Source organism: Roseburia sp. AF25-13LB (genome assembly GCF_003478915.1).
In the GTDB taxonomy this organism is placed as follows: Bacteria; Bacillota; Clostridia; order Lachnospirales; family Lachnospiraceae; genus Roseburia_C; species Roseburia_C amylophila.
This window is the reverse complement of sequence record NZ_QUFO01000003.1, coordinates 173,014-230,684: the sequence shown is the minus strand read 5'-3', so window position 1 is coordinate 230,684 and position 57,671 is coordinate 173,014. Positions and strand designations below refer to the sequence as shown.

Below are 57,671 nucleotides of genomic sequence, written 5' to 3'. Positions count from 1 at the left end.
CGAACTCTTCTTCACAAGCTTTTACTAATTCATTTAACTCTAATACGCTTAACTCTTTGATAGCGTCAATCATCTCAGCTGTTGTTAATTTAGCCATTTTAATTTACCTCCGTTTTTGGTTTTGTTTTCAATAAATTGATTGGTTTGCAGATTATTCTGCTGCTGGAGCTTCCTCTGCAGGAGCTTCTACTGGAGCTTCTTCTGCAGGTGCTGCCTCTTCTGCCTTAACTTCTACGTCTGCTGCGCCGCCTTTTTCAGCGATCTGATTAATAACACGAGCGAAGTTTGTAATAGGAGACTGAATACTTCCAAGGAATTTGGAAAGTAATTCTTCTCTGGATGGGATTGTAGCGATTGCTTTCATTCCATCTGCATCATAGAAGGTTCCTTCTACTACGCCGGCTTTAATCTCAAGTGCAGGAGCTGTCTTTGCAAATTTAGCAATTACTCTTGCAGGTGCTGTTGCATCTGTTGTTGAAATTGCGAATGCGTTTGGTCCTTCCAATACGTCGGAAAGGCTTTCGAAATCAGTTCCTTTGATTGCAAAATTAACTAATGTATTCTTATATACTTTATAAGCAACACCAGCTTCTCTTAACTGCTTACGCAGCTGAGTATCTTCTGCAACGGTAAGTCCACGGTAGTCAACGACTACTACTGACTGTGCATCTTTAATCTGCTCAGAAATTTCCTGTACGATAGGCTGTTTAAGTTCTACTTTTGCCACGAATCGTGCACCTCCTTCTTTATTTTTCATCTTGCGAAAGACAGGTACATTACCTTAAAAAATCCTCTCTGTGGAAGACAGAGAGGATTTGAAATCTCATTTACAAATACATAAGTATCTGCATTTCCTCGGTAGGTTCTCTACGGTTACGCCTTACGGCACCTACTGTCTTCGGCAATATGCTTTGCTATTATAGCAATTAATATCTTGGATGTCAATAACAAAAACTAAACAAGCTTCAGTGGGTTGATTTTTACACCCGGTCCCATGGTAGGAGCTACAGAAACGCTCTTCATGTACTGACCTTTTAATGTAGCCGGTTTTGCTTTGTTTACGGCATCAATAAGAGTCTGGAAGTTGTCCGCTAATTGTTCTTCACTAAAGGATGCTTTTCCAATTGGCACATGGATAATATTTGCTTTGTCTAATCTATACTCGATTTTTCCGGCTTTGATATCGTTTACTGCCTTGGTAACGTCCATAGTAACAGTTCCAGCTTTTGGGTTTGGCATTAAGCCCTTCGGTCCAAGTACACGACCAAGACGTCCAACAACACCCATCATATCAGGAGTTGCAACAACAACGTCGAAGTCAAGCCATCCTTCGTTCTGGATCTTCGGAATCAATTCCTCTCCACCAACGAAATCAGCACCTGCTGCCTGAGCCTCGTCTAATTTGGTTCCCTTTGCGAATACTAATACTTTTACAGCTTTACCAGTTCCGTGTGGTAATACAACTGCACCACGAATCTGCTGATCTGCGTGACGTCCGTCACATCCGGTACGAATGTGAACTTCGATAGTCTCATCAAATTTTGCAACGGCTGCTTTCTTTGCAAGTCCGATTGCTTCTGCCGGATCATATAAAGTTGCTCTATCAATTGATTTTGCAGCTTCTAAATATTTCTTTCCTCTTTTCATTCTAAATAACCTCCTGTGGTATTATCGGGAGTGGTACCCTCCCACGTTTCCATTTAGTCCTCTACTTCGATTCCCATACTTCTTGCTGTTCCTGCGATCATGCTCATTGCAGCTTCAACAGATGCAGCATTTAAGTCTGGCATTTTCAGCTCAGCGATTTCCTGAAGCTTAGCTTTAGAAATCTTTGCAACTTTTGTCTTGTTCGGAGTTGCAGATGCACTCTTTAAGTTGCAGGCCTTTTTCAGCAGTACTGCTGCTGGAGGAGTTTTTGTAATGAAGCTGAAGCTTCTGTCTGCGTAAACAGTGATAACTACAGGAACGATTGTATCTCCCATATCTGCTGTTTTTGCATTAAACTGTTTTGTGAATTCCACAATATTCACACCATGCTGACCTAAAGCAGGTCCAACAGGTGGTGCCGGAGTTGCTTTGCCGGCAGGAATCTGCAATTTGATATATCCTTCTACTTTCTTTGCCATTTGAGGTTGCCTCCTTTAATTCATCTTCTTTACATCTGAAAAACTAATCTCGACCGGAGTCTCCCGGCCAAATAAATCCACATTAATCGTACAAATCTGTTTTCCGTGATCCATACGCTGGATAACACCGATGGTGTCCTTCCACACACCACCGATTACAACGACGGTATCGCCTTCATCGAAATCTACGACAATGTTGTCTGACTTGATTCCCAGTGGTCTCATTTCAGCGTCAGTGAGTGGTACCGGCTTAGATCCCGGTCCAACAAATCCGGTTACGCCTCTGGTATTTCTTACCACATACCAGGTATCATCATTCATGACCATATTGATAAGCACATATCCCGGGAACATTTTCTTCTGAACCTGCTTTTTCGCACCGTTCTTAAGCTCGACAACATCCTGCATCGGTACTCTGACTTCGAGTATCTGCTCTTCTAAATGCCGGTTCTCGATTGCCTTATCGATGTTCGCTTTGACCTTATTCTCATAACCTGAATAGGTATGAACTACATACCAGTGTGCCTCTGCCATAATCACCTATGCCTCCATTATAAATTCACTAGAAAATTCACACCGTACTGGATGATTGTATCCAGAAGTGTAATTATCAGACCAAGTACAACTGACACAATAACAACTGCTGTTGTCTGACGGGCAAGTGATTCTTTTGTAGGCCAAATGATTTTTTTGAATTCAGCCTTAAGACCGGCGAACCAGCTCTCTTTTACTGCTGTGTTCTTGTTTTCGGTTTCTCCCATTTTGTCACTTCCTTTTCTTTTTGCTCATTGTCACGCATTCACAAATTATTTTGTTTCTTTGTGTAATGTATGAGTCTTGCAGAATCTACAATACTTCTTTGTCTCCATTCTGTCTGGATGAGCTTTCTTGTCTTTTGTCATGTTGTAATTACGCTGCTTGCATTCTGTGCATGCTAATGTAATCTTTGTGCGCACAACTTCCACCTCCATTACTTTCTTTGTGTTTTCTATGCCTATTTTTAGGCATAAAAAAAAGACTTACTTCCAAGCTAGTCTATGATAGCACAAACCACATGGAGCGTCAACTCTTTTTTCACATTCTCTGTAAACTTGTAATCCAGTACATATATTACCACAAAATCTAGCGTTTTTGCAACATTTTTTGTATATCTTGTAGATGACTTTTTCTTATTTTTATGCTATATTAGATATGTATAAATGGATTTTACTATACCCCGGCATTAAGAAGATGCACATTTCATGGAAGAAAGGAGGGGGTTATTTATGGCATCTGCTATTCTTGATAATATGTATAACTATTATCTTACAACTTATGGCAAGTCTACCGTTTCCCGGTATGATTCCCACAAGAAGAGTGAGTTGCGCTCTGTTTACAATAATATTGTAAAAATCAATAAAGAATCCCCTCTTTACAAAATAAAAGATTCTGCTGATGCACAGAAGTTTGCTATCGATATCAAAGAGCATGCCCGTGATTTAAAAAATGTCATTGCTTCTTTATCTACCGGTGACAGTCTTGCAGAGGCTTTTCAGAAAAAAATTGCCGTTTCTGATCAGGATGATATTGTTGATGCAGATTATATTGGAAACGGAGATTCCGGCGAGAATACCAACAGCTTTCAGATGGAAATCAAGAAGCTTGCTTCTCCGCAGTTAAACTACGGTAATTACTTAAAGGATGACCAGCTTGCTTTTAAACCAGGCAGTTATTCCTTTGATCTGAATACCAGCAGTGCTTCCTATGAGTTCCAGTTTAATGTAAATCCGGATGATACCAACCGGAGTGTCCAGGATAAGCTGGCAAAGCTTTTCAATACTGCCAGCATTGGCATTCATGCAGATGTTAAAGAAGATGACTCCGGCCACAGTGCCCTGGTCTTAACTTCCAGACAGACCGGTCTTAAGGATGACGAAGATTTTCTGTTCCAGATTCTGCCGGGAACTTCCAACGAATCCATACAGGCAATGGATAAGCTTGGTATTAACAAGGTTACGGATGCAGCTTCCAATTCCGTTTTTCTGTTAAACGGTACGGAACACAGTTCCTATTCCAATACGTTTACCATCAACAATACTTTTGAAGTACACCTGAAAGCGGTCAGCCCGGAAGGCAGACCTGCTACCCTTGGTTTTAAAGCAAATGTGGATGCCGTTGCCGATAATATTCAGGAACTGGTGGATTCCTATAATTCCATGGTGGATACCGCTAATGAATACCGCGAGTCGCAGCCGACCAGCCAGAAGCTGCTTTCTGATATGAGCGGTGTTGCACAGCATTTTAAAAATGATTTTGAAGCCATCGGACTTATTATAAATTCTGATTCTACTATTTCCGTTGACCGGGATTTACTGGCGGACGCTGTCGAATCGGATGATGCCGCCGAGAGTTTCCATGTATTAAACCGCTTTAAGAATGCCTTAAGTGCAAAAGCCAACCAGGCTTCCTTAAATCCGATGCAGTACGTGGACAAAGTAATTGTTGCTTACAAGAACCCGGGCAAGAATTTTGCCACACCTTATATTACGTCTATGTACTCTGGTTTGATGCTGGATAAATATTTATAAGACCTGACTTTTACATGTGGAAAAAATCAGGTCTTATTTTTTTGCCGCCGGTAGCAGGTTATGTTCTTTATTTTGCGAAGCTGGTGCTTTGTGTATACAATTCATCCGGACAGATATCCTGACCTTCCGGCCATACAACAGTATATCCATCTGTTCTTACCCTTCTAAAGTAATCCGGGTTCTCCAATTTTCCATACCACGAGCCTTTTATATATGGTTTAACATCAAACCGCTTTCTTTCTCCATTATCAAATTCAACATCAAGAATATAACCTTCTTCCGCCCGAACGCTTGTAGCCGTTGGTCTAAGCATCTTCATATCCTCCTTGTTCTGTTCCATTATTTTAATGGAGCTATCCGGAAATAGCCTTCTCCCTCACTTAGCATTTTCCAATTGGCATATAATTCATCTTCATGGATTGTCATCCATGCCAATAACATTTTTAACTGCCGATTAGGGAACTTGCCTTCCAATACTTCTCCATTCAGCGAAACTACAATTTCCTCTTCTCCATACAACGCATGAATATGTGGTTTACTATGTTTTCCACCTTTTTCACTCTGCATGCGTACAGTAATCCCATAAAACATTGATAATGCGGACATTTCATTCTTCCTCCTATGCAATTTTTCACAGGAGTTTTCTAAAAAAATCCCGCTTTTTCTGTGAGTTTAAAGCATGAATTTTTCAAGAAATATAAGATGTGTTCATTGATTCTATGAAATGAGGCATTATACGGATTTCTTTTTGCGTATTGCCAAAATTATGAAAAAATATGCTTCGTAGCTATTGTAACATAACCGTCGAAGCATATACAATACAAGTTTCTAAAAACACTGTAAAGCGTCTCTAATTTTTTTATAAATCCACTATCTTCTACTCCTCCCCAATCTTTTCCAACATAAACTTCAGACGTTTCCGATAGCTGCAGCAGTTCTTCACTTTCTCATAACCGTTCTTTGCTATCTGCTGCCGTTCTTCCTCATGGGTAAGATAGTAGCTGCATTTTTCTACCAGTTCTGCTTCGGATTCAAAGCAAGCCAAATCTTTTCCAATTTCAAAATAATCCGGTAATTCTGCCTGATAATTGGTCAGCAGGAATCCACCTGCACCAAGTACATCAAAAATCCGTAGTGGCAGCCCGCTCTTGATATTCGGAATCGTAAAATTAAGATTGATTTTCGAATAGTGGAATACCTTCGGCATCTCCGACCAATAATCTACTGAGCCGCAATTCTTTACCCGAAGCAAAGTATCTCCGCCTGTATTTGTATAAAGGTTTACCGGGAATTTAGCCGCCAGTGCCAGCAATGCACGCTGTCTCTGCAAAGAAGCAGTTTTAAACCCAAGCACCGTTGTTGCAAATACCAGCCCCAGATCAGAAAAAGAATCCTTCGATTTCTTCAGTTCAAAATATTCCGATACATGCTCTAAGATATCCGCAGTCAACATCGGTTCAATTATATTGCCGCCGCTGATATTAAGCTGTGCCTCCATGACAGCGTCAAAATAACCCCGCAAATATTCCGGGAATCTTTTTTCCAGTTCATCATAGCTGTTCTTCTCATATAAATTTCCTACAAAAGAAATCCCGCCGGCAAAATCCCGCACCGAATGTTTTGAAGCATTCCCACTATCTGCTTCTGCCAACTGCATTTTATCCATAGTATCCTGTGCAAATAGCTCATCCAGCCGGTCCGTATCCACTGCCAGCGGCAGATGCCAGATATGTTTTACGCCCATTCCCTTGAATTCCAGATAATTGGTCTTATCAAAGAGAAAGAAATAATTGCAGTCCAAGAATACATTCTTGTGATACATGCTAAGCAGCGGGCTGTCACAGCTCCAGGATACATACTTTATCCCCATCTGCTGGCATACTCCGGAAATCACTGCGAAATAATTCACCGTAAAGACAAAGTCATAGTTTTTCTGCTGCAAGATGCCATGCAAACGTGCTGCAAACGATTCATCCTCATCATAGCTTTCCAGTTCCTGCTCAATTACATCCACCTGATGTCCCATGGATTGGAATGTTGCAATGATGTCTATGTAGTTGTAGGAATTCCAGCGGTAAACCAAAATATTCATGGGGTGGCTCCTTTTATTTTCATTGCCTTTTTATTTACAATTAGTATATAACATTTTTTCTTCTTGTCCAAATCTTTTTGCTATGTTAAAATGTGAAAAAGCATATATTATACAATCTATATGGCACTTTCTATGTTGCAAAGGTTCGTTCCTTTGCAGAACAGATGCCTTTGGATGATGCCGTACAAAAGGCTGTCACCGAATGCATTCAGGAAAATATTCTGGCAGATTTTCTTAAGAAGAATCAGGCGGAGGTAATTGCTATGAGTATTTTTGAATATGATAAAGTTGAAGAAGAGAAAAAACTGAGAAAAGCTGAATTTGACACCGGTGTTGAACAGGGATTTAAACAGGGTGTTGAACAGGGGGATTGAGCAAGGATTAAAGCAAGGTGTTGAACAGGGGATTAACCTTGGGCAGAAACAGGCTTCAACCGATACCGCCCTTCGTCTTTTGAAAACAGGAAAGTTTGATGCAAAGGAAATCGCAGAACTTTGTCATCTTTCGATAGATGAAGTAAATCAATTAAATAATCAGAAGTGATAATAAACAGCTCCTGCGTAATGATATGCTACCCTCATATAGGACAATGAAATATAAAAGTCCTATATGGGGGTATTTTCATGTCCAGAAAAAGCAAAATAGAACCAATAGTAAAGGTAAAAATAGTTGAGCAATATCTTGCCGGAGAAATTGTATTGAATCAGGCAAGTAAAAAACTTGGGGTTGCTTGCCAGAGTATTAGGAAATGGATTTCTATATACCGATGCAATGGACCAGCCGGTTTACTTAATCAACCTAAAAACAAGAGTTACTCAAAAACACTAAAAATGTCTGCGGTAAATGATTATCTTAATAGAGCGGGTTCTCTTGATGATATTTGCTTGAAATACGGAATCCGGTCACACACACAACTTTTAAAGTGGATTCAGGTGTATAATTCTGGTGGAATATTAAAGACATACACTGGAGGTGCTTGCATGAAAAAAGGCAAAATCAACGACTTTTGATGAAAGATTAAAAATCGTTACAAAATGCCTTGCGAACGACAAGAATTATGAGGCAATGGCATTGAAATATCAATGTTCTTATCAACAAGTCCGTACACTGGGTAAAACGATATGAAGAAATGGGAAGTAAAGGTCTTGAAGACCGCCGTGGTAGACGTGTCGGATCATTGCCAAGCCGTACACCGGAAGAAGAATTGCGTGATAAAATCGCTGAACTGGAAAGAAAAAATCTTGATTTACAAATGGAGAATGATCTGTAAAAAAGTCAGAGAATTGCAGCTATAACTGATTACATCAATTACTACAATAACCAACGATTGCAAAGAAAGTTAAATGTAATGATACTCGGAATATCATAATCAATATATAAAAGTAGCCCAAAAATATCGCCAGCCGTAAATCGGCTGACGATACCAAAATTTATTATTTTTTATTGTTCTCTTGACAGGTAGCACACCATAACACAGGAGCTGTTTTTATAAAGTATTTTATAATACATCTTCTAAAATCTTCCGCATACGGTCTTCAAACCGAAAATCTTTCTTTACCCGCTCCAATCCACTTGTTGCAATGCACTTTCTTCTCCTAATTTAAAATACTTTGCTAGCTTTGAATTGTATTTTTCTATAATTCATATTTTTTATCTTTCTATCCATATATGTTCCTATAATCCAGTCAGTTTTTCAAACAGTTTTATAGCATCATATACATTTTTCACTCCATATTCAGCTGCATCTAAAACAACCCCTCCTTCGGCATTCCGAGAGTTTGTATATATTTTTTTCTCTTCAATTTTCTTAAGTCTTTCTTCATCTACTAATACAGGTTTTAGCATTGGTTTAAAAACATTTTTTTCAAACCAGTCTAAGAATTCTTTTCCATGCAAAGAGGCTGCATAGTACATTTCATGAATTTTTCGATCAAATGTTACATCTCTAATATCCAATTCTGATGAAAGATTTTGAAACATCTTTTTCCAATCAAAAACTTCCGTCAAATAACTTTTTGGAATGATATTCATACTTACCATCCTTAACAAAGTTGTATATAAGGAACTTGTGTCCGTACCAGTAAACGCTATCAATTTTTCATATTCTGTCTGACAATAGCAGCCCGCATTATTATCATGTTTTCTCTCTTTCATCATTGCTTCAAATTCTTTGTTCGTTTGTTCACCAATATTTGACTTTGCTCCTACAGACCCACTGCTCATTCCAGCAATTGTCAATGGATATTTCAAATTCAAAATTTTATCATGAATACACGCTGTTAATACGCCCATATAAATATCCTGGCAAATTCCATCCCATAATCGTCCTGTTTTAGCCATTAAGGTCTCCATATAGCTGTGTTTAAAGCAAGAATTGATATAAAGCATAGGTAATGAATACATTTCGCGAGAATTGTTCAGAATCATTGCCAAATAATCAATATTATCTCTATACTCCACTTCCAATATATCTTTCTCGTATTTTCGTGGAATCATGAACTGGTTCTGTTGCCCTCCATTAAATCCTGGCCATGCATAAAACCCTCTTTCCCATTGAATAATTTCCTCATTTGGAAAGGCCTCTATTACTTCCTCTAGCGCGCTTAATCCCCATGGTAATAAGCCATCATCAGAACCCAAAGCAAAAATATATTCTCCCTTTGCATGTATATATGCATATTCAAAACTTTTTGATAATGGCAAATCCCGTGGGGTCTTCATATATCTTATTTTAGAATCATTCCACTCCTTGCATAATTCATATACATCTGCATTATGTCCCGTCGAATTGTCACTTATGATAATTTCATAATCACTTTCATCCCGTTGCTCAATGCACGTCCTCAAAGTATATCTTAAAGTATCTGCTGAATTCCGTGCCGGAATAATAATAGAAAATTTTTTTACAGGTTCTTCATTCACCAAGGCATTACAATCTTCTCCATATAAATCAGATAAATAATCCAGATAATTTCCTATCCATCCAAAGCCTATTTCATCATCGTACTTTTCATATCCTATATACAAATACCCCATTTGTTTATGAAATTCTAAATCTTTGAATTTCTTTACAGTACTAAACGCCAAAGCAAAACCAGTAATTTCTTCTATAGCTTCATCTACTGTATCAACTTCAATAACATCTTTTCCCAACATCTGTAAGCATTTCTTTAATGCATTAAATTTAATATTATTCTGTCCCACCATTCCAATAAAACAGACCTTTTTTTGCTTTTTATTCAGAAGATATTCTTTCAAATATTCTATATTATATATCTGGTTAGTCCATTCTCTTGTAATATCTTTTATTTGATACATCTGATTCAAAACCAAGCTCAACGTATGATACATTACCCATTCCTGGCATACATAGTTCTCATCCCGAAGCTTTATTAAACTATTTTCAGAAAAATTTCCGTTTACAATGTTTTTATACAACAATTCAATTGACTCTGTGTTTATATCTGCTTCTTTTTGCATGGAATTATTAGAAATTCTATCATTTCGTCTAATGTCTAGCTGATCTTTACAGCACATTGCTAATTCTTTATAAACTTTAATGATTTCCTGTACCCCTGGATAATCATAAGACGCATTGCATTTTTCTGACAAAATAGTCGTTATTCTATCCCACTCCATTCCACTATAATAAAGTGCCCTTGCCTTCAATGCATATAATGGTACCCGTACAGGTTTCCATTTTTCCAGTGCGTCCACCTCTTTCAATATTTCTTTTGCATTTTCGCCTGTCAAACAACTATTCAAACAATCAATTTTTCTCAGATATGTATTTTCTTCCATTCTTTTTCTCTCTAAATATCTAATAACCGGTAATTCTCGGGTGGATTATATGAAATAGTTCGATTCAAATTGAATTTCTTTTCAAATTCTTCAATTTCTCTTTTCAAATCTAATCCAATGTATCTTTCCATATTCATTAATATAGCGTATCTTTCATCTTCAACAATATCTCTTTTTAATGCTGGTGCTAAAAATAGATATCGAACAGCTGCCTCTTTTTCCCCACATTTATACATTTTTAATGCATATCGCAAGCACATACTACCAAGCTTTTCTACCGCTTCATGATAACGTTCCGCAGGTTTACTCATTCCAAACTGTTTAGAAATATCACAAAATGCATGTATCAATTGATAATGTTCGAAAATTCCCAATAAATTCTTTTCTGATTCATTTGTTTCATTTCCTGTATGTACTCTATACTGGCAAAGTGGTTCTTTAATATATGCCACATCACCACACATTGCTGCCAAAAAATTATTATACCAATCTCCTGCCACATTAAATATTCTTTTATATTTTTTAATCGGGGTAAGCATGCTTGCTCGCTGCATTCTCTGACCTGGTATTGCTATTCCTGCCATCATAAACACTGCAGCCTGACTTTCCCCATCAACAACACAATTCTGATTATAAAATGGGGGTAATTGATGAATATTTCCAAATTCATCAATCTCGCTCCTATGAACCATTACCATTGCAACACTTGGATTTTCATCAAACACACGAATACACTTTTCAATAAAAGTCGGTTCAATTGCATCATCACTAGCGAGAAAAAATATATATTCTCCCTCTATATCTCTCGATAGATAATTTGAATTACCATCACTTCCTATATTCCTTTTATTTTGGGACACATTATAATAAAAACCTTTGTCGCGGAATTTATCCCTATAACTCAATGCAATCTCATACGAATTATCTGTCGATTGATTGTCCCGAAAAAGAACTTCAATATTAGGATAAGTCTGATTTAATATACTATCCAAACAATATTCCAAATATTCTCCATAATTATAATTTGGTACACAAATGCTTACTAATGGGTATCTTTTCACTTTTAGCCTCCTTAATCAGCAATTATTTTACTTAATTGGGCATGTATCAAATGTTGCAATTGAAACTATGACACTCTCCTAAATTAAACATTTTACTTTTCTCCTTGTTGTGCTTTCCACTATAATATCGAGTATATATTCATAATAGGAATTATAGTTTTTATATTCATTTTTTTTAATTGTTCACCTATTTCCATGTCATTTTTTACAAATACAACAACTAACAAATCCTCATATTCTTTTAATTTTTCTGGGTTAACACATGGAATGCCCTGTATCTCTTGCCCCCACATATTTGAATTATTATCAGAAAAGACCTCTGCTTGCATCACTTCATCCCATGCCCCATAAAAATACTGATCATAAAACAGCCTTCCCATGCCAAATACTGCAATATGCTTTGCATTTGCTATCGCCTCTATGTATTCTCTCCATTTTTCTGCATTTTTTTTGGGAAGAACCCCTTTTTCATTGTATTGTTCGATAATTTTTTTTACCATGCTTGAAGGCCAGTTTTTTTCTTCTCTCGCTCCTGAACAACTTCTGCACAAATTATTTATAGAATCATCCTCAAAACCTTTTAGTATTTTTTGATATTCCTCTCCCTCAGCAATCTCTTTCCATTCTTGTCTCACAAGATTTCCCAATACATGTTGCATTCCATAATCCATACAACATAATGCAACTGTTCCATCCGGCAATACTTCTGGCGTCCATATACCTATATTTGTTGCAGACCCCGCCATACATCGGATTCTTCCTTTTGGTTTTGTTTTTGGCAATTCTTCATATTCTAAATTTCCTGCTCTATCAAACATTGAACTAGTAATAACTTTATCTTTAAGTAACATATCTTTTACACTTTCATGAATTTCTCCATGAACCGAATATGCACTAATTTGATTTCCCAGCCTCTTCATCGTTTGTTCAAATATATTAAGATACTCTTTTGTCAAACGAAATTTTGAATTAAACTTCTGATCTGGAATATGTATCGTCAATTCATCAAATGATATTTTTTCCAAAATATCTAAATCTTTCTCTGTCACTCCCGTTAACGAAGTAAACAAGCGTACCTTGTATCCATTATCAAAAGCATATTTTATCATTTCTGCACAATTTTCATTATGAAATGGTTCTACCATTCCCGAAATAATCACGCCTCCTCCTAGTTCAATCTGCGATAAACATCTTTTAAATGTATCCATACTCATTTTTCTAACTTTATGTAATCTATATGCTTTCTGCAATTTTTCCTGGGGACAATATTTGCACTGCAAACTGCATCCCAATGCTAATGTAAACTCTAATGCTCTTGCTTTTTTACTGTTCTCCATAAAATATATCCTCATCCTTTAATGCTGCATAACAATCTGTATCCCATGCTAACGGGGAATGATGCCTCATATATAATTTATATCTATTATCAAAACTTATAATTTGCAAAGGTATTTCCCATAAATCTTCCAGCCTATGGTATGCACTTATGCACAATTTAGGACTATTGTACCGTATTAGTTTCTTGGCTCCCTCCAGAGATTCTTGTTCTGCACCTTCAACATCCATTTTTATAAATGTAACCTTTTTTTCACCTATAACCTTATCTATAGCATCCAATTTTCCTATTTTCCCATCTCCTGCTATATGCGTTCCCGTTCCCTCTCCATTATATCTAATTTCTTTTGACTTGTTTGAAGTTCCAACATTATAAACACTAACCTTTTTTATATCTTTATTCTTTAAATTCTGAAGCATTTCATCGTAATTTTTCTTTTCCAATTCAAAAGCATAAATATGCTCATATTCATAATTTACACATTCCACAAAATTTATAATAGAATCTCCATTATATGCCCCAGCATCAACCAATACTTCATCCTTCCCAAATTGAAATATTTCACTATTAAAATATTCATTACCTGTTTCCATCTCTCCCCACAATGTTTCTGAATATTGTGGCGCAATACGAAGGCATATTGCTTCTTTATATATTTTTTTTGACTGGCTATCCTGCAGCAAATCATATACTTTTAGTATTTTTTCTTTGTTTTTTTCAAACCACAATCCCTTGTGAAAATCTGAATAAACATTGTAAAACAAATCTCCAAAATAAAAAAACTTTATTTTTCTTTTCTCTAACTGCTTCTTTATTTCCCTATAATGGCTAACCATAATAATAACTATGGTATCTTCCATAGTACTTAATTCAGCAGGAGATATGCATTTATAACCACAAACCTCCGTTCCCCATATGCGGCTATTATTATCACATACAAAATCGATTCTGTTTAAAAAATGGTGATATCCCTTAAAAAAAGAACCTGTTCCAAAAACACATACTTTTTTTGCATGCTCCACTTCTTTCCATCGTTTAGCTTCCTCATAAAACAAACAATTATCTGTTTCTATTGCATAATCAATTGCTTTTTCCAGCTCATTTCTCTCCGACAAACCATTTTCCTCCCTGTATTTTTTTGTAATCCCCTGAAAAAATGATACCTCTTCACTTTCTCTATCTATTTTTTTTATTTTTTCTGTATCCGGTTCTAACCAGAAAGTTCTCTTTGGATTACTTTGTTTCGCGCCAAAATGCAAAGCACTTCCAGGTGCTACAATATCACGGATTTCCTCTACAAATTCTTTCAATATTCGCGTATCATCTGACGCAATATGGTAAATTCCCTCTGAAACATCCTTCTCTCCTAAAAGTCTTAATATACGTGCGCAATCCGTAATATATATATAATTCCACATGTTCTCACATGGAGATAATTCCGGAATATCCCCTTTTTTCAATGTGTCTATCACATAATTTACAAGCGTTCCAGGATTTTCTCCCACGCCATATACACTATAAATTCTTGGCCAGATGAATGGTATCTCTAATTGTTTTGCCAAAACTTGTCCCATCTGATACGCTGCCAGCTTCGCTGCACCATACATCATAAATGGATGTGGATTTGTTTCTTCTTCCTTTGCGGTCTCCTTCACCACACCATATTCTGCCTGGCTTCCCGCACCAATGATCTTTTTACAACCACATTCTTTTGCCGTTTTAATCGCCTTTGCAGTATACTCAATATTTTTATACTGCATTTCAAAATCTTCTCTATCAGTTCCAGCAGAACCATTCCATGCCAAATGATAAAAAAGGTCTGCCTGTCCTATTTTTTTCGAAAGCTGTTCCAATTCTTCCATTTCCATTTCAAGCAATTGTATTTTATGAGGATTCTTTCCCCATGTATTCACTTCCTGTTTCAGGCTTTCTTTTCTGCTACTATGTGGTCTGATTATTGCAAATATCTCATGCCCAGCATTTATCAGTTCTTTGCACAATGCCTTTCCTATAAAACCCGTTGCACCCGTTACAATTATTTTCATTTTCTTTTAGTACCCTTCATTTCCAGACTTTTGTTAAATCTTCTTATATCTCCAATCCTTCAATCAATGGTGTCATATCATACAATGGTCTTGACGCCATCTGTCCATCTTCTCTCATATAATTGCACTGACGTGGTAATATTTTTTGCTGGATATCAGTATTCACGCGACAGACTACAGGTTCATCACTTTGCAGAACCTCGGCTATTTTTTCTTTCAGATTTTCCTCATTCAAAATGGACATTGCTTTGATTCCAAATGCTTTTGCAATATTTTCCATGTTCGGAAGTGTTAAGCCAGATTCTTTATTACATCCTGTAAGTCGGTGGAAATTGCCATTTTGTGATCCATATATCATAGAATAACCTGCATTGTCAGATACAAATATTTTAACTGGAAGCTGATATCTTGCAATTACTTCCAATTCCTGCATATTCATGGCAATACTTCCATCTCCCGTTACACAAACCACCTTTGCTCTATCTGAAACAGCTCTGTTGCATAATTTATTTATCTTCTTATCTTTTGACGCTTCATAAATACGTTTATTTGCAAACGCACTTCCAATAGAAGCCGGTACATCATATCCCATAGCAGCCAATCCTTTATTAAGAAACGCCCGCTGTCCCCACTTCACTTTAAATACCTTCATGGCGATATCCACCGTTGTACCTGAACTAGTAAACTGATACATATCATATGGTTTCATCTGTTCTGAAATTTCTTCAATCAAATTATAATTGCTTACAAATCCAGCTCTTGCTTCCTGTTCTTTTATCCGTACCGGATACTTCATCTGCAGTTTGCTACACTCATCCAGCCATTCCAGTTTGCTTTTATCTGAAAGAGTAACTTCATCTATATGTGCAAGCATTTTGCAGATAAAGGACTTAGCAGATGCGACAACTTTTTTCTCTGGATGAAGTGATTTCTTATTCATTTCATTCTCATCAATATCCACCATAACATGTATTGCATTTTCCAGGAAACTTGCGAAATTATATCCTGTTGCCAAAAGATTGAATCTTGTTCCAATACTTATTACCAGATCTGCCTTATGCACAATCATATTTGCAGCTCTATGGCCCACCCCACCCGGACGGCCTGCATACAGTGGATGGTCACTTTCAATCAAATCTACACCATTCCAGGATGTAACCACAGGAATTCCCAGTGCAGTATACAGCCTTCTTGCTTCTTCTATACAATGATCCAGTCGGATGCCATGACCTATATAAAGAATTGGTCTTTTGCTTTTATTTATTAAGCTGATAACTTCTGAAATATCTTCCTCTTTTGCAATATATTCCTCTTCCAATCCAGTTCCACAGATACTTTCTCCTTTAGCATATTGCATTGGAATTTGATTATCCTGAAATTTTGCACATTTATTAATATCAATCATACTAGCCTGAATATCAAGTGGTACATCAATCCACACTGGACCTGGTCTTCCATAGACTGCCATTGCTGCTGCTTTTTCCATTTCATAGACAATGTCTTCGGGTTTCTGTATCTGTACAGCATATTTTGTATAGGACTGTACCATAGACATAATATTTACTTCCTGAATACCAAACTGGCGTATTCCCTGATTTTCTACCAAATCATCCCTCTTTACCTGACCAGAAATAAAAATTACCGGTACCGAATCAAGATACGCTCCTACAAGTCCAGTTAATGCATTGGTAGCTCCTGGTCCACTGGTTACCAGGCATGCAGCATATCCATCTTTTCCTCTGGCATAAGCCTCTGCTGCAACAGCAGCTCCCTGTTCAAAAATCATGGAAACTGCCTCAATTTTCGGATTTGCACCCAAAGAATCATTCAAATGCATTGCTCCACCACCTGGTACATAAAAAACATCCTGAATGCCTATGGATGCTAAATATTCTATGATATAATCCGATACTTTCATCGCTTTTCTCCACCTGTATTCTTATACTTTTTCAAAATAACTTCTCGTAACAAACATAATATTCATTTTTCCTGCGTCTGTTTCTACAAAATCATGATACATATCTTTAATTTCTTTATTAAGTTTTGCATAGTCTATGTCCGAACTAAGAGTTGGCAATGATTCATCTGCATAACTCTCATTGTAAGCTGTTTTAAAACCGTCAAATCCTGCAATATATACTTCTTTTGCTCCTATTGTTTCCAATAGGCGAAGCATACACATTACCGCATTATCAAAATGTTCCCATCCACGTTTAATAACACGATTGAAATTGACAATCATTTCTTTTTCCTGCGCCTTTGTCTTTACATTCGACAATACAATTCTTTTTGTATTATCAAATTCTTTTGCATATGCAGATTTTGCATATTCATAGCGTACTCTGTTTGAGAAAAAAAGATAATCATATTTATAATCTGGTAAAATAGCATTAACTGCTATTGTAATGACATTCTTTTCTTTTAAAACTGTCTGTACCTTTTCATATGAATCCACAGATGATTTCCCCGGTGCAACAAGCAGAATTTTCTTTTCTGCAAAGATTTCCGTCAGTTGTTTTACATTTTCGTCATCTTCTACCAGTCTGCTCTGATTTTCAATATACTTTTCTTCTAACAAACCATAATCATATTTTAAACGATCTTCAGCTGATAAAGAAGCAATAACATTTCTCATATCCTTTGCTGATGTACGATGATTATTTAAAAGGTATGCAATATTATTCACATGGCAACAATATGTCCCTGCAATAAAATATTCCGTAGAATAACCCCACTTATATTTTTCCTGGAATGAAACCATATAAGTATCAATCGCATCTAACACCTCATCCAAATTATAATTTTTATGATACTTTCGGTTTAAAAAGTTTGTAAGCAGCTCTGTTGTTGTATTTCCTGCACCACGTCCCATTCCACACAGACTTGCATCTACCATTATATTTCTATCTTTTTCCGAAAAGTAATTCACAAATGTCATACTATTCGCAAACGCCATTTGCTGGTTATTATGCGAATGAAATCCCAGCCGGATTTCTTTTTCAAGACCAGCGTCCAGTATCTTTGCAATCCGCAACAAATCTTCTTCATACATTGCTCCAAAAGTATCTACAATGGAAAGACCTTCCGGTTTAAATTTATTCATCTTCTCTGCAAGTTCTTTTAAATCTTTCTCTTTATATGCCAGGGTATTGGCAGCCTGAAAATATATCCGATAACCCTTCTTACGGATTCTATCCGCAATTTCCATCCCTTCTTTTACTTTTCCATGCGGAAATACAACTCTTATGGCATCTATAGAAGTTCCATCATATTCCGGCAAAACGCTGTCATCATATCGGTTCCAGTCTATCATTGCAACATAAGTACACTCTTTTTTCTTTTCTACAATATATGGCAAAACATCCTCAGGCAAATGATAAAATGAACTCCCCTCTTCATGGTCATAATCCTTTAACCATCCACATTCAATTACCTCAACATTTGCATTCTGAAGCTTATATATTATTCCTCTGATTGCTCCATCCCCAAATTTGGAATCTACAATATATGCCCCATCTCTTAGTGTACAATCCAGCACTTCTATATTTCCCATTTTCTACCTCTTTGCATTTTTCTTCTATACAACAGCTTCCTTGATTACCCGGATCATTTCATCCAACATTTCTTTTGTCATTCCCGGATACACACCTACCCAGAAACTGTCATTCATTACCTGATCTGTTATGTTAAGCCCACCTACAACACGATAATCTGTTCCTTCAATAAGATTAGCAAAGCATGGATGCCTGATAATATTTCCTGCAAATAAATTTCTTGTTTGAATATTATGCTTTTCTAAATAATCCACTATCTGCTTTCTGTTTTTTCCACTCTCTGACTTTACTGTCATAATAAAACCAAACCAACATGGTTCACTATCTTTTTCTTTTTCTGGCAACAGCAATTTATCTTCTATATCACTTAAATGCTCTCTTAAATAAGTCCAGTTATTTCTTCGTTTTTCAACAAATCCCGGCAACTTGTGAAGCTGCGCCACACCTATTGCAGCCTGCATATCTGTAATTTTCAAATTATAACCCAGATGGGAATATACATATTTATGATCATAACCCTGTGGTAACGTGCCAAACTGTCCATCAAAACGATGGCCGCATAAATTATCCTGTCCTCCGCTGCATACGCATTCACGTCCCCAGTCACGCATAGAACGGACAATTTTATGAAGTAATGGATTTGCAGTATAAACAGCTCCTCCTTCTCCCATCGTCATCTGATGAGCTGGATAAAAACTGGAAGTTCCAATATCCCCGATAGTTCCTGTTTTTTTCCATTCTCCGTTCAACTTATATTCACCGCCAAGTGCATCGCAGTTATCTTCTATAAGCCATAAATTGTATTTTTCGCAAAAAGCCTTTACTGTTTTTATATCAAATACATTGCCTAAACTATGGGCTAAAAAAACCGCTTTTGTACGTTTTGTGTATGCCTCTTCCAAATGTGCAACATCTATATTGTATGTCGGCATTTCTATATCAAGAAATACCGGAACTGCACCACACTGTATAATCGGAGCAACTGTTGTAGGAAATGCTGCTGCAACTGTGATGACCTCATCTCCTTTTTGCAACCGCCTCTCCTTTAACAATGGAGAGGTCAGTGCTGCCACTGCAAGAAGATTAGCTGATGAACCGGAATTTACTACGGATACATATGGCACTCCCAGATACTGACCCAATCCACTTTCAAATTCTTTGGTATACCTGCCGGCAGTCAACCAGAATTCTAAAGACGAATCTACGAGATTTACCAATTCTTCTTCATCATATACCCGCCCGGCATAATTGATGCGGTCTCCAGGTTCATATTCCTTCCGCATATGGTTTTCCCGATAATACTCTCTTACCAGATTTAAAATTTTCTCTTTTTCCATATTCCAATGCTCCTATAACATATATCTGCAATCAATCACTGTTTTATTTCCAAAAGATAGGACTTCCCGGAATTCCTCCCATGCTGTCACAATTGCTATTACATCTGCCTCCTCATAAACTTCTTTTGCAGATGACTTTTCTGTTATTGCAATATCCGGATAACGACGTGTAAACTCTTTCATTGCTGCCGGATCATATGCACAAATGTTGTGATATCCAAGTTTTTCTATCTCACGGATAATTCTCGCTGCAGCAGTATCACGCACATCATCTGAAAGAGGTTTAAAAGCCAGTCCCAAAATTCCAATCGTCTGTCCTTCTGAAAGATTGTCTGTGATTTTTTTTGCAATCGATTTTGCCCTGTCATTATTTAATTCTATTACATGTTTCAATATCTCTGGTTCATACCCCTTAGCTACTGCCTGTGAGTAAAGTGCACAGGTATCTTTTGGAAGACAGTATCCACCATAACCACATCCCGGGTACACATAACTTGTCATATTACAATCATTCCATCGTTTATCCATATGTAAAATATGGAATGCATCCGCCACATTTATTCCACCTATGGCATCTGCAATTTCAGCCATCTCATTAGAATAGCTAATCATCGTTGCCAACAGTGTATTTGATAAATACTTAATAAATTCACCGGTAGAATGAGAAACACATTTGATTGGTATCTGCATTGGTTCATACAACTTCACCAGCATCTCTTTTGAACGTTCCTCATTACATCCTAATACTATTCTGTCTGCTCCAATAAAATCTTCCCAACAATGACCTTCACGCAAAAATTCCGGATTATTCGCAACCCCAAGATGCTCTGCTACCGCCCCCTTGCCCTTCACGTAAGGGAATATTTTTTCTGCAGTTGTAGAAGGTGGAATGGTTGATTTCGTTACAAGAACCCTGTATTTTTCATCCGAGATTGCATCTACTGTTGTATCTATCGCCGAAAACAGATATGTCAAATCTGCACTGCCATCTTTTCCATATGGTGTTCCAACGCAATAAAAAACATATTCACTATCTGCAATCGCCTCTTTAGGATTATCCGAAACAATAAAATTATTATTCAGATGCTTTTGCAACACCTCTTCCATTTCTGGTTCCAGAAACGGAAGCTTTCCACTTTTTAATATGGATTTTCTTTCTTCATCCACATCTATTCCATACACTTTATATCCAAGATGGGCAAAACCAAGCGCTGTTGTAAGCCCTACAAATCCCAATCCAAAAACTGTTACCATAATAAATTTTCCTCCGGACTTTCTTTAATAAACTGGAGAAATCTTCTTACTCCTTCTTCAACATATATACCCGGCTTATATCCAAGTATTTTCCCTGCTTTTTCAATATTCGGACAACGTCTCTGTGGATTATTTGTAAGATATTCTTTGTCCTCCGATATTGCATATTTCACTTCACCTTTATAATCAAAGATTTCCTGTCCAACTGCTTTATATATTTCTGCAAGTTTACTGATGGTAATCTCCGGCTTTTCAATTCCAATATTGAAATAATCGTATTTTCCATAAAGCATAATTTTCAAATAACCGGCAACAGCATCTGCAATATAACAAAAAGTACGACTCGGAGATCCATTAGAAAGAATTGTAATGTCATTTCCATCTACAATATTTTTTGCAAAATCTGCCGGCACGCGTTTATCATTTATCTTCATCCCCGGACCATAATTATTAAATGGTCTTACTACACCAATTGGCATTCCATATTGCTGTGCAAACAGCATACACATAGTCTCCCCAAAACGTTTGGATTCATCATAACAGGCTCTTGGCCCTGTTGCGCACACATTTCCATTATAATCTTCCGAAGTAGGCACTGCCTCCGGTGCCGGATCCCCATAAAGTTCACTGGATGAGTAGAAAAGAAAACCTTTCATTTCTTTTTCCATATAATAATCCAAAAGTCTCCTTAATCCCCAGATATTTGCATCCAGTGTTTCTATTGGATATTTCCGATAAAACATCGGTGAAGCAATTGAAGCCATATGAATAATATAATCTGCCTCTTTTGCTTCTTCAATTGTCTCAATTCTATCTTTGATAATATCAAATTTCTTCACCACAAAATGTTCATCTGCAGCCATTTCATCAATCCATTTTGGATAACCCAGCATAAAATTATCCAAACATATTATTTTCTTTAAATGAAGTTTCTCCCGAAACTGATAAAAAAAATGAACAAAATAAAATCCAAGAAAGCCTGCGCACCCTGTAATTAAAATACTGGAATTCTCCAGCCGGCTTATTTCCTCATCCGACAATCTTTCATATGTATATTCCAAATCTTTTTCTAACTGCTTTGTTACCATTTTTCTTTCTCCTTATTCCCATTTCTTCCATTTTGCCCGATTAGTAGTCCATAAATAATCCAATGCTTCTTTATCCCGCAATGTATCCATACATTTCCAGAAGCCATCATGCTTATATGCCGCCAGCTGATTTTCTTTTGCCAGTCTTTCCAATGGCTCTTTTTCAAAAAATGTAGCATCTCCATCAATATAATCCAAAACCTGTGGTTCTAATACCATAAACCCACCATTAATCCAGCCGCCATCTTCTTTTGCCTTTTCCGCAAAACGGTTTACAGTACCTTCATCATCCATGTCTAGAACGCCGAAACGGCCACCAGGCTGAATAGCCGTTAATGTAGCATATTTTCCATTTTTTTTATGAAATGCCACTAATTTATCAAGATTCACGTCAGAAACTCCATCTCCGTAAGTCATCATAAAAGTTTCATCTCCAATATACTTTCGAACACGCTTTAAGCGTCCGCCTGTCATGGTATTTAGTCCAGTATCCACTACTGTCACTTTCCATGGTTCTGCCACATTGTTATGTATAATCATTTCATTATTCTTGGAAAAATCAAATGTGACATCACTACGATGCAGATAATAATCCGCAAAATATTCTTTAATTACATATCCTTTATAACCACAACAAATAATAAATTCTTCATATCCAAAAGATGAATAATATTTCATAATATGCCACAAAATCGGCGCCCCTCCTATTTCAATCATCGGTTTGGGTTTCAAATGGCTTTCTTCACTGATTCTGGTTCCCAGACCACCTGCAAGTATTACAACTTTCACGTTTTCTCCTCCTATATTCTCCACCAACTATAAGAAATACTTTTCTCATATTTTACAATTAAAAAAGACTTTCTGCACCACGCAAAAAGCCTCATCTATTTCAAAACTTCGTGCGCCGAACAATTCCTTTTGATACGGCTTCATCATTAATTACTTATATTTATATGTCGGTAATTATATACTTATTTATTAGTTATTATTAGAAATTTATGATTTTCCCCTATTTTCCTGATTCTCTCCTGTGCTTTTGCATAATCCCCGCATTTCCGATAATATTCCAGTGCCTGTCCGATGTCTCCGAGGCACTCCCGGATTACACCTGCATTGTAATATGCCAGATAAGAATTTGTTCCTGTCATCCGTGCGCTCTTATACTCCGTTGCCTTTAAGAACTCAGCTATTGCTTCTTCGTAACGTTCATTATTCATATAGATGAGTCCCATCAGAAACTTGAAATCCGCACAGTCTCCAAACTCTTCATAAATCCCCTGAAACTGCAATGCCGTTTCAACCCGCCCGGTATTCAAAAGTGCGTATCCATAGCTTTCTACCATGTCAATTACATATTCCAGCTTTGGATTCAAGTCATAGCCCAATGCTTTTTCAAAATACCGGATTGTTTCTTCATAATCCTCTGCCATATAATAGCTTTTTCCAATCTGATACATGAAATAAGTATCATCCGGATGGTTCTCCAACTCTTTTAACAATAACTTCAGATTACGTTCTGCTTTTTTCCTCCGCTCCTCTTCGGTGCCTTCATAACCATCATGCAAGATAACAACCGGAGCAAGGTAAGTTTCATACTCTTCTTTATTTTTCGCTGTAACCTGTTCGTGGATACTGCCCGAATATTCATATTGCTGTCTGGAGAATATCCGGTTAATCCGTTCTATGTTTTCTGTTTCCTGCTCTCCTACGGAAACGCGGTTAATTATTTTGATTCGCCCTACCATAGAAGGATGCTGCTTTAACAAGTTTTCCAGCTCGCCTGTATCTATTTCCTGTAAATATTCATCACTGTCTATCATCATAACAATGTCATTGGACGCCTGAGTCAATGCATAATTCCGTGCTGCGGAGAAATCATTGCACCAGCTGAAATAGCATACTTTATCCGTATATTTTTTTGCCATGGCAACCGTATCATCCGTAGAGCCGGTATCTACCACAACAATTTCAAAGCCATATCCCGTCAGATGTTTCAGGCATTTTTTCAATTTTTCTGATTCATTTTTTGTAATGATACATACAGTGATTTTTCTCATGCTATAAGTCCTCAAGTATTACTTTCATCCGTTCTTCAAATCGAAAATCTTCTTTTACCCGCTGTAAACCTCTGGCTGCAATCTCTTTTCGTTCTTCCTCATGCTGCAAATAGTAATTCACCAGATAATAAAGCTCTTCTATATCTCCATAAGTGATGATTTCTTCTCCCAACCGGAAGTACTCTGCCAGTTCTTCCTGAAAGTTTGAAATCACAAATCCGCCACTGGCAAGAATGTCCAGTACACGCAGCGGAATTCCTGTCCGAATTGTTTTCAGCGAAATATTAAGATTCACTTTAGAGCATTTAAATACTTTTGGCATCTGGGTATAATAATCGATATAATTCTTCTTTCTTATCTTTGGTATGGCTACATTCTGTTCTCCGGAATAGAGTGCTACATCAAAATGATTGGAAAGAAGCGTTAATATTTCCTGCCGCTCTCTTCGTGTAATCTCACTGGCCAGTAGAAATTCAATTTCACGATGATTTACCGTAATCTCTCCATTCCACTGTTTCTGATAAGCCGCATTCATTCTCTCTATCAAATCATCCGTTATAAAATCCGGCAGGAAATATCCGCCATATACTTTTTTCTGAGCTGCAATCACACCTTCAAGATATCCCCTGTCATACTCCTGCAAAGGTGCCATATACAGTGGATAGACGGTCTGATATAATTTTCCTACCAATGAAATCTCTGCTCCATATTCCTTTTTATCGACTTCTGTAACTGCAACCGGATAAAATGTTTCCACATCTGCTGCCAGTGGCAAATAGCCGGCATTGATTCCCTGTCTTTGATATTCTTCTGCCTGTCCACGGTCAAAAAAATACACTTTTGTATAGGAATTCTTCAGTGCCTGTACATTGCGGATATGAATCGGAGAATCATAGACCCACGCACGATAAGGCAGTTTATGATTCTGGCATACATCAGAAATAACCGGATTAAAATTTACAGAAATCACTGCATCATACGCCTGCTGCGAAATCCTCTTTTCCAACTGCTCTGCAAATCGATTATCCGATTCCCAGTCATTCATCTGATAAAAGAAAGCATCATAAGTAATATTCAATCTGTGTAACGCACGTTCCATTCCTTTTCCCATAAAAGAATGCCATTGCCAGAATAATATTTTCATCGTTCTCTCCTGCTTTGCAACGAAAAACACTGATACCTTTCGATATCAGTAGTTTTTTAATTCATTTTAACTTTGGCTACTTCTTCCAATTTTTCAAAGAATGGTATCATGTCCTTCTCAAAGACTTCTGCAAGCTTCTCATCATCTTTTTCCTGATATATTTTGCTGAAATTTACAAACAGAGCATTTGCTGCCTGCTTATCAATAAGCTGCTCGATTTCATTGAGATAGTCCATTGTTCCATTTAAGACCTGAATTTCCCAGTTCATACCTTTGATAATGCTCAAAAGATATTCATCGGTATCCGGCTGACGATTTCCATGCAATTCTTCCATTACATTTCTCATAGATTTTAATAATTTCGGGCTGTACTCCGTCAATACTTTTAACGCTTCTTTTTCTTCTCTTCTATTATCTTCCATGATATTTCACCCTGGCACATCCTGTGCCGCCTTTCTATAGAATGTATATCGGTTCATTCCTTCATTTTCACAAGAGTATTTTCACTTTTCACTGCATTTTCTTTCCCTGGCATCTATTTCATCAATAAATGCGAGAAGCTTTTTCGCGCTCTGCTCCCAGGTATAATTTTCCTTTGCTTTCCTATAAGCATTCTCTGCAATCATCTGCAGGTTATCTCTTCCTGCCCCTTTCAGATAAGTGCTTTCATCGGTAAGCACCACGCTGCGTTGCAACATGCTGTTTGCAATCCGTTCCGTAAATCCATCCTTATGCCAGGCCATCACATTAAAAGATATAAGGCTTTTTTCCATGACTTCAAGGCTTTCTCTCATATCCACCGCTTCATGGATACGAAGATATGGTGAATCCCCAAACGGGCTCTTCTTCCAACTGTCCCCGAATACTTCCAGTGTAATGCCTGCTTCTAAAATTACCTTTACTGCTTTTTCCCGGTAATAAGACATGATGCAATAAATCATTGGCTTGACGCCATCTAATACTTCTAAAAATTCTTCATCCGATAGTACAATTCCATCTTTTCGTAAGGATTCTTCCAATGCTTTCTCCGCAGTCTCTTCCGGGTGCTGTTTCATCCGAAACAGAAAATGGGCTGCTATCTTTTTATTGATTCCCTGGCTATTTCTGATCAGCGGCAGATAACTCCGATAGTCCGTATAGGTGTCAATAAAGGATATCTGATATTCCTTTTTATCCTGCGCCCCCTCAAATTCCGCTCTGCTTCCTTCTCACAACCTCCCGGAAAGATAATGGAACTTCCTGCAATTCTCGGATAATACTTTTCTATAAATGCCGCATAATTTCTGTCATGGGTTGCACTATAGCAATGCTCCGGCATTCTGATATAATGATTCTTCATCCAGATTGGATGGTCAAACTGGAAATTTATTTTTGGTCCCTTTATCAAATCATGTAAATAAATGCTTGCCTTCGGAAGATAAATATCAAAAAGATAACTCTGAAAGCCAATTACCGCCTGATATGTTTTTCCTGCATAAGCTGCCAGAGTAGCTTCGCCGCTCTGCTTCACATCAAAATATTCTACCTCTTCTCCAAGCCTCTGTAACGCTTCTCCCAGTTGCTCTGCAAATGTATATAAAATGTTATAGCAGATTGGTTCTCCCTTATAGATTAAAATTGTTCCTTTCGCTTCCCTTCTTCTATGCTCCATGTTATCTCCCGTCCGGATGCTGTACCTGCTTTTCCTGCCTTATCGTATAAGTTTCCACAAATTCACATAACCTTCGATAGTTTTCTTTTTCATCTACTGCAAGAATTTCCTCTGCTTTTCTGCGGCATGCTTCCTTCTTCTTCTCCATGAATCCTTTATCTTCACAATATTGATGTACCAGATTTACCATCGACTCAACAGAATCACAGGTGAATACCTTGCCCACATTTACCTGCACATCGCAGTTGTCCAGTGTCACTACCGGAATTTCCTGTAAAATTGCATACATGGCTCCGGTACCGCCGCCCTGTCTTGGCGGGTTCAAAAACAAATCTCCTATGGTCATGGTTTTCTGCAATTCTTCGGTATATCCAAGGAAATAAAAACGCTCCCAATATGCTTCTACTATCCTTTTTTCCAGTGCCTCGCAATTTCCAATGACCGCCAGCACTGCTTTCGGATTTTCCTCTAGCATCGCATAAATCGTCTTAAGAAAATCCTCTGTCACTTCCTGCACCAGCCGGTTTCCCACCAGCAAAATTACGAACTTGTCTTCTGGGATGCCATAATTTTCTTTCTTCTCTTTTTCGACAACCACTGTATTTCCCACAATGGAATGTTTTACTTCCACAAACTGCTGGTACGGTTTCAGCCAGCTCTGATACCGTCTTTCTTCCGCAATGGTATAATCCGAAGCCAGTACGATAATCGGTGCATTGGTCACAGGAATTGTCTTAACGCACCTTCTGGTTAAATACGGTAGTGAACTGTCGGCACAAATCAGCCAACATTGTTTTATCACCGATTTCAAGCACTCACTCAGGTGCTTCCTGCCATATCATTTCCGCCGCATCATAAAGCTGTTCCGGATAATTTTCCTGTGTAAAAAGCAGATTATAACCCTTCAGTTCCTCTCCTTCTATCTCGCCCTGAAATGCTCCGGCTGTATTCATAAAATTATTCAACAGACACTGCTTATACCACAACGGTGCTGTATTCCGATTTGGCATATAGGCGACATATAATACCACTTCGTAACCCAGTTCCTTTAAATAACAGTTCATCTGCAATGTTATCGGAAACTTTGCCAATGACTGTTCTATTACGCGCAGCATATTCTGCTGCATCGCTGCATCAAATTTCTAGTAGCTTTCCTTTAACTCCCGCAGCGTTCTTTCTCCATATTCCCCTGTTGCATCCAGCTGCCCCAGTCCTCTTTGTAAAATTCCAAAAAACTGTTCCATATATTTTCTTTTCGTCCTGCGACGTTTTCTCCTTATTCTAACCTTGTTTCTTTCCACCGATTTCGTTACAATAGTTATAGTTATTATACTCTATATCCAAGGAAGAGGAAAGTTTATCATGAAAATACTATTCTATCGTTATGGAAGCATTTGCGAACCGGATATTATTGAAGCCATGAAGCATTTAGGGCATGAAATATTTTGTATCAACCTTGAAATTACCGATAAAAATATTCCCGCACAGACAGTTATCAAACATGTTTCTGATGCACTGTTAGAGTCTTCTTTTGACGGTGTTTTCTCGATAAATTTTTATCCTGTTTTATCGGAAATCTGTAATATTATGAAGATTCCTTATATCTGCTGGACCGTAGACAGTCCTGTTATGGAATTATATTCTGATTCCTATTCGAATGAATGGAACCGTATTTTTCTTTTTGATTCCATGCAATATCAGGACTTTGCTCCATATAACCCAACTCACACTTTTTTTCTGCCGCTGGCAACCAATGTAAGCCGTTGGAATTCCGTTCTTGCTCATGCTAATCCGGACTCCTTTAAAAGTGATATTTCCTTTGTGGGCTCCCTTTATACAGAGAAATGTCCTTATGATGCCATAAAGAATCCTTCCCCTTATCTCGAAGGATATTTAAATGGAATAATGGATGCGCAGGAACAGATTTATGGTGCATTTCTTTTAAATGAACTACTGCCGGATTCTATTGTCAAAGAATTTATTGACTGTATGCCGGATTATTATATTCCGCCGGAAAAAGCCAGACGGGTTGACCGGGATATCATTGCACAGCAGTACCTTGGCATGAAGGTAACTGCCAATGAGCGGAAGCACCTTTTGTCCCTTCTTGGCTCCCATTTTTCAGTAGACTTATACACCGGAAGTGATGCAGACGCTCTTCCTGTCCACAATCGTGGACGGGTTAAGACTTTAACAGAAATGCCTCAGGTCTTTGCCCACAGCAAAATTAATCTGAATATGACCTGCAAATCCATCCGGAACGGTATTCCCCTTCGTGTCTTTGATGTTCTTGGATGTGGCGGCTTTTTACTGACGAATTATCAGAATGATTTAAGCGAATGTTTTACCATTGGAGAAGATTTAGACATCTATACCAGTCCTGATGACCTTTTGTCTAAATGCGAATACTATCTTTCCCATGAAAAAGAACGGATAGAAATTGCCGAAAACGGCTATCAGAAAGTATTAAATCATTATACTTATGAGAAGCAGCTTCAGAAAATACTGGCACAGCTTTAATCAGCTATGCCAGTATGCTTTTTTATTTTTCTCCTACACCTGTCTAAGGGTTTCCTGTACTGTTTCAATTACTCTGCTCTGTTCTTCATCCGTTAATCCCGGATATAATGGTAAACTGATGATATGCGAATATACCTCTTCTGCATTTTTACAATGCACATTTTCATATCCATGACTCTGGTAATAAGGATGCATATAAACAGGTATATAGTGAACATTTACACCAATTCCCTTTTCTCTTAACTGTTCAAATACCTTTTTTCGGTCATGATGCGGAACTTGTATGATATACAGATGCCATCCACTCTCGGTTCCCTCCATCTGATATGGAGTAATAATGTCTTTATTATCTCGAAATGCCTCATTATAATTCTGAACCAATTCTTTTCTTCTTGCAAGGAAACGATCCAGTTTCTTCATCTGACTTATTCCAAGTGCACATTGAATATCTGTAATACGGTAATTGTATCCAAGATCCAACTGTTGATAGAACCACGGTCCATCACTTCTTGTCATCAATTTGGGATCTCTTGTAATACAATGAGAACGGAACAACAGCATTCTCTGATATAAGTCTTCTTGATCCGTCATAATCATCCCACCTTCTCCGGTGGTAATCGGTTTTACCGGATGAAAACTAAATGTCGTAAGATCTGATAATGTTCCAATTTTTCTTCCCTTATAAACAGAACCTAAAGCATGTGCTCCATCTTCAATCACTAACAAATGATGTCTTCTGGCTATCTCATGAATGTGGTCCATGTCACACGGCTGTCCTGCTAAATGAACCGGAATAATTGCCTTTGTTTTTGCCGTTATTTTTCTTTCAATATCTGCTGGATCTATATTATAAGTTTTCGAATCTATATCAGCAAATACTGGTGTTCCCCCACAATACAATATACAATTCGCTGATGCAGCAAAAGTAAGTGGTGTAGTTATTACCTCATCACCCGGTCCAATGCCTGCTGCATAACAAGCCGCATGCAATGCTGATGTACCATTTGATATTGCAACCGCGTATCTGCTTCCGGTATAAGACTTTACTGCTTCTTCAAATTCTGTACTCTTCGGTCCCGTTGTTAAGAAATCAGATTTTAACACCTCAATCACTGCCTGTATATCATCATCTTCTATAGTCTGTCTTCCATATGGTATCATCTATACCGCCTCCAATTATCTATAATGCTATCAGTGCCTCTGCGATACGTTCTGCACCCTTTCCATCAATAAATCTTTGCATTTGCAATGATTTCTTCTTTCTTAGTTCCATGTCATTCATGTATTCTTTTAAATACATGTTTATTTTATCTACAATTTTCTCCTCCCTCACATCTCCCGCATAATCAATAGTATTATCTGCTTGAAACTGTTTTACATTGTCCAGTTGGTTATCTACAAACGCATAAGATATTGTTGGCACACCCAACGCACACAGTTCATAGAGAGTTGTTCCACCTGCTGAAATCGCTATATCTGCTTCCTGCATATATCTTTCTATATTGTCAACTGCTTTATGAAAAAAAATCCTTTTTTCGTTCCCATACTGTTCTTTCAAACTATCATAATTTTGATTATAAACTCCACATATAACCTCAATTCTTAAAAAGTTGTCCCTTTCTATACCATCTAATACTCTCTGAATAATATTATATGGATCTGTTCCACCTGTTAATAATAACAAGCATTCTACTCTATTCTTAATTTTATGAGATTCACAATTCCAAAACACACTTCGTAACGGAGCATATTTTACTCCTAAATATTTCTTTATTTTATTGTCTGATTGATCATAATGAAATTTTTTCCAGTAATTTGCATAGCAAACAAGAGCATCCACTTCATATGGATATATATTCAAATCATCTATATACATTACTCGAACAAGGTTGTGAACTTCCCTTAAATACTTTTCTGTCACTTCATAACTGTCTATCAGCATTTTTTTAATATTCAGCTTCTGAATATATTTCTTCAGAACTGGCAATTCTGCTTCTTTATTATTCCATTTTGTATATAGTATAATAGCTTTATATCCATATTTTTTCAAAAGTTCTAAAGCACTTTCATCTGCAACAATAAAGATTACTTCAATTCTATTTTTCTGTAATGCATCTGCAATTGCAAGACACCTCATCATATGTCCGGTTGCAATCTGATTATTCATATCTGTTCTTATATATATTTCATCCATTACTTTAATCCACTCGTACAAATTCAAACATACTGTACTTTTCTTCATATCCTGCATTTTCAAATGCTTTTTTTGATGCAAGATTATCCGTTTTTACCAGTCCAGTCAGTTTATCTACCATTGGGAAATCTTTAAACACCTGATTTTTCACCAGTTCAAGCATTTTTGCCCCATATCCCTGTGAACGTTTTTCTGTGCAAATACTATAGCTGATTTCCGCATTTTTTTCCTTTTGCACAATACGAATCTGTCCTATCGGACAATCGCCGCACATATAGATATATTGCTTACAGTTTTTATTCTCCAACAGACTTCTATACCAACTGGTATGCTCTTCATAAGTAATTTTTTCTGAAGAAAATGAATTTTTCCTCACTGCAGGATCATTCGTCCATTTAAACAATAAATCCACATCATCTTTTGTTGCTTCTCTTAAATATTCCTTCATTTTTCTATTTTCCTATCATCTCAAAAGAAAGCGGCGTTCCTCTTTCTATATCCCGCAATGCAGTCTGTCCTAATATTTCTTTATAATACTTTGGTTGCAAACCATTCCCTGGTCTGATAATTCTTATATTATCTTCGGTTATCTTTTGTCCCTTTTGTATATCCTGTATGCAAAATATAGAACGACGGAATTGTAAATTTCCTTTTTCCTGTTCAGTCGGTCCATATTGCACTCTTCCAATAGCTTTTTCTGCCTGTCTGATATCCTTTACCATACTAGCAAATTCTTTGGAATTCATCGAAAATGAAGAATCTGGATTTTCAATGGAACGATCCAGACAAAAATGCTTTTCAATAATACTGGCGCCAAGTGCAACCGCCGTTACTGCTCCCACCGATCCCATAGAATGATCAGACAGTCCTACTGGCACATTAAAAGTTTCTCCCATATTCTGCATTGTCCTAAGATTCATTTCATCTGTTATCGCCGGATATGCACTTGCACATCTTAACAATGCCACATTTTGATTTCCCTGCCTTTTCACTGCTGTTACTGCCTCATCAATTTCAGCCAGAGTAGCCATACCAGTTGACATAATCACTGGTTTCCCCTTAGATGCCACATATTCAATCAGTGGAATATCTACAAGTTCAAAAGAAGCAATTTTATAAAATTCAACACCTATTTTTTCCAAAAAGTCTACCGCCGTATTGTCAAATGGTGTTGAGAAGAAATCTATCCCTACTTTTTCAGCTTCTTCCAGCAATTCCTCCTGCCATTTCCATGGTGTATAAGCTTTTTGATATAGCTGATATAGATTTTCTCCACTCCATGTTCCACCTGAAATATGGAAATATTTATTATCACAATCAATTGTCAATGTATCTGGCGTATATGTCTGTATTTTAATGCAGTCTGCTCCGGCTTCCTTCGCTGCACATATAATTTCCTTTGCCCGTGAAATATCTCCTGCATGATTAGCAGACATTTCTGCAATAATATATGTTGGGAAACCTTTTCCTATTTTGCGCCCTTTAATTTCCATTTTACAATCTACCCTTCTTTTTTAACAATCGATATTTCATCTCAGCCAGTTCCCAGTCTGTCTCATTATCAATATCCTGAACTTCCAGTTCAGAAATAACCAACGCTCCGGTATTCCCGGTTACCATTTTTCCCGTATGTAGAAATGGCTCTGTTCGCAACATATAAAATTGTCCGCAATCATGATATATTTCTTCCAGGTCCTGTGAACGCATCATTGCATATTGCTCCCATTTGTAATTTAAAGTTCCATCTTTTATCACCATTCCCCGCAGTGGTGGAAATGAGAATGACGTTACAGGCATCACACTGTCTCTTTTCTCCTTCATCAATATATCTAATGCTGTTTGTAATTTTTTTCCTGTTACAAATGGGGCTGTCGGATATATACAGCAGGCGTTCTCATAAGTCATTCCCAGTTCACTATACCTTTTCAATACTTCTTTCAAAACATCCGCCGTTGTTGCATAATCATTCGATGTATCTTCGCTTCGCATAAAGGGAACTTCTGCTCCTGCCGATTTTGCAATCCGGGCAATCTCCTCATCATCTGTAGAAACCATTATAGTATCAAAAATATCAGCTTCTTTTGCAGCCTGAATGGAGTATTCTATAATAGGCCGGTCACAAAATTTCTTTATGTTCTTATGTGGAATTCTTTTGCTTCCACCTCTTGCTGTTATGATTGCAATATTCATTCCTTAATTAATGTTCCTCCACATCTTTCAACAATTTCTTCAAATCATCAACAGAAAGCCACTGGGAATTTTTTCCAGAACTATATTCAAAACCCGGCTCAACTTTTTTACCACCAGCCTGAATCTTAGCCGAATTCCACCAGTCCATATGAGGATATACAATAAAATGCTTATCATATTCATAAGTTGATAAAGAATCCTCTTTTGTAACCATCACCTCATGTAATTTTTCTCCTTCACGAATACCCACTTCCGGCATCTTGCATCCAGGTAAAATTGCCTGAGCCAAATCAGTAATCTTAAATGAAGGAATTTTAGATATAAAAGTTTCTCCTCCCTTTGCTTCAGATAATGCCTTTATTACCAGCTGAACGCCTTCATCTAAACTAATCCAGAATCTTGTCATTGCATAATCTGTTATAGGAAGTTCTGTTCCTCCATTTGCCACAATATTTCTGAAAAATGGAATAACTGATCCACGGCTGCCGGCAACATTTCCATACCGTACGATTGAAAAACTGATATCTTTTGTTCCAGCATAAGCATTTGCTCCAATAAACAATTTATCTGAAACAAGTTTTGTTCCTCCATAAAGATTAATTGGATTTACTGCCTTATCTGTCGAAAGTGCCACTACCTTTTTCACTCCGCAATCTAATGCCGCATCAATAATATTCATTGCACCATCAATATTTGTTTTTACTGCTTCCATCGGATTATATTCGCAAGATGGAACCTGTTTTAATGCAGCCGCATGTACCACATAATCTACACCTTCAAAAGCACGATATAAACGGTTACGATCTCTTACATCTCCAATAAAGTATCTCAATTTTTCATCATGCTTTTTAAATTTATTCCTCATAATAAACTGTTTATACTCATCTCTTGAATATATAATAATCTTTTTAGGATTATAATTCTCCAATACATATTTTACAAACTGGTTTCCAAATGAACCTGTTCCACCTGTAACCAAAATAGTTTTTCCATCTAACATTTTTATTCCTCCATCTTCTGCTCTTTTATTCAACATATAGAATATATCGGTTATTTATCTTAAATTTATTAGTTATTTTATCTATTTAGCTTCTGTTTGCTTTATATATTTTTTTCTCCCTAAAAATATACCTCCATCCTATTTTATCATCATTTATTTTTCTACTTATCGACAATATTTTCAAACAATGATATACTTCAAAGCATAAATTATGTCATTTATTTACGAGGAACTCTATGAAAATATTATTTCTTGATTCACCGGCTTTTGCTAAAAAAGATATGTTAGAAGCATTTCATAACTGTGAAATTGAAACGGATTTATTTATGCACGAGGATTATAATGTCCGCAAAAGTGCTGCCTATGATGCGGCTTTTGATGCTGCTGTAGAAAATACTTCCTACGACTTTGTATTTTCCTTTAACTATTATCCGATTCTGGCCACCTGTGCCCATCGGCATAATCTCCGTTATGTTTCCTATGTTTATGACAGTCCGCTGGTGGCTTTGTATTCCTTTACGATTACTTATCCCACCAATTATATTTTTCTTTTCGATTATCCGATTTACGAAGAGTTAAAGCAGGGGGGCATTGACCGGGTATTCTACCTGCCGCTTGCTGCAAATGCAAAAAGACTTTCCACCATGCAGGCAGCAGATTCTATCCTTGATAAAATCTCTTCCGAGATTTCTTTTGTCGGTTCTCTTTATAACGAAGACCACCTGCTTTATGACCGCCTATATCAGAAGCTTCCTGCCTTTACGAAGGGATACCTCGATGCAATTATCGCAGCCCAGCAGCAGGTATATGGTGAATTTCTAATTCCCGGTTTATTAAATGATACCATCTTAAGTGATATGCAAAAATCCGTTCCATATGCGCCTAATGAAGACGGCATCGAAACACCGTGCTATATTTATGCCAACTATTTCCTTGCCAGGAAACTGGCAGAATTAGACCGCACTGCAATCCTAAAAAAGCTTTCCGCAGCGCATCAGGTGAAGCTTTATACCAACAATCCTACTCCGCAGCTTCCCAAAGTTGAAAATATGGGAGCCATTGACTATTACGAGATTATGCCTCTGGTTTTCCAACATTCAAAAATTAATCTTAACATTACATTGCGCAGTATCCAAAAGGGCATTCCTCTGCGGGCATTCGATATTATGGGAAGCGGTGGTTTCCTGCTGACCAATTATCAGGAAGATTTTCTGAATTACTTTGTTCCGGGAGAAGATTTCATTTATTATTCTTCCTATGAGGAAGCAGAAACTTATGCCGACTATTATCTTTCCCACGAAAAAGAACGTCAGCAGATTGCTGCCAACGCCCTTGGTAAAATTTTAGATGACCACACCTTTGAGCATCGGATTCAAACCATGTTATCTGTTATAGACGGTCAATAAATTTTTCATGTAAATCTGCTATGAGGCTGTCTACCGCAGCTTCATAGCCTTTATACCATGTTTTTGCGCGATTGCATAAGTCTGGTATTGTTAAATCCGCAGATAAGATATCATCCCCAATGGAGAATTCTATTTCACTGTTATAATATAACAGCAAATCCTGCACTGGCTCCTTTTGGATTTTTTCATTGAGATTTCCAAATTCTGTCAGTAGCTTCTTCTGCTCCTCTACATTGCCATATTTGGATGCATGTTTTAACTGCTCTGCCACTTCCGTTGCCTTCTTGATATTCTCCTTTACTTCTTCCAGGCGCCTTGGCTCTTCCTTTATTTCATTGATAATATCCTGCCGTTCTTCCTCTGAAAATGCTAACGGTACTTCCTGCAATAATTTTTCGAAATCAATTTCTTTCGTGCAGGAATCAATGACTTCTTTTAATGTCCTCACTTTTGCGCCTTCTATTTTCGCGCCACCCTCTGTTGCATTGATTACCGTAATATCCTCCGGCAATTTTAAGATTTCATTTTCAATCCATTTCCGGTACATATCCATCTGATAATCTGTATCCAGCATGGTTCCATCATTGCCCTTTACCTGCACGATGACACGTTTCTTCTGATATTCTTCATTTTCTTTCTGTTCCATTTTCAGACCACTATTATAAGTTTGGCCACCAGTAAAAGCAAGGTCCTGACCGATAAATACAATTTTCTTAAAGCCCAGTGCCTTTACCAACGAAAAGGCACTTGTCGAAATAGAACCACCTGTTGCAATTTCCTCTAAGCAGTATTGTTTCTTTTCCATTACTATTTTAGCAATTATATTGCAAGGAAAATCATCATAAAAATGTTTGCCAGAATGTTTTCTGACAATATCCTCTTTGGATATTGCCTCAAAGACAAACGGAAATTCACTAATATTTATCCCCTCAAAAAAGCGTTCTGGCACTCTGGCATCAATTGTCATTCCAAGATCTGGTTTTATTCCTTCTTTTAGCACTGCACGAAGTGCTGCATCTACCACAAGAATCAATGCTTTCCCTTTTGCCTTTTTTAATTCCTTCACATTTTTATTCAAAGACGGACCTGCTGCCACAATGATTGCCGGGACATCTGTTATATTCTCGTCTGCCAGACGTTTTTTTAACCAATATGTATCCGTCTGCCATAAATAATCATACATATTGCTCAACGCATGAGTTGCAAATTCTTTTCTGAAGTTATATATTGTATTTCGATATATTTTGGTTTTATTCATAAAATATACCATGGTTTCTAGCATATGCTTACATTCATTTGGATATACGACGTCATAATTTGGCAGTATACCAAGTCGAAGCATCCTGATATTATTAAAATTAATGCCTGATTCTACATAATCCTGTAAAAGATGCTCTGACTCCACTATCAAAAATACATTATCTTTTCTAAGCAGCTCTGTATAATCAAATAATTCCATTGTTTTTTTAAATATGTTTAATGATGGTTCATATACCACCAATGTCATTGTATTATCTATAGAATCTGCCAAAATCTTAATACTTCTTCCATCTCCAAATCCTGCAATAAAAAAAACACTATATGCATTCTTTTTTTCAAACTGACTGACATACTGTATAGATGCTTTCTCTGGATTATATCTACTATTTAAACTGTATTTCATTCCATCTTTTATTACAATCGGGTACATTCTCCCATTCTCTGCTGTTTCATAACAAATTTCTACAGGATTACTTGATACAGCTGTTTCCATATATTCATATAGCCGTTTATGATATTCTTTAATTGCCTGCATATTCTTTTCATATATCATCATGTATTATATCTCCCATCCCATATATCTGCTATATTCATAATTTAGACAATCTGCCAGTTCTATAATCTGACGATTCTGATATGCATAAATCAGATGTTCCAATATGCTAACCGCCTGTTCCTGTATTGTAACATCTGTTTCTCCCTTTTCTATACAATGTGCAATTTGTTCTAACAGGCTGTCTTTTATCTCCTGAATATGCGTTCCAATCCATGAATAAGCTTCCTCCTGTTGATTCTGGTACAGCTTCCGGATTACTACTTTCATTTCCTCTTTTAATTGACTATACTTTTCCACTTGAGAGTACCTCTTCTTATCTCTTTTCTTCTATTTTACATGATACTATTCTTTTCGTCACCAAGAAAATAATTATCACTACCCGTGCAACAAAGAATGTGCCTTGGCGCATCCTCGCGGAGCGTTTTTTTACTTTACAGGAAAGCAATTTTCTGTAAAGTAAAAAATAAAGCCAACCCTTTCGGGTCAGCCTTATTTTTATGGTTGAGTACTTAGGATTACTGAAGTAAGGATAATACACCCTGAGTAGACTGATTAGCCTGTGCTAACATAGACTGACCTGCCTGAGCAAGGATGTTATTCTTGCTATATGTAACCATTTCAGAAGCCATATCTGTATCACGGATACGGGATTCTGCTGACTGGGTATTCTCAGATGTGGTATCCAGGTTGGCAATTGTATGCTCCAGACGGTTCTGGATAGCACCAAGTGCAGAACGCTGCTTAGAAACCTTTTCAATTGCACTTTGAACAGCTTTCATATAAGAACCTGCTTTTGTAAAGGTACTTACACTTAAAGCTTTTGGAAGTCCAATAGTTGTTGCGTTCATCTTTCCAATAGTGAACTCAATTGACTGTCCAGATAATGCACCTACCTGAAGTTTCATTTTTGCCTTTGCTGAGAAATGTCCATCTAACAGGTTCATTGTGTTGAACTGTGTTGTAGACTGAATACGATCGATTTCAGATGTTAACTGATCCAGCTCAGCTCGGATAGCACTTCTATCTACAGAAGTGTTAGTGTCGTTAGCAGCCTGTGTAGAAAGTTCGTTCATACGCTGTAAGATAGAATGTGTTTCATTTAATGCGCCCTCAGCGGTCTGTACTAAAGATACACCATCCTGTGCGTTTGAAGAAGCTTTGTTAAGACCACGGATCTGGCTTCTCATTTTCTCAGAAATGGAAAGTCCTGCTGCATCATCTGCTGCACGGTTGATTTTGTAACCGGAAGATAATTTCTCAGTTGATTTTGCCTGTGCACTTGTTGTGATACCTAACTGTCTGTTTGTGTTTGCTGCCTGTAAATTGTGCTGTACTACCATAATTAATTCCTCCTTGAATTTAACGTCGCTTCCTTGCGACTACTTGTTTGTTGTTGCAGATATCTTATCGACCGTACGCTCCTCAAATCCATCTGCTAAGTAACAATATCTTGTTTACTTGTTATATATATCGGACGGTTGTCTCGATACTTTATAGTAAATGGAAAATTTTTTTAAATTTTTCCAGTCTACTTCTTATTATCCAGAAACGTAGAATCCGGTGTTCCCATTTTCATCATATTTCTGTAATAGGAATTCACCGCCTGTCTGGATTTCTTTACTTCCTTAATCTGTTTCTTCACGGAAGTAAATTTCTGCTGCATCAATACCTGATTGCGTTTTTCCTGGCTCTGGATTGCAGTGCTCTTGGCCATGATCGCGGTAATATCCCGCTTCATCTGAGCAATGTCTTCCGAATATGCCCCGCGGTTCTCTGTCAAATCAGCTCGGACCCGGTCATAAATCTGACTGAATCCGTCATCTAACTTTGATAACTGCTCTACCAGATCTGCCTTACGGTTCAGATTTTCTTCCAGCTCATCCGGATCTAAATCCGGATTTTCCAGCATATCTTTCTGTAATACATTTAATGCCATAATTGTATCCAGCAGTTCTATTTTTTTCGTAAGGCTCTGTTTTAAGATTTCAATATAGCTGTTATTTGCTGTGTGCAAGCTTCATTACCTCTTTCCAAGTATCGCGCATGGTGCGAAGGTGTACCAGTACTTCCTCTAAGATTTCTTTATTTTTTTTCATGTTTGCCTCAACCAGACGTTCCTGTAAGTACTTATACACATTGTCAAAGTCCTTTGCAACTGGATACTTATGATTTAAGGTTGCCTGAAACTCTTCTATGATATTTTCTACTTTTACAATATTTGTATGGGCCTTCTGGATATTATTCTCCTCAATTCCCATAATTGCAATATTACAGAATTTGATGGCACCTTCATAAAGCATCAGTGTCAATTCTGCCGGAGAAGCAGTCATAATCTTACTGTTCTGATATGCTGCATATCCATTGTTCATTGTCATCGTGTTACCTCCATGTATTTTCACATTATCACCGGTCTATGCCTGTGACTGACATTTATCGGCTCTTATGAACCTAAAAGACCTGACAGCGAGGATGTAGACTGCTGTAATTTTGCCAGTGCAGTTTCCATCGCTGCAAATTTCTTATAATAAGAATCTTCCATCGAAGTAATCTTATCTTCCCACTTCTTAATGGTGGTAGTGTAATTGCTATACTCTTTTGCCATCTGCTTATCATTATAAACAGTCATTGCACTGCTCAGAGAATTAGAGCGCATCTTGGTATCAATCTCATTGTATACACCGGTAACAAGCTGCTGCATGAATGCCGTAACTGCATCCGGGTCTTCCTGTAACATCTGTTTTAACTTATTGGTCTTAGAAGAAACCGCTGAATCATCTGCATCACCATCAATATGATAAGCATTTTCCTCATTTTCATCTGCATTGAGATATCCCAGGGTTGAAATACCAAAGCTGGAAAGGCTGTAACTCTTGCCATTCACAGTATATCCCTTATACATGGCATTGGTCATGGAATTTAAAAGATTGCCCAGACTGTCATCCCGGCGAAGCAATGCGCTCTTTACCTTCTTCTCCCATTCCTCTATTTCTGAATCTGTCATGGCATCTTTTTCTTCCGTTGTCAACGGCTCATATCCTTTGGCAGAATCTGCGTTGTAAAGAGAAGTCATCTCATTAATCAGGGAATTATATTCTTTTAAGAAATCTTTTATTTTCTTGTATACACCGTCTACGTCATTCTTTACCGTCACATTAATCTCACTGCCCTCTGTTGAAGCCAGCGCCTCAATCTTCAGTCCGTTAATGCTGAAGGAGTTAGAGGATGACGTATATTTTGCATTATTTACATAAATCTCTGCATCCTGACCATCTACGCGGGTTGCATCCGTATTGTACTGTGTCTTGTCAGCTGCATTGGCAAGCTGTTTTACCGCATAGGAAATACGTGCCTCCAATGCCGCCTGATCTTCCCCGTTATCTAACAGGGCATATTTTTCAAGAACAGCCTTATTGTCACTGATAATCTGATTCTGGGCAGTAATACTGTCCTGCTCTTTTGTAATCTTATCATTGTATGCATTGGTAAGTTCTTCTATGGATGCATATTCTGAATCTGCTGCCCCCTTATAAGCATGCTGAACACTGGTAATGAAATCATTCATATCCGCTTTTTCATCAGCTGTCAGGGTGTCGTCAGCTGCCTGGGCATCATACTTGTCTACTGCAGCCTTTGCTGCCGCAAATTCTGCAATGGTAACCTGTTTTACATCTTCTCCGGCATTTTCATCCTTCTTCTCAACAAGGCCTGCTTTGGCTGCAAGGGCATTCAGGCGGTCTGTACCGGTTGCTTTTTTATCATCTGCGACTGTATCGTCTGCTACAATCAGCTTTCCTTCTGAATCTCTTTTAAAGTTTCCATCATCATCCAATTCATATGTTTTGGATAAATCAGCTTTGGACATGGATGCCAGTTCATCCAAATCACGGATTTCTCCTGCATTATCAAGTCCCTTATATGCATTCATCATGGTCTCATAGGAAGATGCATAATTTACCTTTGTTGTATAACCGGAAATCTTAGAGCGCGACTGTGTAATGCTGTTATTGGCTGCTGAGATTGCATCCTTGGAATTCTGCAGATCCGCAAGAATCTGCGCTATATCCTGTCCATCATACGCTGCCCATGACTTATAATTCTCTGTATTGCTCTTGGAAGCTACCCTCAAGCCCAGTGCCTTTAATGCTGTACTTCCATTGGCATCTACTCCTGACAGACTGAAATCATTGGCTGCTCCCGTTCCGGATGCTGCTACATAAATTCTCTGGTTCGTAGCATCATAAGATGCTTTTACGCCTGCGTCATTTAATTTAGATACAAAATTACTTACGGTTGTATCTGCTGTCACTTCGATTGTGCTGGTCTTTCCGGCAGATGTCACTTCAATCTTTCCACCGGTAAAGCTGTCATCACCCAATAACTCGCTGAGCTTGGTTGCTCCGGTTGTAGAGGCTGCTAACTGGCCGCCGGTAAGATAACCGGACTTTGCCACCTGATTAATCTTTAAGCTGTAGCTTCCGTTTACAGCAGTACCCTCTGCACTGACACTTGCCTTGGTAGTATCCGACACCGACGCCATCTTGGTCTTATACGCAGAACTGTACTTTAAGCTTGTCATGTTACTGTAAAGACTCTTTACCTTTTTATTTAATGTCTTCCATGCATCCTGCTTCCAGGAAAGCTTGGTCTGTGCTTTTACATATGTATTTTTCTTTACATTATATGCAGATACGAGCTGTGTAACAATCGACTCGGTATCCATTCCTGACGCTAATCCTGATACTCGAATTGCCATCTTAAGTACCTCCTATCTCTTCTCGTCTACCATCAGCCCTGCCATCTCCCAGAGCTTCTGTATCATGTCAAGTGTCTTCTCCGGCGGATATTCTTTAATCACTTTCTTGCTTTCTTTGTCCACAATCTTAATAGTGACACGATTGGTTCCTTCGTGGATACCAAAGATTGCTTCTGTATGAGCCTGGCTGCGATTGATGCTCTCCACCGCCTTCTTAACCTGTTCCGAGGAAGAGGCAGTTGCTTTTTCTTCTTCTGTTGGATTCTGACCCTGTGCTGCTGCATTTTCTAATACGCTGGCATTTTCCTGCTGTATTTCATCTGCACTTGTCTGTAATCCTTCTGTTGTTACTGCGGAACTTTCTCTTATTGTTCCCTGAACCGGAGAACTTCCCTGATACACCGATCCACTGTTTCTGATTGATTCAATTGACATTGCTTACACCTCCATGTGCTTCTTGTCATTTCCGTTTACCATTGTTCTAACTCTTATATCGGTAGAACCCGTAAATTTATTTAGCGGTTACAGTAAATTTTTCAAAGCTTCTAACCCATCAGCTTTAAGAGAAGCTTCATTTTCCTTCTGAATCTGTAAATATACTTCTTTCCGGTACACCGGCACATTCTTCGGTGCGCAGATGCCGATTTTAATCTGGTCTCCTCTGATTTCCAGTACTGTTATCTCAATATTGTTATTGACAACAAGGGATTCTCCCTTTTTTCTTGTTAATGCCAGCATCTTATTCACCTGCCTTCTTCTTTGCTTCTTCTAAAATTTCATAAATTCTGTATCTTACCGGCAGGTCATCCTCTACGATTATCTGACTCGCTTTTCTTGTGTCTGTATTAATTACAATCGGTGCTTTTAAGTTCACTGCAAGTTCTTTGATATTCTGTGGCACGGTAACTGTTACCAGTACATAAAGGTTATCCTCTTTTATGGTTCCAAGGTTCTTTAACAATTCATCTTCCACACTTGGATTATATGTTTCACAAACGAACAGCGGATCCATTACCGGAAATGCTATCTCTGGCTCGTCCATGGACTGTAACCAGGAAATGGATGGTCTGCCCTCTTTTTCTTCATCGAAGATTAAGGTAAACTTCTTCATATCCGGAAATCCAATGATTCCGTCCTCAAATGTTATGATTTTGCTTTCGTCAATTTCTATTTCCCCAAACAATCTTGTTGCTGCTTTCATGCCAGTTTCTCCTTTCTTACAGATAATCCAGTAAAGTCTGTCTTTCTAATTTAGCGGCCGCCTGTAAAGATGCCTGATATGCAGTATAGGAAGAAGTATAGTCAATGATAATATCTGACAAATCCTTATCCTCATTGTCTGATTTTAGTGCCTCTACCGTCTGCTGCTGATTAGACATGCGGTTCTTTGTAATATCAAGCTGCTGTCCCTTGCTTCCCACATCCGTGATTGCAAGGTTTACATCTGACATATAGCCTTCGAATTTTGTCAGTCCCCTGTTAAACACTGTCTGCAGCTGATGATCTGCATAATCTGCCTGTTTCTGGGCAGCAGCCAGACAGCTTTCCAAATATTCCTGGTCGTCCTTTGAGGAATACTGGCTTAAGCCTTTCATTTCCTTAATGTTGTCCACTACACTATGTGCGTCAATTGCTGACTGCACAATGGAAGTAAGATTATCTAAATCTCTTGCGATATCAGAATTGAACACTGTGCTTGCCTGTGTATTTACCACCAGCGTCTGATTCGATGCAATGGTATATTCAATATCCTGCCGGACTCTCTTTCCATTTTCAAAATTAGTATATTGGATTGGATTAGCTGCATCTGTATTATTGGTACAGTCAAAATAATTCTCCGGTCGTAATTCTCCTTTGGAAAATCCGGTCTTATCATAATTTACAGAAACCGTTGCTCCGAATGATTTCAGATTTGATGCCAGCGTTTTTCCCATCAGGAATTCACCGGTGTCTTTATTAAATACGATGTCATTATCTGCTATTGCATAAGAAGACGCTTCTAAATCACTGGTGGTAACAGTGGTAACATTCAGCTCTTTCGTGGTCATCTGTCCGGTTGCTGTGTCTGTATAACTGTAACTGATTTTTCCACCAGTAATATCGGTAATATTGTCATAGGAAAGGCGCAATCTGTGCAGTGTAGTATTCTCCGGTGTACCCGGTGCTGTCTTTGCAGCTACGTCTGCAGCTGTCGGCGTCTTAACATTTCCATAGGAATAATTATATTCTTCTATTTTATCTGCGGATAAATACTCGCTGATATTATATGTCTCTTTGCTGTCTGCCTGAAATGTCAAGGTTGAATTCGTCTTATAACCGGTAAATACTGTTCTTCCTGCATAATCTGCATCACCTTCAGAATAAATCTGGTCACTTAAGGACTGTAACTGCTTTAAAATAGTCTTACGGTCTTCTTCCGTCGGTGTTCCATTGGCTCCTGCATCACACTGGGTGTGAATGGTAGTCAGCAGCTTTTTCATGTTAGTAAGAGAGGTTTCGGTAACATCTAACCACGCCTCTGCATCCGGAATATTTTTTTTATAATACTGATTAATCTGGCTTAAACTGCTGCGCAGCCGAAGTGCACGGATAGCAATAACCGGGTCATCAGATGGCCTGCTGATTTTCTTCTGTGATGTCATCTGATTATTCAATGTATTCACATTGGTCTTATTTCCATTGATATTTATTTTGGTATTGCTCATGATCATGTTATTGGTTACTCTCATTCTAACAAACCTCCTTATACTCCGGTCTCTAAGATTAATCTGTCATACATCTCTGCCATAACAGAAACCATCTTGGATGCCAGATTGTATGCATTCTGGAATTTTACTAAGTCCAGTGCTTCTTCATCTTCATCTACACCGGATACAGACTGTCTCTGCATATCGATAGTCGACTCTATATTGGAATAATTCTTGCTGAAAAGCTCCGCTTCTTCTGTATCTACAGAAATATCCGAAAGCAGACACTGTAAGAAAGCATCTGCCCCCGTTCCACGGTAAAGCTTGGTGTCACTCTCTAATTTCTTCAAGCTATCCAGCAATGTATATTTATCCACACCATCGGTGTACTCTGACCTGGTTACTGCTGCAAATCTTCCCGGGTCTGTTATGGACTCTGAATTTACAGCAAAGTTTAATGCTGTCAGCTGATAATAGGTATTGGAACCGGAGGATATCTGTGTATCTGTAAAATCATATTCTCCGCCTAAAGCTCTCTTTCCTACAAAGAAGCTTCCCATTTCTTTTCCATTTAAATCTACTGCAGGATCATTTGCATCTCCCCGCTCAATATCATTAAATGCTTTGGTAAAGCTCCTTAAGAACTGGTTCATCTGGGACATATAGTACGGGATTCCCATGGCATCCACACTCTTTCCAATGCTGACACTTTCTCCTAAGAACTTGCTTCTCTGGGATGCATTTAACTCCTGCTTTAATGTAAAAGTATAACTTCCATCTGCATTCATGGTAAAATCGGAATAAAGATAATCATTGTTTAATACTGTTATGATTCCCTGTTCTGCAATGGATAATTTCTCTACATCCGTCATAGATGGATTCTTTACGGTAATCTGTGTTACAGTTCTTCCATCTACCACAGTATTCTGGATACTTCCGGCTTCTGTTCCTATTTTACCGGTAAAGTTTTCTGCATTATTTCCATCCCGCATTTCAAACAAAGCTCTTAAGCTTCCACCCATGGATGCACTGGCTGCATTGAATTTTACTCCGGTATCTGACCAGGTCAGGTCGTACAATCCATCAATATCAGTCTGGTTAATCTTCTGCTCTCTCGCTTCATAAGAGAGGGTACGGTAATCGTATCCGTCCACCATGGTCTGTCCATTAATTTTCACGGTGTATTTATTAATTCCAAGATCCATATCCGGATAGTTACTGTTGGTAATCGGCACTTCTGATATTTCAACCGGAACAATTGCGGAAAGTTCATCCACCAAAAGTGCTCTCTTATCTCTCAGCTCATTGGCATGTCCACCATTAATTTCCACCTGATTAATCTGCTTATTAATCAATGCAATTTTCTCCGCAATGGAGTTTACATTATCTACAGTAGACTTAATCTCATTGTTTAAGGTTCCCTGTAATTCCTGAAGGTTCGTAGCAACTCCGTTAAAATAGGTAGCAAGACTCTGGGCACTTCCGATAAACTGCTTTCTTACATTTTCATCAAAGTTCGTATGCTGTGTGGTATCCAGATTGTTAAACATGGTTTTTAACAATGTGGAAAAACCCTTTTCCGTATCATCATCTGTAAAATATGTCTGAATCTGTTCCATATAGTAAAGACGTTTCTGATACAATCCAAGGTTTCCATTATTATTCCAGTATTTCGTGTCATAATAGCTGTCCCGGAGCTGTGTGACAGAAACCGCATTTACTCCGGTTCCGGTGGTTCCGTATTTTGCATTGACACGCATTCCTTCACCGGCTTCTTTATTCGTTACCTGTTTACTGTAACCCTTGGTCTGTACATTAGATACGTTATTGGCAGCAGTATTTACAGATGCCTGAAATGCATTTAATGCAGATGCTGCTATATTTAATCCAAAAAATTGTGACGGCATATTCCCACCTCTTCTATATTACAATCCGTTAATTAATGTCTCTATCATGTCACTTACCACATTCATAAAACGGCTGGCTGCATTGTAAGCATTCTGGAACTGAATCATACTGGTCAGTTCCTCGTCAGAAGAAACTCCGATTACCTGCTGACGCTTATTATCAACGGTATTTACCGTGTTATTCAGTGTCTCTGACATGGTATTGTAAACAGAACCTGCTGTTCCTGTTTCACCAATCATCTGTGCATAATATTCCATAAAGGTACATTTACTGGTAGCATTTGGATTCAAAGAAATCTCACTCTTCTTCCACATCTCTGTAAATGCGGTACCAAGCTGCTGCGCTACCTGTTTATTATTACTATCCTGTGTCAGATGCGGGATGTAAGATGGCTGGCTGATAATTTCATCATTTACCTTAAGGCTGGACAAGGTATACATTTTAGAAATATCTGTTGCACTTTCCTCATTGTATACATAGTATGTCCTGGTATTTCCAGCCGCATCCGTTACATTCACCTCTGTATAGCGATCCGTTCCTACCCTGGAAAATAGCTCCTGTGGCGGAAGCTTTCCATCACTTCCTACTGCGCAGTTATCTGTATCTAAAACTTTCATCCCCTGTGTAATGGTAAACGCATTTCCATCTGCTGTTGTTCCGGTTAAATCTGTGCCGGCATATTCTACATTCGGACAGAAGATATCATTGATTGCTGTAACCAGTTTATGTACCAGCTGGTCTAATTCTGCTTCTGTAGAAAGCATTACAGACATTCCTGCACCATCATTATATTCCTGACGGGATTTTCCTTCTATATCACGGTAATCTGCCACATAATTTCCACGCTGCATTACCAGTGCCTTCAATTCTCCGATGTCAGTGTTATAAGCAGACGAAATATCTACATTAAAGTTAAATACATCGGCTGTCTGTCCACGATTCGTATCTGACATCTGCGGCCAGTATGGTGTAATATAACCGGTCTCATCATCTACGCTTTTTCCCATCTCATATACCTGGGCACGATTTACGAAATCAACACCTTCTATTGAAACAAATACAGTTCCATCGTATTTTTCATCATAGTCGATATGAACCAGACCTGCCAGTTCGTCCAGTGCGTTATCCCGCTGGTCCCTTAATTCCATTGCAGTCTCGACTCCACCAGCCTCGATTTTTACAATGTTTTCGTTTAAATCATAGATTTTCTTTCCCAGTTCATTAATCCGGTCAATATCTTTGGAAATTTTTGTATTTAAATTATTCTGATAGTTCTGTAAACTTGTGTAAACGGCTTTCGCCCGGCTGATAAACAGACTCGATTTCTGCATTACAAGGTTCTGGTTTACCGAATCAGAAGGATCTTTGGAGAACTCTTCAAATGCAGTATATAAAGACGAGATACTATCCTGGAATGCTTCTCCCTCCAGCTCCTGAAAATAAGTATAAATTTCATTTGTCGCAGAGTAGCATGCGGAATAAAAAGACTGTCTTCCAGTCTCTGTACGATATGATTTATCTAAAAATATATCTCTTGAATGAATGACATCTGCAATACTTACACCAAGTCCGGACTGCTGATTACTGATTGCTGCATTTTTATCAAATGTATTGTAATGGCGGTCCGCCTGAATGACCTGCTGGCGCACATATCCGGTTGTGTCAACATTCGCAAGGTTATTTGCTGTCGTATTCAAGGCATTCTGGCTTGTTCGAAGTCCAGAAGAACCAATATATAAACTTCCCATTCCATTTGCCATGGTACTTTTCCTCCTGCCTACTGTTTCGTGTCAAAAGCACTGCTTCCTAACAAATCTCCGGTATTGTATGCAGATTTGTTATAATTTGCCGTTTCCGGTGCCTGCCGCAGGCTCTTAAACAAGGTCAGGTCAAACTCCACCATCTCTAAGGACTGTTTAATCAGTGCCTGATTCTGTGTGTTTAGCTGTGCCATTTCCTTTAACGTCCTGTGAAGTTTATCCCGAAGTGAAATAAGGCGGCTTTGTTCTTTTGGCTGTGATTCCAGTATCTGTATCATGGTCTCAATGGTAAAATCATCCTTTGGTTTACCCAGTACATCTGCCATATCCTGTAAGATGGTTCTGCGGCGCACTTCATATCCATGAAGCACATCTGTCATTTCCTGCTCCATTGCAGTAATTTCTTCCAATCTCTTTACATTTCCGGCAACCAGTACATCTGTCTTCTCTTTTGAAAGAACAATCAACTCCTGATATTGTTTATCTTCCTGCAGAAGTACATCTGCCAAATCCTCCATCAAACTAGCCACGGCTTATCCTCACTTCTTACTTCTTCATTTCGTTATATTTTGCCAGTAACATACTTGCAAAATCTCCGGAATCCACATCATATTTTCCTGACTGGACACTTGTTTTCAGTTCTGCTACTTTATCTTCCCTGATATCCGAAGCTTCTGCGACTGCCTGTTTTGCGATCTGGTAATCTCTTCCCAACTGGGAAATCTGCACTTCATCTCTGCCTGTGCTTACACCATATGGCTGCTGTACTTTACCAGTCTTACTTGTTTTATATATGGATGCGATCTGGTTATAAGCTTCTATACGCATAACGGCATCTCCTTTCTTCCTTGAAATGATTCGCATTTCTGCTGTCTAATCTATTTATCGGACGTTTCTTTGGAAAACTTAGTGCAATTTTAAGAAAATATTTTTTCCTCCTGTTACCGGTCTGTAGTGCCTGCCTGCAACAGCTTCTTGCGTAAAATAGCCCCGGCATCACTGACACCGGGGTTATCTCTTTTATTTTCATTCTTATATAATATCTTTAATGGATAAAATGTGACGTTTCATATTTTCAAAATACTGATTCATCATGCGATATGCATTTTCCATGCTGCAATAATGATTCTCTGCAAGATTAAGAAGTGCATCCTCCACCTGGTAAATCATCTTATCATTGATATGGTACTGTAATGCTCCTTTTTCTACCTGAAGATACTTTGTCTTAATCTCAGGCAGTCCCAATGTTTCATTGAGGCTGCTTCCTCTTGCATCTTCTTCCAGTAATATGGAGAGGTTTCTTCTGGAAAGGTTATAGATATGAGCATGTACACGAAATCCGATATGCAAATCGCAGTCATCATATACTTTAAATCCTTCATCACTGCCTGATATATCCATAAAATGCACATTCAGTTCCTTCATAATTGGTTCTATTCCAAGCCTTGCATCCGGGAAGCCTCTATGGCAGACAAAATATATTTCACAGTTTCCAAAGAATCTTCTTACAAACTGGGTCAATTCTACTGCCAGACCCCAATTCGCCATGTTTCCGCAATCCGAAATACAGATTTTTCTACTGGATGTCAGCCCTTTTCCGGTATATCTTGTAATTCCAATATGTTCCAAATCATACCATGCCGGACAACCTGTCATCGCTATATTATCGTAACCATTGTTGCGCAATACATTCACGGTTGCAATATCCCTGCATCCCATCTTCAGGCCTTTTTCCATTGCTTTCTGAAACAGTGCCCTCATAGGTTCTTCAAATTGATAACTATACTGGCTGACCACATCTGAATTGTGTTCCCACCATCCCATGCCAAGGAGCATAACTGGGATTTTAATTTTATTTAAATCATCTGTAACTGGTGCCATCCTTGGATAAAATCCATTACAATATCCAGGTCCACCGGCAAACACTAAAATATCGCAGGCATTTATTTCTGGAAGTTTTTCTTCCAGACTCTGATTTCGATAATATTCCACGATTTCACTGTCTGGATAAAAATATTTCAGTAATGAAATTGCCCGGTTCTTTATCAAAAAATCGCCGGCATTAATAATTGCTCCGTGTAATACAGCTATTTTCATCTCCGTCACCTCTCTTCTTTTATTTTACGTTTCCTTTTAATAGTATCTGTAACTTCTCACCGGATGGCTTGCAGTATACACGATTGACAGAATTAAAAGCAGTACACTGATTCCCGCCAGCACAATGGTTGCAATTGCAAGTCCTTTTTTCTTCGTCTGTAAGCCCTGGAATCCACACCAGAATTCCAGCACAATTATAATTGCTCCGTATGTAATACCAAAGAAGGATAACAGCAGTCCCACCAAGCTGATTACAAAACCTGCAATCGTCCAGTTCTCCCTTGTCTTTCTGGATTTCTCCACAAACTGATTGGCACTGTTCTGTGGCGGGATATACCCCTGCTGTGGTGGCATGCCCTGCTGCATCGGTGCTCCCTGCTGCATTGGCATTCCCTGCTGCATTGGCATTCCCTGCTGTGGTGCCATACCCATCATATCAATGCGATGCAGTTCTACAAACAGCGGTTCTAAATCATCCCGGAAAGATTTCTTTGGAATGGCACCTACAAAGCCTTCCAGCCCTCTTGGTTTCTCAAAAGTTCCCATATATGCCAGCACAATCACTTCTGTTCCATGAATGTAATATTCTATAGAACGTTTTCCCTTCATCCACGGGTCATTAAAGAAATAATAATTGGCATTTGGCTTTGGTATCTGTACATACTGGTTGGCTGTCAGATAATTCTGAATCACCTGGTTAATCACCGCCGGTGCCGCATGCACGCTAAATCTGTATTCTGTTTTTTCTTTGCTCATTTTTCCTTCTCCTTTATATTATGTAAACCGCCTTTATTCCATCGGGCATCCCCGGCGTTCCGGTCCTTCCATGCCGCTTACATACCGGGCATTGAATTCCATATTAATCTCCCGGAGTTCCTTCTCTCCATCAATATATGCCTGATACATTTCCACGATTCCGGCACTGCATCCATCGCAGGTTGCAGAAATATTTCCCAAGGATTCTGCAACAATTGCCTCACGTTCTTCTTTTGTTGTATCTTTGATTAAATATCCGCTCATCCTAATTCTCCCTCAGTATATATTTTTAAGTTTCTAATTAATTTCTCATTTTCCTCAAATTTACGAATTGCAAGACGAATATACTGTTTTCCATCTGCCACTTTTGCAGTCAGATCTTTGATTAAAAATCCTTTTTCAAACATTTGGACACACAGTTCCTCACTTGTTCCCTTTACCACTTCACACATCACATAATTTGCCTGTGTTGGAATAATACGAAGATATGATATTTGTGCCAGGTGTTCTATCATCTGACTTCTAGCCTTTCTAAATTCAGTCAAAGCCTCCGCATAAGTCTTTTTATACTTATTAATGATCTGCATAAAGAACTCTCCATAGGAATTGATATTCCAAATTGGCAATTCTTTTCTCACTTTATTGAGTAAATTCATATCTGCCGAAGCCAGAATACCCAAGCGTATACCCGGAACACCATAAGACTTTGATATACTTTTTATCACATACAAATCAGGATATTTTTCCAGAATACGGTCTTCTATAAGAGTAACATTTTCTGATTCTGATATTTCTTCTGTCTCCACAAAATCAACGAAGCTTTCGTCTACTATCACCTTTATATTTTTCTTTTCTGACCACTTTATAATTTTTATCATTTCTTTTACCGGAATATAATTGCCCGATGGATTATCCGGATTAATCAATACCAAAATACTTATTTCCTTATCTTCAAAAAACTCCATCAGTTCTTCTGCGCCATAATGGAAATCCTTATTTTCCGGGTAATAAATCACTTTTTCGCCACTATATCTATTTGCATATTCCTGAAACGTTGGCATGATTATCCCCATTTTTCCATGCAGGATATCCAGCAAAGCTTTTATTAATTCTGCTGCTCCATTTCCCAACACAATATATTCATTTTTTACGCCAAATACATTTGCTGCTATAATGGAATCTACTTCTTGTCCAGACGGATACTGTGTAAGTAATTTTTCAAAACTAGATATCAATTCCATTTTCATTCTTTGGGGTGGAAAATACGGATTTACAAGATAGCAATAATCTATCAAATGAGGATATCTCCAAAATCCTCCATATCGGTACATTAATTTTCTGTAACGTGCTCTGGCATCTGTCTCAAACATGGATTCTGCGATATCTAAATCCTGCATATCATCTATTTCATACCACTTCTGCCCGGTCAGTCTCTTGACGCGAATTTCATTTGTATCCAGCATTGCAATTAATTTAATTACCGATTCATAATATTCATTTTCTCCCATTGCTTTCTCGTACGCTTCCAAAAAAGGCACATATACGTTCTCTGAAAATCCAGCGCTTAATTTATAAATATTTACCGTCTTGTAATACTTCTCCTTTTCGGCAAAATCGAAATATTTTCCGGGGATAAAGTCCAAAATTCTGTCATCTGCATCTATTACCATACAGCTTCCATCCATCCAGCTTTCAAATTTATCCACTAAAGCTAATGATTGTCTTTCATCCTCAAGTAACATATCTATGACTTTTTCTTCAAAAACAAGATCTGATTCCAGCAATATGGTATCTTCCTGGCACAAATATTTTTTTGCCAGAGACAATGAATATATATTATTTGTCTTTTCATAATCTGTATTCCAAACATACTCTATAGAAGTATTAATTTCTAATTCTGCAATAAAATCAATCAGCTTTTGACCTTCATAACCAACAACAATCACTATCCGGGAAAATTGTTTCTTATCCAATATTTTTAATGCACGTTCAATCAAGGAAACTCCATTTACTTTTACCATGCACTTGGTATTATTTTCAGTTAAATGTTTTAACCTTTTTCCCATTCCTGCCGCCAAAATCATTGCCTGCATGCTATTCCTCCTTGTTGTCTATTCATAAATAATATGTTCCCGTATTCTTTCTATAAAAATATTTTCATATTCTTTTAATATAGCTTCATCCTCCACTTTTTCCCCATCCCGGTATAATCCATATACTTTATAATCTCTCAGATGAAATCTGCCCTCATTATCTGTAGCCTCAGAATTTACAAAATATATCTCATATTCTTTTGTATTTGCTACTGCAGTATATACATCTCCCGGATGCAGCGATTCTGTAATTGTATATTTTCTTTCTTTTCCTCCGAATGCTTTGGGTAATCGCCCATCAATTTTTGCATCACTCATTTCAATTCCAGCAAGTTTACACATGATTGGAACATAATCCGCTGTAGAAATCATTTCATCTGTTATCTGTTCTTTCACCCCGTCGCCCCGAAACATAAATGCCACTTTCGTTCTTTCCTTTGAGAGAAAATTTTTATCCGGTGATACAAGATAACCCTGTCCATGATCGGCAAAAAGACTGATTACCATTTCATTTTCTTTATAATTGTTTTGAATGTATGAATATAAAAATCCAAACAGCATATCAAAATACTGTATCGTTTTCTTATACATCATACTCTTTTTCGGACTATACTTCTGTTTTACTGATGTAAGTCCTTTATCATCTAATGAACGTTCCTCCAATGTCAGATTTTTCTGGACTGCCAAAGATAAATCCCAGCCATCTGCCACATCATGCAAATCTCCTACTGTCATCCACAGATACTGGTCTGTTTCTTTAAATGTTTCTAAATGCTCTATCACATTCATGATTTCCTGTTCTGCTCTCGCTCCCATAGATTGTATATGATAAATATACTGATCTACACCTCTGGCGAATCCATAAGAGTAAATGCATCTCCAGTCACCATCCAGTTTGCAGGTATAGTAGCCTGCTTTTTTCATATATTGTGATAAAGTCGGAACTGTTTTTGGCAATTCACCATCTATTTCCCCATGAAACATCATATGGTGCAATGTATTCAATCCACTTTCATAAGTTGCCAGGCTTGGGAAAGTCCATTCTGAACAACTGAATGCATTTGTACATATTGTACCTTTTTTAAAAAAACGATAAGTATTGGGCATTAGTTTTTCAAAATCAGGACCATTAATCACTTCCTGTGCCAATCCATCCACAAAAAAACTTAAAACTAGTTTTCTTCTCTTCGGGTTATGTCCTAATGGTATAGGATAACCATAATAAGCATTTTTTTTAGACTTTATTAAAGTATCCTTTTTTACTCTATAATAATTAAAATGTCTTGCATCATATTGCGGAATGCTGTACACTTTACCATCTTCCTTAACAAAATGAATATTATTTTTTTCAGTACTTGCAATCGGTTGTAAATACTCTTCCGTGCTTCCTGCAATTTTAGTATATGTTCCACATTTACTATATTTCAAGAATTCTGCCTGTGTCCGAACTAAACTTAAATTTTCTTCTCCAATATATAGTTGTATAGGTGCCCTATATATTCCTATATAACGCTGTTCATCATCTTCAACCCAATATTCTTTTCCAATAATATTATCTTTAATATTTCGTGGGGCAGTCACATATTTTCCAAAATAGCATGTAGAACGGTCAATAAAAGAAAGCATTTTCCCCACCTGTTCTGAATTATTTCCATCTTCAATTGTGTTCTGTACGCTTGCTTCAAACTGCGGCTGCAAGATTTTAATCTGTTCCTCTGTATCCCTATATATTTCTGTTTTTTCCAGTTTAAAATAATTACAAAGAAAATCCGTTATCATATAATTCTTCAAGGCATCTAATATTTCTCCCTTTTCCTGATAAATACAAGCCTGATAATAATATGCTTCATAACTTGTAGGGAAGTTACGCAGACATTTTTCTATAATCTGCTGTGCCAGTTCCAAATCACCTATACTCATTGCCTCAATGCACTCATAAAACCATAAATCCCTGTCATACGGACATTCTTTTCTGTATTCCTGCAAATCATCTGCTATCTGTTCTAATCTACCCTCTTCAAACTCTTTTTCAATTCTGCTTTTTAAAGATTTTTTCATTGGATTTCCTTTCCTTTACGCGAACAGCTTCTTCACATTTTCAGCATCAAAGGTTACGGATGGCACATGGTCTACTTCGATCTGATAAAGGGCATTGGCTGCTAAATGTTCCGCTGCCTGTTCTAAATCACGGATACCGGAAGTATGCTTAAACTGCTCTACAATTGCATCCAGTCCATCCTCTGTTACAACACATTCACCCTGATGCAGGCCGATTCGTTTTAATACCTTCGGCAGTGCAAACCGGGAGAAGATAATCTTCTTTTCTTCTGATGTATAATCCGGGATATCAATTACTGCAAAACGGGATAAAATCGGTGCACTGATATCGGCTTTATTGTTAGCAGTAGCAATCGGATAAACTCCCACGGTCGGAACCATACATTCCATATAGTTGTCGGTAAATCCAAGGTTATCTAACAAGGTTAACAACACATCTGCCGGGTTTCCGTTTCCTTTGCCGGATGCTGCTTTATCTAACTCATTGATAATAAATACCAGATTGGATTCTCCTGCCATGGAAAATGCTTCCATGATAATTCCAGGCTTTGCATTGGCATAAATGCGGGAGCTTCCGGTCAGCTGCTCCGGGTCATTGATGGAACTCATATCCAGCGTTGTCCAAGGCAGCTTTAAGATTCTTGCTACCGCATAGGCTATCTGGGATTTTCCGGTTCCTGCCGGTCCCACCAGAAGCAGTCCATATGCCGGCAGGGTATGGGTTCTGTTAATCTGAATGATGGTTTCCATGATACGCTGTTTTACTTTCTCCATGCCATATAACTCTTCATCGAGAATCTTTCTTGCTTCTACCGGATCAATTGCCTCAAAATAATTGCTCTTCCACTGGATATTCATCATAATAGACAATGCTCTCTGGGCATGACGGCGTTCCTCCGGTGATACCTCATGGGAGCGTGCTACTGCAAGGTTTCTTCTCGCCCAGAGGCGGATATTATCCGGCATGGTTCTGCCGGCGCAAGTCATAAAATCGGAAATGCTCTGTAAGCTGGTCAGCTTCATATCATCTCCATTTTCATCCTCTTCTTCCTCGTCCATTTCCTCTGTCGGTGCACTGCTGGCAAGAAGTCTCTCTATCATAAACTGTAAAAATCCATCCTCTGCCGACAATTTGGTTCCTGCACCAAAGGTTGTCTCCCGAATCTTGTATACAGCATACCCCTCTTCCCGGTTTTCTCCGGAAAGGCGCACACTGATATGATTTTCTCCCAGCCATTTAATCAAGCTGACGAAACGTGCATCTATTTTTAAAATATCTGCGCTGTAAGTCTCGCTTTCCTCTTTAAATTCAAAAGCAGT

Annotated in this window: 61 protein-coding genes and 1 other annotated feature (2 of these 62 only partly in view); of the genes, 8 read left to right on the top strand and 53 right to left on the bottom strand. The window is 38.0% G+C overall.

What is annotated here, in order from left to right; translation table 11 throughout:
- The 7 genes from rplL to rpmG form a co-directional block, all read right to left on the bottom strand.
- Positions 1-97 carry the 5' portion of a 50S ribosomal protein L7/L12 gene (gene rplL / locus DWY37_RS06385; RefSeq protein ID WP_117697286.1) on the bottom strand. 278 nt of this gene lie to the left of the window's left edge, so only the first 97 of its 375 coding nucleotides appear in the window; its start codon is at positions 95-97; its stop codon lies beyond the left edge, outside the window.
- Between the two features lie 54 nt (positions 98-151).
- Positions 152-727: a 50S ribosomal protein L10 gene (gene rplJ, locus DWY37_RS06380; RefSeq protein WP_022242927.1), complete on the bottom strand. Its 576-nt coding sequence runs from the start codon at positions 725-727 to the stop codon at positions 152-154.
- Positions 728-774: 47 nt separating this feature from the next.
- Positions 775-920, bottom strand: a sequence feature (ribosomal protein L10 leader region).
- 34 nt (positions 921-954) lie between these two features.
- Positions 955-1,647: a 50S ribosomal protein L1 gene (gene rplA / locus DWY37_RS06375; protein ID WP_022242926.1), complete on the bottom strand. Its 693-nt coding sequence runs from the start codon at positions 1,645-1,647 to the stop codon at positions 955-957.
- 53 nt (positions 1,648-1,700) lie between these two features.
- Positions 1,701-2,126, bottom strand: a complete 426-nt coding sequence (rplK, locus tag DWY37_RS06370; RefSeq protein WP_022242925.1) for a 50S ribosomal protein L11 — start codon at positions 2,124-2,126, stop codon at positions 1,701-1,703.
- Between the two features lie 15 nt (positions 2,127-2,141).
- Complete coding sequence (gene nusG / locus DWY37_RS06365; RefSeq protein ID WP_022242924.1) at positions 2,142-2,660, bottom strand: transcription termination/antitermination protein NusG; 519 nt, start codon at positions 2,658-2,660, stop codon at positions 2,142-2,144.
- 17 nt (positions 2,661-2,677) lie between these two features.
- A complete protein-coding gene (secE, locus tag DWY37_RS06360) occupies positions 2,678-2,887 on the bottom strand; it encodes a preprotein translocase subunit SecE (RefSeq protein ID WP_022242923.1) in 210 nt (69 codons plus the stop codon).
- A gap of 45 nt (positions 2,888-2,932) precedes the next feature.
- Complete coding sequence (gene rpmG, locus DWY37_RS06355; protein ID WP_117697288.1) at positions 2,933-3,082, bottom strand: 50S ribosomal protein L33; 150 nt, start codon at positions 3,080-3,082, stop codon at positions 2,933-2,935.
- Positions 3,083-3,391: 309 nt separating this feature from the next.
- On the opposite strand from rpmG, the gene fliD (DWY37_RS06350) reads away from it, so the two are divergent.
- Entirely contained in the window at positions 3,392-4,693 is a 1,302-nt protein-coding gene (fliD, locus tag DWY37_RS06350) for a flagellar filament capping protein FliD (protein WP_117841464.1), read from the top strand.
- 67 nt (positions 4,694-4,760) lie between these two features.
- Here the strand turns inward: fliD (DWY37_RS06350) and DWY37_RS06345 are convergent, their stop codons facing one another.
- The 3 genes from DWY37_RS06345 to DWY37_RS06335 form a co-directional block, all read right to left on the bottom strand.
- Complete coding sequence (locus DWY37_RS06345) at positions 4,761-5,006, bottom strand: DUF2442 domain-containing protein (RefSeq protein ID WP_022242921.1); 246 nt, start codon at positions 5,004-5,006, stop codon at positions 4,761-4,763.
- Positions 5,007-5,032: 26 nt separating this feature from the next.
- Positions 5,033-5,299, bottom strand: coding sequence for a DUF4160 domain-containing protein (locus tag DWY37_RS06340; RefSeq protein WP_118541238.1), 267 nt, complete (start codon positions 5,297-5,299; stop codon positions 5,033-5,035).
- Positions 5,300-5,570: 271 nt separating this feature from the next.
- Complete coding sequence (locus DWY37_RS06335) at positions 5,571-6,785, bottom strand: CgeB family protein (protein WP_118541240.1); 1,215 nt, start codon at positions 6,783-6,785, stop codon at positions 5,571-5,573.
- Positions 6,786-6,877: 92 nt separating this feature from the next.
- Between DWY37_RS06335 and DWY37_RS06330 the strand changes: the two genes are divergently transcribed.
- The 5 genes from DWY37_RS06330 (at position 6,878) to DWY37_RS16475 (ending at position 8,154) form a co-directional block, all read left to right on the top strand.
- The gene (locus DWY37_RS06330) at positions 6,878-7,159 is read left to right on the top strand and encodes a hypothetical protein (RefSeq protein ID WP_147403583.1); all 282 of its coding nucleotides are present in this window, start codon (positions 6,878-6,880) and stop codon (positions 7,157-7,159) included.
- The gene (locus DWY37_RS06325; protein WP_118541244.1) at positions 7,140-7,328 is read left to right on the top strand and encodes a hypothetical protein; all 189 of its coding nucleotides are present in this window, start codon (positions 7,140-7,142) and stop codon (positions 7,326-7,328) included. Before DWY37_RS06330 ends, DWY37_RS06325 begins: the two co-directional genes overlap by 20 nt.
- 80 nt (positions 7,329-7,408) lie before the next feature.
- Positions 7,409-7,795 carry a helix-turn-helix domain-containing protein gene (locus DWY37_RS06320; RefSeq protein ID WP_118544409.1) on the top strand — a complete coding sequence of 129 codons (387 nt, stop codon included), beginning with the start codon at positions 7,409-7,411 and terminating at the stop codon, positions 7,793-7,795.
- A 119-nt stretch (positions 7,796-7,914) separates the two neighbouring features.
- Complete coding sequence (locus tag DWY37_RS15795; RefSeq protein WP_158575656.1) at positions 7,915-8,055, top strand: hypothetical protein; 141 nt, start codon at positions 7,915-7,917, stop codon at positions 8,053-8,055.
- A 12-nt stretch (positions 8,056-8,067) separates the two neighbouring features.
- Positions 8,068-8,154 carry an IS3 family transposase gene (locus DWY37_RS16475; RefSeq protein WP_118541253.1) on the top strand — a complete coding sequence of 29 codons (87 nt, stop codon included), beginning with the start codon at positions 8,068-8,070 and terminating at the stop codon, positions 8,152-8,154.
- A 305-nt stretch (positions 8,155-8,459) separates the two neighbouring features.
- Here the strand turns inward: DWY37_RS16475 and DWY37_RS06310 are convergent, their stop codons facing one another.
- The 17 genes from DWY37_RS06310 to DWY37_RS06230 form a co-directional block, all read right to left on the bottom strand.
- Positions 8,460-10,586 (bottom strand): glycosyltransferase family 2 protein, encoded by a 2,127-nt coding sequence (locus DWY37_RS06310; protein ID WP_118544410.1) that lies wholly within the window; start codon positions 10,584-10,586, stop codon positions 8,460-8,462.
- An 11-nt stretch (positions 10,587-10,597) separates the two neighbouring features.
- Positions 10,598-11,647, bottom strand: a complete 1,050-nt coding sequence (locus DWY37_RS06305) for a glycosyltransferase family A protein (RefSeq protein ID WP_118544411.1) — start codon at positions 11,645-11,647, stop codon at positions 10,598-10,600.
- A 119-nt stretch (positions 11,648-11,766) separates the two neighbouring features.
- Positions 11,767-12,984 (bottom strand): radical SAM/SPASM domain-containing protein, encoded by a 1,218-nt coding sequence (locus DWY37_RS06300; protein ID WP_158575654.1) that lies wholly within the window; start codon positions 12,982-12,984, stop codon positions 11,767-11,769.
- A complete protein-coding gene (locus tag DWY37_RS06295) occupies positions 12,971-15,028 on the bottom strand; it encodes an FkbM family methyltransferase (protein ID WP_118542200.1) in 2,058 nt (685 codons plus the stop codon). Before DWY37_RS06295 ends, DWY37_RS06300 begins: the two co-directional genes overlap by 14 nt.
- A gap of 43 nt (positions 15,029-15,071) precedes the next feature.
- The gene (locus tag DWY37_RS06290) at positions 15,072-16,946 is read right to left on the bottom strand and encodes a thiamine pyrophosphate-binding protein (protein ID WP_118544413.1); all 1,875 of its coding nucleotides are present in this window, start codon (positions 16,944-16,946) and stop codon (positions 15,072-15,074) included.
- 21 nt (positions 16,947-16,967) lie between these two features.
- Positions 16,968-18,581 carry an aldolase catalytic domain-containing protein gene (locus DWY37_RS06285; protein ID WP_118542194.1) on the bottom strand — a complete coding sequence of 538 codons (1,614 nt, stop codon included), beginning with the start codon at positions 18,579-18,581 and terminating at the stop codon, positions 16,968-16,970.
- A gap of 24 nt (positions 18,582-18,605) precedes the next feature.
- Positions 18,606-19,919: a lipopolysaccharide biosynthesis protein RfbH gene (gene rfbH / locus DWY37_RS06280; RefSeq protein ID WP_118542192.1), complete on the bottom strand. Its 1,314-nt coding sequence runs from the start codon at positions 19,917-19,919 to the stop codon at positions 18,606-18,608.
- Between the two features lie 12 nt (positions 19,920-19,931).
- A complete protein-coding gene (locus DWY37_RS06275; protein ID WP_199650034.1) occupies positions 19,932-21,173 on the bottom strand; it encodes a UDP-glucose dehydrogenase family protein in 1,242 nt (413 codons plus the stop codon).
- Complete coding sequence (locus tag DWY37_RS06270) at positions 21,167-22,261, bottom strand: NAD-dependent epimerase/dehydratase family protein (protein ID WP_118542188.1); 1,095 nt, start codon at positions 22,259-22,261, stop codon at positions 21,167-21,169. Before DWY37_RS06270 ends, DWY37_RS06275 begins: the two co-directional genes overlap by 7 nt.
- Before the next feature lie 12 nt (positions 22,262-22,273).
- Positions 22,274-23,050, bottom strand: a complete 777-nt coding sequence (gene rfbF, locus DWY37_RS06265; RefSeq protein WP_118542186.1) for a glucose-1-phosphate cytidylyltransferase — start codon at positions 23,048-23,050, stop codon at positions 22,274-22,276.
- 182 nt (positions 23,051-23,232) lie between these two features.
- Positions 23,233-24,318 carry a glycosyltransferase gene (locus tag DWY37_RS06260; protein ID WP_118544414.1) on the bottom strand — a complete coding sequence of 362 codons (1,086 nt, stop codon included), beginning with the start codon at positions 24,316-24,318 and terminating at the stop codon, positions 23,233-23,235.
- Position 24,319: 1 nt separating this feature from the next.
- Entirely contained in the window at positions 24,320-25,462 is a 1,143-nt protein-coding gene (locus DWY37_RS06255) for a CgeB family protein (protein WP_118542184.1), read from the bottom strand.
- A 56-nt stretch (positions 25,463-25,518) separates the two neighbouring features.
- Positions 25,519-25,884, bottom strand: coding sequence for a molecular chaperone (locus tag DWY37_RS06250; protein ID WP_117841512.1), 366 nt, complete (start codon positions 25,882-25,884; stop codon positions 25,519-25,521).
- Between the two features lie 81 nt (positions 25,885-25,965).
- Positions 25,966-26,481 carry a glycosyltransferase family 1 protein gene (locus tag DWY37_RS06245; RefSeq protein WP_147403582.1) on the bottom strand — a complete coding sequence of 172 codons (516 nt, stop codon included), beginning with the start codon at positions 26,479-26,481 and terminating at the stop codon, positions 25,966-25,968.
- A gap of 89 nt (positions 26,482-26,570) precedes the next feature.
- Positions 26,571-27,113 (bottom strand): hypothetical protein, encoded by a 543-nt coding sequence (locus tag DWY37_RS06240; protein ID WP_118542180.1) that lies wholly within the window; start codon positions 27,111-27,113, stop codon positions 26,571-26,573.
- Between the two features lies 1 nt (position 27,114).
- Entirely contained in the window at positions 27,115-27,915 is an 801-nt protein-coding gene (locus DWY37_RS06235; protein ID WP_158575652.1) for a glycosyltransferase, read from the bottom strand.
- A gap of 13 nt (positions 27,916-27,928) precedes the next feature.
- A complete protein-coding gene (locus DWY37_RS06230; RefSeq protein ID WP_118542176.1) occupies positions 27,929-28,240 on the bottom strand; it encodes a hypothetical protein in 312 nt (103 codons plus the stop codon).
- Between the two features lie 235 nt (positions 28,241-28,475).
- Here DWY37_RS06230 and DWY37_RS06225 point away from each other — a divergent pair, with 235 nt between their 5' ends.
- Entirely contained in the window at positions 28,476-29,633 is a 1,158-nt protein-coding gene (locus DWY37_RS06225) for a CgeB family protein (RefSeq protein ID WP_118542174.1), read from the top strand.
- 33 nt (positions 29,634-29,666) lie between these two features.
- Here the strand turns inward: DWY37_RS06225 and pseC are convergent, their stop codons facing one another.
- The 6 genes from pseC to pseB are packed head-to-tail and all read right to left on the bottom strand — an operon-like array spanning position 29,667 to position 35,017.
- Positions 29,667-30,794 (bottom strand): UDP-4-amino-4,6-dideoxy-N-acetyl-beta-L-altrosamine transaminase, encoded by a 1,128-nt coding sequence (gene pseC, locus DWY37_RS06220; RefSeq protein ID WP_118542172.1) that lies wholly within the window; start codon positions 30,792-30,794, stop codon positions 29,667-29,669.
- A gap of 19 nt (positions 30,795-30,813) precedes the next feature.
- Positions 30,814-31,827 (bottom strand): UDP-2,4-diacetamido-2,4,6-trideoxy-beta-L-altropyranose hydrolase, encoded by a 1,014-nt coding sequence (gene pseG / locus DWY37_RS06215; protein WP_158575650.1) that lies wholly within the window; start codon positions 31,825-31,827, stop codon positions 30,814-30,816.
- Between the two features lie 4 nt (positions 31,828-31,831).
- Positions 31,832-32,275, bottom strand: coding sequence for a GNAT family N-acetyltransferase (locus tag DWY37_RS06210; protein WP_118542500.1), 444 nt, complete (start codon positions 32,273-32,275; stop codon positions 31,832-31,834).
- A gap of 4 nt (positions 32,276-32,279) precedes the next feature.
- Positions 32,280-33,320 carry a pseudaminic acid synthase gene (gene pseI / locus DWY37_RS06205; protein WP_118542498.1) on the bottom strand — a complete coding sequence of 347 codons (1,041 nt, stop codon included), beginning with the start codon at positions 33,318-33,320 and terminating at the stop codon, positions 32,280-32,282.
- Between the two features lies 1 nt (position 33,321).
- Positions 33,322-34,017, bottom strand: a complete 696-nt coding sequence (gene pseF / locus DWY37_RS06200) for a pseudaminic acid cytidylyltransferase (RefSeq protein WP_118544416.1) — start codon at positions 34,015-34,017, stop codon at positions 33,322-33,324.
- A 7-nt stretch (positions 34,018-34,024) separates the two neighbouring features.
- Complete coding sequence (gene pseB / locus DWY37_RS06195) at positions 34,025-35,017, bottom strand: UDP-N-acetylglucosamine 4,6-dehydratase (inverting) (RefSeq protein WP_118544417.1); 993 nt, start codon at positions 35,015-35,017, stop codon at positions 34,025-34,027.
- Positions 35,018-35,253: 236 nt separating this feature from the next.
- Between pseB and DWY37_RS06190 the strand changes: the two genes are divergently transcribed.
- A complete protein-coding gene (locus DWY37_RS06190; RefSeq protein ID WP_118542528.1) occupies positions 35,254-36,423 on the top strand; it encodes a CgeB family protein in 1,170 nt (389 codons plus the stop codon).
- On the opposite strand, the gene DWY37_RS06185 is transcribed toward DWY37_RS06190, so the two are convergent.
- The 20 genes from DWY37_RS06185 to DWY37_RS06090 all read right to left on the bottom strand — a co-directional run.
- Complete coding sequence (locus DWY37_RS06185) at positions 36,407-38,239, bottom strand: motility associated factor glycosyltransferase family protein (RefSeq protein ID WP_118544418.1); 1,833 nt, start codon at positions 38,237-38,239, stop codon at positions 36,407-36,409. The two genes, DWY37_RS06190 and DWY37_RS06185, sit on opposite strands and share 17 nt — an antisense overlap.
- Positions 38,240-38,242: 3 nt before the next feature.
- Entirely contained in the window at positions 38,243-38,536 is a 294-nt protein-coding gene (locus tag DWY37_RS06180) for a hypothetical protein (RefSeq protein ID WP_118541058.1), read from the bottom strand.
- Positions 38,537-38,754: 218 nt separating this feature from the next.
- Entirely contained in the window at positions 38,755-39,579 is an 825-nt protein-coding gene (locus DWY37_RS06175; protein ID WP_118541056.1) for a flagellin N-terminal helical domain-containing protein, read from the bottom strand.
- Positions 39,580-39,767: 188 nt separating this feature from the next.
- Positions 39,768-40,253, bottom strand: coding sequence for a flagellar export chaperone FlgN (gene flgN / locus DWY37_RS06170; RefSeq protein WP_118541054.1), 486 nt, complete (start codon positions 40,251-40,253; stop codon positions 39,768-39,770).
- Complete coding sequence (gene fliS, locus DWY37_RS06165; protein WP_118541052.1) at positions 40,237-40,614, bottom strand: flagellar export chaperone FliS; 378 nt, start codon at positions 40,612-40,614, stop codon at positions 40,237-40,239. The genes flgN and fliS overlap by 17 nt, the downstream gene beginning before the upstream one ends.
- 65 nt (positions 40,615-40,679) lie before the next feature.
- Positions 40,680-42,992 (bottom strand): flagellar filament capping protein FliD, encoded by a 2,313-nt coding sequence (fliD, locus tag DWY37_RS06160; protein WP_118541050.1) that lies wholly within the window; start codon positions 42,990-42,992, stop codon positions 40,680-40,682.
- A 12-nt stretch (positions 42,993-43,004) separates the two neighbouring features.
- Positions 43,005-43,427 carry a flagellar protein FlaG gene (locus DWY37_RS06155; RefSeq protein WP_117841489.1) on the bottom strand — a complete coding sequence of 141 codons (423 nt, stop codon included), beginning with the start codon at positions 43,425-43,427 and terminating at the stop codon, positions 43,005-43,007.
- An 87-nt stretch (positions 43,428-43,514) separates the two neighbouring features.
- Positions 43,515-43,730 (bottom strand): carbon storage regulator CsrA, encoded by a 216-nt coding sequence (csrA, locus tag DWY37_RS06150; RefSeq protein WP_117841490.1) that lies wholly within the window; start codon positions 43,728-43,730, stop codon positions 43,515-43,517.
- A gap of 1 nt (position 43,731) precedes the next feature.
- On the bottom strand, positions 43,732-44,193 hold the full coding sequence (gene fliW, locus DWY37_RS06145) for a flagellar assembly protein FliW (RefSeq protein WP_117841491.1): 462 nt from the start codon (positions 44,191-44,193) through the stop codon (positions 43,732-43,734).
- A 16-nt stretch (positions 44,194-44,209) separates the two neighbouring features.
- Positions 44,210-45,721, bottom strand: a complete 1,512-nt coding sequence (locus DWY37_RS06140) for a flagellin N-terminal helical domain-containing protein (protein WP_118541048.1) — start codon at positions 45,719-45,721, stop codon at positions 44,210-44,212.
- A gap of 14 nt (positions 45,722-45,735) precedes the next feature.
- Positions 45,736-47,586 carry a flagellar hook-associated protein FlgK gene (gene flgK / locus DWY37_RS06135; protein WP_117946007.1) on the bottom strand — a complete coding sequence of 617 codons (1,851 nt, stop codon included), beginning with the start codon at positions 47,584-47,586 and terminating at the stop codon, positions 45,736-45,738.
- Positions 47,587-47,604: 18 nt separating this feature from the next.
- Complete coding sequence (flgK, locus tag DWY37_RS06130; RefSeq protein WP_117841494.1) at positions 47,605-49,347, bottom strand: flagellar hook-associated protein FlgK; 1,743 nt, start codon at positions 49,345-49,347, stop codon at positions 47,605-47,607.
- Positions 49,348-49,364: 17 nt separating this feature from the next.
- Complete coding sequence (locus DWY37_RS06125) at positions 49,365-49,877, bottom strand: flagellar protein FlgN (protein WP_243006614.1); 513 nt, start codon at positions 49,875-49,877, stop codon at positions 49,365-49,367.
- 16 nt (positions 49,878-49,893) lie between these two features.
- Complete coding sequence (flgM, locus tag DWY37_RS06120; RefSeq protein ID WP_117841495.1) at positions 49,894-50,175, bottom strand: flagellar biosynthesis anti-sigma factor FlgM; 282 nt, start codon at positions 50,173-50,175, stop codon at positions 49,894-49,896.
- A gap of 204 nt (positions 50,176-50,379) precedes the next feature.
- Positions 50,380-51,444: a polysaccharide pyruvyl transferase family protein gene (locus tag DWY37_RS06115; protein ID WP_117841952.1), complete on the bottom strand. Its 1,065-nt coding sequence runs from the start codon at positions 51,442-51,444 to the stop codon at positions 50,380-50,382.
- A gap of 36 nt (positions 51,445-51,480) precedes the next feature.
- Positions 51,481-52,200 carry a DUF4190 domain-containing protein gene (locus DWY37_RS06110; RefSeq protein ID WP_118541046.1) on the bottom strand — a complete coding sequence of 240 codons (720 nt, stop codon included), beginning with the start codon at positions 52,198-52,200 and terminating at the stop codon, positions 51,481-51,483.
- 33 nt (positions 52,201-52,233) lie between these two features.
- Entirely contained in the window at positions 52,234-52,464 is a 231-nt protein-coding gene (locus DWY37_RS06105) for a hypothetical protein (protein WP_022244117.1), read from the bottom strand.
- Positions 52,461-54,293 carry an aminotransferase class I/II-fold pyridoxal phosphate-dependent enzyme gene (locus tag DWY37_RS06100; RefSeq protein ID WP_118544419.1) on the bottom strand — a complete coding sequence of 611 codons (1,833 nt, stop codon included), beginning with the start codon at positions 54,291-54,293 and terminating at the stop codon, positions 52,461-52,463. The genes DWY37_RS06105 and DWY37_RS06100 overlap by 4 nt, the downstream gene beginning before the upstream one ends.
- Positions 54,294-54,311: 18 nt before the next feature.
- Entirely contained in the window at positions 54,312-56,351 is a 2,040-nt protein-coding gene (locus DWY37_RS06095) for a sulfatase-like hydrolase/transferase (RefSeq protein WP_118541044.1), read from the bottom strand.
- 15 nt (positions 56,352-56,366) lie between these two features.
- Positions 56,367-57,671: the 3' portion of an AAA family ATPase gene (locus DWY37_RS06090; RefSeq protein WP_118541070.1), read on the bottom strand. The gene runs 183 nt beyond the window's last position; only the last 1,305 of its 1,488 coding nucleotides appear in the window; its start codon lies off the right edge, out of view; the stop codon is at positions 56,367-56,369.

Bases quoted from the DNA above. Each gene is read 5' to 3' on its own strand.
- rplA (WP_022242926.1), bottom strand. From the start codon at position 1,647: ATGAAAAGAGGAAAGAAATATTTAGAAGCTGCAAAATCAATTGATAGA.
- rplK (WP_022242925.1), bottom strand. From the start codon at position 2,126: ATGGCAAAGAAAGTAGAAGGATATATCAAATTGCAGATTCCTGCCGGC.
- nusG (WP_022242924.1), bottom strand. From the start codon at position 2,660: ATGGCAGAGGCACACTGGTATGTAGTTCATACCTATTCAGGTTATGAG.
- secE (WP_022242923.1), bottom strand. From the start codon at position 2,887: ATGGGAGAAACCGAAAACAAGAACACAGCAGTAAAAGAGAGCTGGTTC.
- fliD (WP_117841464.1), top strand. From the start codon at position 3,392: ATGGCATCTGCTATTCTTGATAATATGTATAACTATTATCTTACAACT.
- DWY37_RS06345 (WP_022242921.1), bottom strand. From the start codon at position 5,006: ATGCTTAGACCAACGGCTACAAGCGTTCGGGCGGAAGAAGGTTATATT.
- DWY37_RS06340 (WP_118541238.1), bottom strand. From the start codon at position 5,299: ATGTCCGCATTATCAATGTTTTATGGGATTACTGTACGCATGCAGAGT.
- DWY37_RS06335 (WP_118541240.1), bottom strand. From the start codon at position 6,785: ATGAATATTTTGGTTTACCGCTGGAATTCCTACAACTACATAGACATC.
- DWY37_RS06320 (WP_118544409.1), top strand. From the start codon at position 7,409: ATGTCCAGAAAAAGCAAAATAGAACCAATAGTAAAGGTAAAAATAGTT.
- DWY37_RS15795 (WP_158575656.1), top strand. From the start codon at position 7,915: ATGGGAAGTAAAGGTCTTGAAGACCGCCGTGGTAGACGTGTCGGATCA.
- DWY37_RS06310 (WP_118544410.1), bottom strand. From the start codon at position 10,586: ATGGAAGAAAATACATATCTGAGAAAAATTGATTGTTTGAATAGTTGT.
- DWY37_RS06300 (WP_158575654.1), bottom strand. From the start codon at position 12,984: ATGGAGAACAGTAAAAAAGCAAGAGCATTAGAGTTTACATTAGCATTG.
- DWY37_RS06295 (WP_118542200.1), bottom strand. From the start codon at position 15,028: ATGAAAATAATTGTAACGGGTGCAACGGGTTTTATAGGAAAGGCATTG.
- DWY37_RS06290 (WP_118544413.1), bottom strand. From the start codon at position 16,946: ATGAAAGTATCGGATTATATCATAGAATATTTAGCATCCATAGGCATT.
- DWY37_RS06285 (WP_118542194.1), bottom strand. From the start codon at position 18,581: ATGGGAAATATAGAAGTGCTGGATTGTACACTAAGAGATGGGGCATAT.
- rfbH (WP_118542192.1), bottom strand. From the start codon at position 19,919: ATGGAAAAAGAGAAAATTTTAAATCTGGTAAGAGAGTATTATCGGGAA.
- DWY37_RS06275 (WP_199650034.1), bottom strand. From the start codon at position 21,173: ATGGTAACAGTTTTTGGATTGGGATTTGTAGGGCTTACAACAGCGCTT.
- DWY37_RS06270 (WP_118542188.1), bottom strand. From the start codon at position 22,261: ATGGTAACAAAGCAGTTAGAAAAAGATTTGGAATATACATATGAAAGA.
- DWY37_RS06260 (WP_118544414.1), bottom strand. From the start codon at position 24,318: ATGAGAAAAATCACTGTATGTATCATTACAAAAAATGAATCAGAAAAA.
- DWY37_RS06255 (WP_118542184.1), bottom strand. From the start codon at position 25,462: ATGAAAATATTATTCTGGCAATGGCATTCTTTTATGGGAAAAGGAATG.
- DWY37_RS06250 (WP_117841512.1), bottom strand. From the start codon at position 25,884: ATGGAAGATAATAGAAGAGAAGAAAAAGAAGCGTTAAAAGTATTGACG.
- DWY37_RS06240 (WP_118542180.1), bottom strand. From the start codon at position 27,113: ATGGAGCATAGAAGAAGGGAAGCGAAAGGAACAATTTTAATCTATAAG.
- DWY37_RS06230 (WP_118542176.1), bottom strand. From the start codon at position 28,240: ATGCAGCAGAATATGCTGCGCGTAATAGAACAGTCATTGGCAAAGTTT.
- DWY37_RS06225 (WP_118542174.1), top strand. From the start codon at position 28,476: ATGAAAATACTATTCTATCGTTATGGAAGCATTTGCGAACCGGATATT.
- pseC (WP_118542172.1), bottom strand. From the start codon at position 30,794: ATGATACCATATGGAAGACAGACTATAGAAGATGATGATATACAGGCA.
- pseG (WP_158575650.1), bottom strand. From the start codon at position 31,827: ATGGATGAAATATATATAAGAACAGATATGAATAATCAGATTGCAACC.
- DWY37_RS06210 (WP_118542500.1), bottom strand. From the start codon at position 32,275: ATGAAGGAATATTTAAGAGAAGCAACAAAAGATGATGTGGATTTATTG.
- pseI (WP_118542498.1), bottom strand. From the start codon at position 33,320: ATGGAAATTAAAGGGCGCAAAATAGGAAAAGGTTTCCCAACATATATT.
- pseF (WP_118544416.1), bottom strand. From the start codon at position 34,017: ATGAATATTGCAATCATAACAGCAAGAGGTGGAAGCAAAAGAATTCCA.
- pseB (WP_118544417.1), bottom strand. From the start codon at position 35,017: ATGTTAGATGGAAAAACTATTTTGGTTACAGGTGGAACAGGTTCATTT.
- DWY37_RS06190 (WP_118542528.1), top strand. From the start codon at position 35,254: ATGAAAATATTATTTCTTGATTCACCGGCTTTTGCTAAAAAAGATATG.
- DWY37_RS06185 (WP_118544418.1), bottom strand. From the start codon at position 38,239: ATGATGATATATGAAAAGAATATGCAGGCAATTAAAGAATATCATAAA.
- DWY37_RS06175 (WP_118541056.1), bottom strand. From the start codon at position 39,579: ATGGTAGTACAGCACAATTTACAGGCAGCAAACACAAACAGACAGTTA.
- fliS (WP_118541052.1), bottom strand. From the start codon at position 40,614: ATGACAATGAACAATGGATATGCAGCATATCAGAACAGTAAGATTATG.
- fliD (WP_118541050.1), bottom strand. From the start codon at position 42,992: ATGGCAATTCGAGTATCAGGATTAGCGTCAGGAATGGATACCGAGTCG.
- DWY37_RS06155 (WP_117841489.1), bottom strand. From the start codon at position 43,427: ATGTCAATTGAATCAATCAGAAACAGTGGATCGGTGTATCAGGGAAGT.
- csrA (WP_117841490.1), bottom strand. From the start codon at position 43,730: ATGCTGGCATTAACAAGAAAAAAGGGAGAATCCCTTGTTGTCAATAAC.
- fliW (WP_117841491.1), bottom strand. From the start codon at position 44,193: ATGAAAGCAGCAACAAGATTGTTTGGGGAAATAGAAATTGACGAAAGC.
- DWY37_RS06140 (WP_118541048.1), bottom strand. From the start codon at position 45,721: ATGAGAGTAACCAATAACATGATCATGAGCAATACCAAAATAAATATC.
- flgK (WP_117946007.1), bottom strand. From the start codon at position 47,586: ATGCCGTCACAATTTTTTGGATTAAATATAGCAGCATCTGCATTAAAT.
- flgK (WP_117841494.1), bottom strand. From the start codon at position 49,347: ATGGCAAATGGAATGGGAAGTTTATATATTGGTTCTTCTGGACTTCGA.
- flgM (WP_117841495.1), bottom strand. From the start codon at position 50,175: ATGCGTATAGAAGCTTATAACCAGATCGCATCCATATATAAAACAAGT.
- DWY37_RS06115 (WP_117841952.1), bottom strand. From the start codon at position 51,444: ATGAAAATAGCTGTATTACACGGAGCAATTATTAATGCCGGCGATTTT.
- DWY37_RS06110 (WP_118541046.1), bottom strand. From the start codon at position 52,200: ATGAGCAAAGAAAAAACAGAATACAGATTTAGCGTGCATGCGGCACCG.
- DWY37_RS06105 (WP_022244117.1), bottom strand. From the start codon at position 52,464: ATGAGCGGATATTTAATCAAAGATACAACAAAAGAAGAACGTGAGGCA.
- DWY37_RS06100 (WP_118544419.1), bottom strand. From the start codon at position 54,293: ATGCAGGCAATGATTTTGGCGGCAGGAATGGGAAAAAGGTTAAAACAT.
- DWY37_RS06095 (WP_118541044.1), bottom strand. From the start codon at position 56,351: ATGAAAAAATCTTTAAAAAGCAGAATTGAAAAAGAGTTTGAAGAGGGT.